At 65.9% G+C, this 56,536-nt stretch carries 57 protein-coding genes and 1 tRNA gene (1 of these 58 cut by a window edge); 24 read left to right on the forward strand and 34 right to left on the reverse strand.

What is annotated here, in order from left to right; genetic code table 11:
* Positions 1-24 precede the first annotated feature (24 nt).
* Positions 25-1,026: a TIGR03617 family F420-dependent LLM class oxidoreductase gene (locus NU1_RS02860; RefSeq protein WP_067517216.1), complete on the reverse strand. Its 1,002-nt coding sequence runs from the start codon at positions 1,024-1,026 to the stop codon at positions 25-27.
* Positions 1,027-1,161: 135 nt separating this feature from the next.
* Entirely contained in the window at positions 1,162-2,805 is a 1,644-nt protein-coding gene (locus tag NU1_RS02865) for a GMC family oxidoreductase (protein ID WP_067517072.1), read from the reverse strand.
* A 218-nt stretch (positions 2,806-3,023) separates the two neighbouring features.
* Between NU1_RS02865 and NU1_RS02870 the strand changes: the two genes are divergently transcribed.
* Positions 3,024-4,256, forward strand: a complete 1,233-nt coding sequence (locus tag NU1_RS02870) for a cytochrome P450 (RefSeq protein ID WP_067517074.1) — start codon at positions 3,024-3,026, stop codon at positions 4,254-4,256.
* A 21-nt stretch (positions 4,257-4,277) separates the two neighbouring features.
* A complete protein-coding gene (locus NU1_RS02875; protein WP_067517076.1) occupies positions 4,278-4,766 on the forward strand; it encodes a glutathione peroxidase in 489 nt (162 codons plus the stop codon).
* A gap of 14 nt (positions 4,767-4,780) precedes the next feature.
* On the opposite strand, the gene cyp51 is transcribed toward NU1_RS02875, so the two are convergent.
* Together cyp51 and NU1_RS02885 are read right to left on the reverse strand one after the other, a co-directional pair.
* The gene (gene cyp51, locus NU1_RS02880; RefSeq protein WP_067517078.1) at positions 4,781-6,133 is read right to left on the reverse strand and encodes a lanosterol 14-alpha demethylase; all 1,353 of its coding nucleotides are present in this window, start codon (positions 6,131-6,133) and stop codon (positions 4,781-4,783) included.
* A gap of 73 nt (positions 6,134-6,206) precedes the next feature.
* Entirely contained in the window at positions 6,207-6,770 is a 564-nt protein-coding gene (locus tag NU1_RS02885; protein WP_067517219.1) for a TetR/AcrR family transcriptional regulator, read from the reverse strand.
* Between the two features lie 117 nt (positions 6,771-6,887).
* Between NU1_RS02885 and NU1_RS02890 the strand changes: the two genes are divergently transcribed.
* Together NU1_RS02890 and NU1_RS02895 are read left to right on the forward strand one after the other, a co-directional pair.
* Positions 6,888-7,562 carry a class I SAM-dependent methyltransferase gene (locus NU1_RS02890; protein ID WP_067517080.1) on the forward strand — a complete coding sequence of 225 codons (675 nt, stop codon included), beginning with the start codon at positions 6,888-6,890 and terminating at the stop codon, positions 7,560-7,562.
* 218 nt (positions 7,563-7,780) lie between these two features.
* A complete protein-coding gene (locus NU1_RS02895; RefSeq protein ID WP_245719922.1) occupies positions 7,781-8,512 on the forward strand; it encodes a helix-turn-helix transcriptional regulator in 732 nt (243 codons plus the stop codon).
* Here NU1_RS02895 and NU1_RS02900 read toward each other — a convergent pair.
* The 11 genes from NU1_RS02900 to NU1_RS02950 all read right to left on the reverse strand — a co-directional run bounded on the left by NU1_RS02900 (position 8,491) and on the right by NU1_RS02950 (position 19,328).
* Positions 8,491-8,883: a VOC family protein gene (locus NU1_RS02900; protein ID WP_067517082.1), complete on the reverse strand. Its 393-nt coding sequence runs from the start codon at positions 8,881-8,883 to the stop codon at positions 8,491-8,493. The genes NU1_RS02895 and NU1_RS02900 overlap by 22 nt on opposite strands.
* Positions 8,884-8,949: 66 nt before the next feature.
* Positions 8,950-9,705, reverse strand: a complete 756-nt coding sequence (locus NU1_RS02905) for an LGFP repeat-containing protein (RefSeq protein ID WP_307642797.1) — start codon at positions 9,703-9,705, stop codon at positions 8,950-8,952.
* Between the two features lie 535 nt (positions 9,706-10,240).
* On the reverse strand, positions 10,241-11,314 hold the full coding sequence (locus NU1_RS02910) for a prenyltransferase (RefSeq protein ID WP_067517084.1): 1,074 nt from the start codon (positions 11,312-11,314) through the stop codon (positions 10,241-10,243).
* On the reverse strand, positions 11,301-12,032 hold the full coding sequence (locus tag NU1_RS02915; RefSeq protein WP_067517086.1) for a class I SAM-dependent methyltransferase: 732 nt from the start codon (positions 12,030-12,032) through the stop codon (positions 11,301-11,303). Before NU1_RS02915 ends, NU1_RS02910 begins: the two co-directional genes overlap by 14 nt.
* Complete coding sequence (locus tag NU1_RS02920) at positions 12,026-13,306, reverse strand: glycosyltransferase family 4 protein (RefSeq protein WP_067517088.1); 1,281 nt, start codon at positions 13,304-13,306, stop codon at positions 12,026-12,028. Before NU1_RS02920 ends, NU1_RS02915 begins: the two co-directional genes overlap by 7 nt.
* A gap of 65 nt (positions 13,307-13,371) precedes the next feature.
* A complete protein-coding gene (locus tag NU1_RS02925; RefSeq protein WP_067517091.1) occupies positions 13,372-14,229 on the reverse strand; it encodes an LLM class F420-dependent oxidoreductase in 858 nt (285 codons plus the stop codon).
* A 15-nt stretch (positions 14,230-14,244) separates the two neighbouring features.
* Entirely contained in the window at positions 14,245-15,717 is a 1,473-nt protein-coding gene (locus NU1_RS02930; RefSeq protein WP_067517093.1) for an FAD-dependent oxidoreductase, read from the reverse strand.
* Positions 15,718-15,749: 32 nt separating this feature from the next.
* Positions 15,750-16,172, reverse strand: a complete 423-nt coding sequence (locus tag NU1_RS02935) for a carboxymuconolactone decarboxylase family protein (RefSeq protein WP_067517095.1) — start codon at positions 16,170-16,172, stop codon at positions 15,750-15,752.
* Positions 16,169-17,080, reverse strand: coding sequence for an NAD(P)-dependent oxidoreductase (locus NU1_RS02940; protein WP_067517225.1), 912 nt, complete (start codon positions 17,078-17,080; stop codon positions 16,169-16,171). The genes NU1_RS02935 and NU1_RS02940 overlap by 4 nt, the downstream gene beginning before the upstream one ends.
* 11 nt (positions 17,081-17,091) lie before the next feature.
* On the reverse strand, positions 17,092-17,847 hold the full coding sequence (locus NU1_RS02945) for an SDR family oxidoreductase (RefSeq protein ID WP_067517097.1): 756 nt from the start codon (positions 17,845-17,847) through the stop codon (positions 17,092-17,094).
* Positions 17,848-17,858: 11 nt separating this feature from the next.
* Complete coding sequence (locus NU1_RS02950) at positions 17,859-19,328, reverse strand: aldehyde dehydrogenase (protein WP_067517099.1); 1,470 nt, start codon at positions 19,326-19,328, stop codon at positions 17,859-17,861.
* A 245-nt stretch (positions 19,329-19,573) separates the two neighbouring features.
* Here NU1_RS02950 and NU1_RS02955 point away from each other — a divergent pair, with 245 nt between their 5' ends.
* From NU1_RS02955 to NU1_RS02990, 8 genes are all read left to right on the forward strand, one after another.
* Positions 19,574-20,779, forward strand: coding sequence for a cytochrome P450 (locus NU1_RS02955; RefSeq protein ID WP_067517101.1), 1,206 nt, complete (start codon positions 19,574-19,576; stop codon positions 20,777-20,779).
* Positions 20,779-21,612: an SDR family oxidoreductase gene (locus NU1_RS02960; protein ID WP_067517103.1), complete on the forward strand. Its 834-nt coding sequence runs from the start codon at positions 20,779-20,781 to the stop codon at positions 21,610-21,612. The genes NU1_RS02955 and NU1_RS02960 overlap by 1 nt, the downstream gene beginning before the upstream one ends.
* Entirely contained in the window at positions 21,612-21,827 is a 216-nt protein-coding gene (locus NU1_RS02965; protein WP_067517105.1) for a ferredoxin, read from the forward strand. The genes NU1_RS02960 and NU1_RS02965 overlap by 1 nt, the downstream gene beginning before the upstream one ends.
* A complete protein-coding gene (locus NU1_RS02970) occupies positions 21,824-22,372 on the forward strand; it encodes a nuclear transport factor 2-like protein (RefSeq protein WP_067517107.1) in 549 nt (182 codons plus the stop codon). The genes NU1_RS02965 and NU1_RS02970 overlap by 4 nt, the downstream gene beginning before the upstream one ends.
* A gap of 91 nt (positions 22,373-22,463) precedes the next feature.
* On the forward strand, positions 22,464-23,714 hold the full coding sequence (locus NU1_RS02975; protein WP_067517109.1) for a hypothetical protein: 1,251 nt from the start codon (positions 22,464-22,466) through the stop codon (positions 23,712-23,714).
* Between the two features lie 18 nt (positions 23,715-23,732).
* Positions 23,733-25,340, forward strand: coding sequence for an acyl-CoA synthetase (locus NU1_RS02980; protein ID WP_067517111.1), 1,608 nt, complete (start codon positions 23,733-23,735; stop codon positions 25,338-25,340).
* Positions 25,341-25,473: 133 nt separating this feature from the next.
* Complete coding sequence (locus tag NU1_RS02985) at positions 25,474-26,184, forward strand: acetoacetate decarboxylase family protein (protein WP_212761904.1); 711 nt, start codon at positions 25,474-25,476, stop codon at positions 26,182-26,184.
* Positions 26,181-26,951 (forward strand): SDR family NAD(P)-dependent oxidoreductase, encoded by a 771-nt coding sequence (locus NU1_RS02990; protein ID WP_067517113.1) that lies wholly within the window; start codon positions 26,181-26,183, stop codon positions 26,949-26,951. Before NU1_RS02985 ends, NU1_RS02990 begins: the two co-directional genes overlap by 4 nt.
* A gap of 80 nt (positions 26,952-27,031) precedes the next feature.
* Here the strand turns inward: NU1_RS02990 and NU1_RS02995 are convergent, their stop codons facing one another.
* Both NU1_RS02995 and NU1_RS03000 read right to left on the reverse strand, forming a co-directional pair.
* A complete protein-coding gene (locus tag NU1_RS02995; protein WP_067517115.1) occupies positions 27,032-28,813 on the reverse strand; it encodes an ABC transporter ATP-binding protein in 1,782 nt (593 codons plus the stop codon).
* 302 nt (positions 28,814-29,115) lie between these two features.
* Positions 29,116-29,949 (reverse strand): crotonase/enoyl-CoA hydratase family protein, encoded by an 834-nt coding sequence (locus NU1_RS03000; protein ID WP_067517117.1) that lies wholly within the window; start codon positions 29,947-29,949, stop codon positions 29,116-29,118.
* A gap of 138 nt (positions 29,950-30,087) precedes the next feature.
* Here NU1_RS03000 and NU1_RS03005 point away from each other — a divergent pair, with 138 nt between their 5' ends.
* A complete protein-coding gene (locus NU1_RS03005) occupies positions 30,088-31,692 on the forward strand; it encodes a succinic semialdehyde dehydrogenase (RefSeq protein WP_084520931.1) in 1,605 nt (534 codons plus the stop codon).
* Between the two features lie 351 nt (positions 31,693-32,043).
* Here NU1_RS03005 and NU1_RS03010 read toward each other — a convergent pair whose 3' ends face one another.
* The 5 genes from NU1_RS03010 to NU1_RS03030 all read right to left on the reverse strand — a co-directional run bounded on the left by NU1_RS03010 (position 32,044) and on the right by NU1_RS03030 (position 36,541).
* Positions 32,044-33,603: a DUF4139 domain-containing protein gene (locus NU1_RS03010; RefSeq protein ID WP_067517119.1), complete on the reverse strand. Its 1,560-nt coding sequence runs from the start codon at positions 33,601-33,603 to the stop codon at positions 32,044-32,046.
* A gap of 27 nt (positions 33,604-33,630) precedes the next feature.
* On the reverse strand, positions 33,631-34,557 hold the full coding sequence (locus NU1_RS03015; RefSeq protein ID WP_084520932.1) for a DUF8832 domain-containing protein: 927 nt from the start codon (positions 34,555-34,557) through the stop codon (positions 33,631-33,633).
* Between the two features lie 289 nt (positions 34,558-34,846).
* Positions 34,847-35,767 carry a helix-turn-helix domain-containing protein gene (locus tag NU1_RS03020; RefSeq protein WP_307642810.1) on the reverse strand — a complete coding sequence of 307 codons (921 nt, stop codon included), beginning with the start codon at positions 35,765-35,767 and terminating at the stop codon, positions 34,847-34,849.
* The gene (locus tag NU1_RS44115; protein WP_371859755.1) at positions 35,704-36,252 is read right to left on the reverse strand and encodes a DUF6879 family protein; all 549 of its coding nucleotides are present in this window, start codon (positions 36,250-36,252) and stop codon (positions 35,704-35,706) included. Before NU1_RS44115 ends, NU1_RS03020 begins: the two co-directional genes overlap by 64 nt.
* Complete coding sequence (locus NU1_RS03030; protein WP_067517235.1) at positions 36,182-36,541, reverse strand: hypothetical protein; 360 nt, start codon at positions 36,539-36,541, stop codon at positions 36,182-36,184. The genes NU1_RS44115 and NU1_RS03030 overlap by 71 nt, the downstream gene beginning before the upstream one ends.
* A 222-nt stretch (positions 36,542-36,763) precedes the next feature.
* Between NU1_RS03030 and NU1_RS03035 the strand changes: the two genes are divergently transcribed.
* Together NU1_RS03035 and NU1_RS42510 are read left to right on the forward strand one after the other, a co-directional pair.
* Entirely contained in the window at positions 36,764-37,030 is a 267-nt protein-coding gene (locus NU1_RS03035) for a helix-turn-helix domain-containing protein (protein ID WP_067517126.1), read from the forward strand.
* 38 nt (positions 37,031-37,068) lie between these two features.
* A complete protein-coding gene (locus NU1_RS42510) occupies positions 37,069-37,545 on the forward strand; it encodes a hypothetical protein (protein WP_174565932.1) in 477 nt (158 codons plus the stop codon).
* 362 nt (positions 37,546-37,907) lie between these two features.
* On the opposite strand, the gene NU1_RS03045 is transcribed toward NU1_RS42510, so the two are convergent.
* From NU1_RS03045 to NU1_RS03060, 4 genes are all read right to left on the reverse strand, one after another.
* Positions 37,908-37,981 (reverse strand) — tRNA-Pro (locus NU1_RS03045).
* 70 nt (positions 37,982-38,051) lie between these two features.
* The gene (locus tag NU1_RS41090; protein ID WP_157551959.1) at positions 38,052-39,155 is read right to left on the reverse strand and encodes a DUF8017 domain-containing protein; all 1,104 of its coding nucleotides are present in this window, start codon (positions 39,153-39,155) and stop codon (positions 38,052-38,054) included.
* Positions 39,156-39,196: 41 nt separating this feature from the next.
* On the reverse strand, positions 39,197-39,922 hold the full coding sequence (locus NU1_RS03055) for a DUF8017 domain-containing protein (protein WP_067517132.1): 726 nt from the start codon (positions 39,920-39,922) through the stop codon (positions 39,197-39,199).
* Between the two features lie 921 nt (positions 39,923-40,843).
* Positions 40,844-41,806 (reverse strand): metallophosphoesterase, encoded by a 963-nt coding sequence (locus NU1_RS03060; RefSeq protein WP_067517134.1) that lies wholly within the window; start codon positions 41,804-41,806, stop codon positions 40,844-40,846.
* A 137-nt stretch (positions 41,807-41,943) separates the two neighbouring features.
* Here NU1_RS03060 and NU1_RS03065 point away from each other — a divergent pair, with 137 nt between their 5' ends.
* Complete coding sequence (locus NU1_RS03065) at positions 41,944-42,408, forward strand: GatB/YqeY domain-containing protein (protein ID WP_067517137.1); 465 nt, start codon at positions 41,944-41,946, stop codon at positions 42,406-42,408.
* Between the two features lie 213 nt (positions 42,409-42,621).
* Here the strand turns inward: NU1_RS03065 and NU1_RS03070 are convergent, their stop codons facing one another.
* Positions 42,622-44,988: a penicillin-binding protein gene (locus NU1_RS03070; RefSeq protein ID WP_067517139.1), complete on the reverse strand. Its 2,367-nt coding sequence runs from the start codon at positions 44,986-44,988 to the stop codon at positions 42,622-42,624.
* A gap of 312 nt (positions 44,989-45,300) precedes the next feature.
* On the opposite strand from NU1_RS03070, the gene NU1_RS03075 reads away from it, so the two are divergent.
* On the forward strand, positions 45,301-45,624 hold the full coding sequence (locus tag NU1_RS03075) for a WhiB family transcriptional regulator (RefSeq protein ID WP_067517141.1): 324 nt from the start codon (positions 45,301-45,303) through the stop codon (positions 45,622-45,624).
* 132 nt (positions 45,625-45,756) lie between these two features.
* Here NU1_RS03075 and bagB read toward each other — a convergent pair whose 3' ends face one another.
* On the reverse strand, positions 45,757-46,923 hold the full coding sequence (gene bagB / locus NU1_RS03080; protein ID WP_067517143.1) for an ATPase BagB: 1,167 nt from the start codon (positions 46,921-46,923) through the stop codon (positions 45,757-45,759).
* Between the two features lie 2 nt (positions 46,924-46,925).
* Positions 46,926-47,945, reverse strand: a complete 1,020-nt coding sequence (gene bagA / locus NU1_RS03085; protein ID WP_067517145.1) for an ATPase BagA — start codon at positions 47,943-47,945, stop codon at positions 46,926-46,928.
* Between the two features lie 173 nt (positions 47,946-48,118).
* Here bagA and sp36 point away from each other — a divergent pair, with 173 nt between their 5' ends.
* The 3 genes from sp36 (at position 48,119) to NU1_RS03095 (ending at position 49,658) form a co-directional block, all read left to right on the forward strand.
* Complete coding sequence (gene sp36 / locus NU1_RS41095; RefSeq protein ID WP_157551960.1) at positions 48,119-48,283, forward strand: Sp36 family protein; 165 nt, start codon at positions 48,119-48,121, stop codon at positions 48,281-48,283.
* Positions 48,283-48,759, forward strand: coding sequence for a RidA family protein (locus NU1_RS03090; protein WP_067517147.1), 477 nt, complete (start codon positions 48,283-48,285; stop codon positions 48,757-48,759). The genes sp36 and NU1_RS03090 overlap by 1 nt, the downstream gene beginning before the upstream one ends.
* Before the next feature lie 95 nt (positions 48,760-48,854).
* Positions 48,855-49,658 carry an MBL fold metallo-hydrolase gene (locus NU1_RS03095; protein ID WP_067517149.1) on the forward strand — a complete coding sequence of 268 codons (804 nt, stop codon included), beginning with the start codon at positions 48,855-48,857 and terminating at the stop codon, positions 49,656-49,658.
* A gap of 108 nt (positions 49,659-49,766) precedes the next feature.
* On the opposite strand, the gene NU1_RS03100 is transcribed toward NU1_RS03095, so the two are convergent.
* Entirely contained in the window at positions 49,767-50,441 is a 675-nt protein-coding gene (locus NU1_RS03100; RefSeq protein WP_067517152.1) for a Crp/Fnr family transcriptional regulator, read from the reverse strand.
* Positions 50,442-50,671: 230 nt separating this feature from the next.
* Positions 50,672-50,899, reverse strand: a complete 228-nt coding sequence (locus NU1_RS03105) for a hypothetical protein (RefSeq protein WP_084520941.1) — start codon at positions 50,897-50,899, stop codon at positions 50,672-50,674.
* Positions 50,900-51,182: 283 nt separating this feature from the next.
* On the opposite strand from NU1_RS03105, the gene nth reads away from it, so the two are divergent.
* Genes nth through NU1_RS03125 form a run of 4 tightly spaced genes read left to right on the forward strand, consistent with a single transcriptional unit; the run spans position 51,183 to position 54,455 of the window.
* On the forward strand, positions 51,183-51,863 hold the full coding sequence (nth, locus tag NU1_RS03110; RefSeq protein ID WP_084520942.1) for an endonuclease III: 681 nt from the start codon (positions 51,183-51,185) through the stop codon (positions 51,861-51,863).
* Complete coding sequence (locus NU1_RS03115) at positions 51,860-52,528, forward strand: TlpA family protein disulfide reductase (RefSeq protein WP_245719925.1); 669 nt, start codon at positions 51,860-51,862, stop codon at positions 52,526-52,528. The genes nth and NU1_RS03115 overlap by 4 nt, the downstream gene beginning before the upstream one ends.
* Complete coding sequence (locus NU1_RS03120) at positions 52,525-53,265, forward strand: NUDIX hydrolase (RefSeq protein ID WP_067517155.1); 741 nt, start codon at positions 52,525-52,527, stop codon at positions 53,263-53,265. Before NU1_RS03115 ends, NU1_RS03120 begins: the two co-directional genes overlap by 4 nt.
* Positions 53,262-54,455 (forward strand): MarP family serine protease, encoded by a 1,194-nt coding sequence (locus tag NU1_RS03125; protein WP_067517157.1) that lies wholly within the window; start codon positions 53,262-53,264, stop codon positions 54,453-54,455. Before NU1_RS03120 ends, NU1_RS03125 begins: the two co-directional genes overlap by 4 nt.
* A 433-nt stretch (positions 54,456-54,888) precedes the next feature.
* On the opposite strand, the gene NU1_RS03130 is transcribed toward NU1_RS03125, so the two are convergent.
* The 3 genes in view from NU1_RS03130 to nhaA are tightly spaced (at most 57 nt apart) and all read right to left on the reverse strand, a layout consistent with a single transcriptional unit that may run on beyond the window.
* Positions 54,889-55,842, reverse strand: coding sequence for an alpha/beta fold hydrolase (locus tag NU1_RS03130; protein ID WP_067517159.1), 954 nt, complete (start codon positions 55,840-55,842; stop codon positions 54,889-54,891).
* A 23-nt stretch (positions 55,843-55,865) separates the two neighbouring features.
* The gene (locus NU1_RS03135) at positions 55,866-56,378 is read right to left on the reverse strand and encodes a phage holin family protein (RefSeq protein WP_067517161.1); all 513 of its coding nucleotides are present in this window, start codon (positions 56,376-56,378) and stop codon (positions 55,866-55,868) included.
* 57 nt (positions 56,379-56,435) lie between these two features.
* Positions 56,436-56,536, reverse strand: partial view of a Na+/H+ antiporter NhaA gene (gene nhaA / locus NU1_RS03140; RefSeq protein WP_067517242.1) — the final stretch only. The gene runs 1,123 nt beyond the window's last position; only the last 101 of its 1,224 coding nucleotides appear in the window; the start codon falls outside the window, past its right edge — the gene reads right to left on this strand; its stop codon occupies positions 56,436-56,438.

A 56,536-nucleotide genomic window follows, 5' to 3' on the forward strand; every position in this document is an offset into this window, starting at 1 on the left:
CACGCCGGAATGACGGAGGTTCAATCAGTTACCGTGCAACGCCTCCGCCAGTTCCGCGATCGCCGCATCACTGACCGGGTACCCCGGGAAGTAGCAGCACATACGGGATACATGGCCGCCGAATCGATCTCGGATCTGTCCCGCGCACTCGGCGGGGGTGCCGCTGACTGCGATGGTATCCACCATGGTGTCGTCGATGAGCCCGGCCATCTCCTGCCAGCGGCCCTGCTTCGAGAGCAGATTGAGCTCCGGTTGCAGATCCGCCCATCCCTCGACCTCGAGGACCGGACGGTAGGCGGGGGTGGAACCGTAGAACGCCAGCAGATTCCGCACCGCCTGGCGCGCCAGCTCGATCTCCTGGTCCGAATTGCCGGTGGCGACAATGGCTTCGGCGATGATCTCGAACGGGCGCTCGGATCCGGCGCGCCCCTTCGCCACCGCCGGTAATGTGCGCTCCCGAAAGTGGCGTGCACTGTTGAACGGCATGACCAGGAGTCCGTCCGCCACCTGTGCGGCCATTTCGGTCATTCGTGGGCCCAATGCCCCGATCAGAACGGGCGGTGTCCCATAGGGATTCGGTCCGGGACTGAACTGCGGCGGCATCAGGGTGTGCTGCCAGAACGGACCCCGATGATCGAGCCGTTCTCCGGTCTGCCAGGAGTGCAGGATCGCCTGGACCGCCAGCACCGTATCGCGCATGCGCTCCACCGGCTGCGACCACGTCGACCCGTAGCGGCGTTCGATATGCGCCTTGATCTGGCTGCCCAGCCCCAGCCGGAATCGCCCACCGGACAGCAGCTGTAGATCGTAGGCCGCGTGTGCGAGGTGAATCGGGCTGCGCGGGAACGCCATTGCCACATTGGTCATGAGCGCGAGATCGGGTTCGCGGCTGGCGAGTGCCAGCGGGAGGAACACATCGTGTGGGCCCTCGAAGGTGAACACGCCATCCACGCCGAGCCGCCGCAGCTCCGCTGCCCGTTCACCCGCCTGGGTGGCGGACCCGTTGAGCCACACATCTATCGGTATCCGCACCGCGATCTCCTAGCCGAGGTTCACTCACCCCTCCCAGGGCCCAGGAGGGGTGGATCAGGCCCTGAGAGGGGTGAGGCGATACCGCCTCCGGCAGGGAAGCACAACGTCAGCGGTATCGGGTTCTGCGAACTACATATCGGCGATGATGAACTCCGCCGCCTTCTCACCGATCATGTAGCTAGGTGCATTGGTATTGCCGCCGGTAATGCTCGGCATGATGGAGGCGTCGGCGACCCGCAGGCCCTCGATACCGATCACCTTCAGCGTCGGATCCACCACCGCGCGCTCATCCACACCCATGCGGCAGGTGCCGACCGGGTGGTAGATGGAGTGAATGCGGTTGGGCAGTTCGCGACGCAGCGCGGTCTCGTCCTGTAGGGCCGGGCCGGGAGCCAGCTCTTCGGTGAGTGAACCGGCAATGCTCTTGTGCGCCATGACTTCCCGAATCATCCGAATGCCCTCGATCAGGAAGTCGGCGTCCCGGGGGTCGGTCAGGTAGCCCGGATCGATCAGCGGCGAGGCGAACGGGTCGGCCGAGGCCAGCCGCAGTTCGCCACGGCTCTTCGGGTAGATGAGGCTCGGGAAGATGGTGTATCCCGGCCGCCGGTCCACCATATGCATCTTGTCCTCGTCCTGGTTCGGGATCGGGTACGACCACGGCAGGGTGTGGATCTGCATATCCGGGTAGTCGCCCTCGGCGAACTTGGTCTTGACGAAGCCGACCGCCTCGAACACCGTGCGACCCATCCAGGAGCTACCCGGATTGCGCATCTCACGCATGATGCCGCGCGCGAAGTAGGTCGGAATGCCGCGGTGCAGGGCCTTCTTGGAGATGTAGGTCATCGGCACGAACAGGTGATCGTGCAGATTCTGGCCGACCGGCAGATCGGCGTGCACGGTAATGCCGTGCTCACGCAGCTGCGCGGCCGGGCCGATACCCGAGAGCATGAGGATCTGCGGTGAGCCGACGACACCGCCGGAGACGATGACCTCCTTGGCGGCGCGGATGACGCGGCGCGCGCCCTTCTTGTCCGCGACCTCGACGCCGATGGCGCGACCGTTCTCGATGACGACCCGGGTGACGTGCGCGTGGGTCACGACGGTCAGGTTGTCATTGGGCCGGTCGGTAATGAATCCGCGAGAAGAGCTGTAGCGAATACCGTTCCGCACGCTCTGCTGGAAGATCGAGATACCTTCCTGCGACGCGCCGTTGTAGTCCTCGATGATCGGTGCGTCCAGGGTTTCGGACGCGGCGGTCATGAATTCGTGGGAGATCGGGGTCAGCTCCTGCTGGCGGGTGACCTCGATGGGGCCGCCGGTGCCGCGCAGTTCGGACGCGCCGTCCTGCCAGTTCTCCAGGCGCTTGTAGGCGGGCAGGACATCGTCGTAGCTCCAGCCCTTATTGCCCTCGGCGGCCCAGGAGTCGTAGTTGGCCTTGTTGCCGCGCACGAAGAGCATGCCGTTGACCGAGCTGGAGCCGCCGAGCACCTTGCCGCGGGTCATCGGGATCTTGCGCTCGTTCGCATGCTTCTGCGGGGTGGAGTACTGCTTCCACACCACACGCTGCTTCAGCTGTGGAACGGTGTGGACCATGGTGATCATGCCGGGGCTGGACACCAGGCGGGTGTTGTCCTTGCGTCCGGCCTCCAGCAGGATCACGCTCGCGCCGCGCTCGGCGAGCCGGCCTGCCACCACAGCACCGGCGCTACCCGCGCCGACTACGACGTAATCGGCTTCGGTTGCGGCGTCCGCGGAGCGCGGAGAAGCGGTCATGTTCGTTACCTCATCCTCGAGTGTGCCTGGAATCACTGTAGAACAAGTTCTAGTTTCGCCACACTCGGGAGGTCTTGTCCAGGTCTGGTGGTCAACTTTCCGCGACAGTTGGGATGAGTCCGGCGAGACTGCTGACCCGGGCCCGGGGTGCATGGTTCAATCGGGTGTAGAACTTGTTCCAATTTCGAATCTTGGTGGCGACAGCCATAGGAGGAACAGTGACTGTTCCGTCGATTCCGGCCGGTTTCGATTTCACCGATCCCGCCCTCTGGGCGGATCGAAGTCCGGTCGCGGAGTTCGCCGCGCTCCGCCGTACCGCGCCGGTCTGGTGGAATGCGCAGACACCCGAACGGGCCGCTCCGTTTCACGACGGCGGCTACTGGGTGATCAGTCGACTCGAAGACATCAAAGAGATTTCCCGGCATCCGGAGGTCTTCTCCTCCAATGCCAAGGGGGCGATCATTCGCATACCCGGCGACAGTACGCCTGAGCAGATGGATCTGACCCGTAATGCGTTGCTGGTCAATATGGATCCACCGAAACACACCAAGATTCGCCGCATCGTCTCCAAGGGATTCACCCCGCGCGCCGTCGAGGGATTGCGTGCCGCGCTCACCGACCGCGCCCGGCGAATTGTGGCCGAGGCCAAGGAATCCGGTGGTGGAGACTTCGTCGAGCAGGTCGCCTGCGAACTGCCGCTACAGGCCATCGCGGAACTGCTCGGGGTGCCGCAGGACGATCGGCACAAGCTGTTCACCTGGACCAATGAAACGCTGAACTACGACGATCCGGAGTACGGCGGCGACTCCAATGCCGCATCCGCCGAGATCCTGGGTTATGCCTGGAATATGGCCGAGCAGCGGCGAGCCTGTCCGGTCGACGATATTGTCAGCGAGCTGGTCAATGCCGACGTGGACGGTGAGGCGCTGGGTTCGGACGAGTTCGGATTCTTCGTCATCCTGCTAGCGGTGGCGGGCAATGAGACCACCCGCAATGCCATTACCCACGGTATGAAGGCCTTCGTCGACAATCCGGAGCAGTGGCAGCTGTACCGCGAACAGCGACCGCGCACCGCGCCCGATGAGATCGTGCGCTGGGCGACGCCGGTGACGGCCTTCCAGCGCACCGCCACGCGCGATACCGAACTCGGTGGGCAGCGGATTCTCGAGGGTCAGCGGGTCGGACTGTTCTACAGTTCCGCCAACTTCGACGAGGAAGCCTTCGACGATCCGTTCCGGTTCGACGTGCTGCGCGACCCCAATCCGCATGTCGGATTCGGTGGTACCGGCACGCATTTCTGTGTCGGTGCGAATCTGGCCCGGCTGGAAATCGACCTCATGTTCAATGCCATTGCCGATGCGATGCCCGATCTCAGCGAGGTGGCCCCGCCGACCCGGCTGCGGTCCGGCTGGATCAATGGGATCAAACACTGGCCGGTCCGCTACGGGTAACTCGATCTACCATCGGTAATCATGACCGAGATTCGCGAGATTCCCCTCCAGACGCTGTCCGCCGAACCCACCACCTTGGCCGACCTGGCCGGGGACAAGGTGGTGCTGCTGGTGAATGTCGCCTCCAAGTGTGGCCTCACCCCGCAGTACGCGGGCCTGGTGGAACTGCAGCAGACCTACGGGCAGCGCGGTTTCACCGTGGTCGGCGCGCCGTGTAACCAGTTCATGGGGCAGGAGCCCGGTACCGCCGAGGAGATCGCGAGCTTCTGCGCGATGAACTACGGCGTGGACTTCCCGCTGCTCGAGAAGATCGAGGTGAATGGGGACGGACGGCACCCGCTGTACGCGGAATTGACCGACGTCGCCGATGCCGAAGGCGCCGCCGGGGATATCCAGTGGAACTTCGAGAAGTTCCTGATCGGCCGTGACGGCAAGGTGCTGGGGCGTTTCCGTCCCCGCACCGCGCCGGGCGATGCGACCGTGACAGGGGCCATCGAAGCCGCGCTCTAGTCACCGCACCGCCGCTATCTGTGCCGCCGCCGGTAGCGCACCGCGCAGGGCTGCTCCAGCTGCACAACCATTTTGGAATGGTCATTGCGGTAGCTGTCCGGCGGCTGGGCGAGTTCGAATTCCCAGTCCCGCAACAAGATCGAGAATATGGCCTTCAGCTGCATGAGTGCGAAGGCCGCGCCGACGCAGCGATGCCGACCCGCGCCGAAGGGAATCCAGGTCCAGCGGTTGGCCAGATCTTGCTGATTCGGATCCAGATAGCGGCCCGGGTCGAAGCGGTCCGGATCCGGAAAATCTTCCGGAATCCGGTTGGAGACAGCGGGAGTCGTGGCCACCAGATCGCCCGGGGCGATGCGGTGTCCGCACACGTCGAATTCATCGCGGGCCACGCGCATGAGAACGATGAGCGGCGGATGCATCCGCAGCGTCTCCTTCAGCACCGCCTCCAACCGCGGAATCCGGCGCAGCGCATGGAAACTCACATCCGCACCATCGGAGTAGAGGGTATCCAGCTCGCGCACAACACTGTGCAGCACTTCGGGATTGCGCAGTAGTTCGATAATCGTCCACGCCGCGGTGCCGGAGGTGGTGTGGTGTCCGGCGAACATCATGGAGATGAAGATGCCGGTGACCTCGCTGGGTGAGAACCGCGGATTGCCGTGCTCGTCGCGCACCGATACCAGCACATCGAGCATATCCCGGTCTTCTTTGCCCACAGTCGGATTCGCCATTCGATCCGCCATGATGTGGCGGACCAGCTTCACCAGCTGGTGGCGTGCCTCATCGCGGCGGCGGAAGCTGTCGATCGGCGCGTAGGGGTCCACATAGCAGTAGGCGTCGGTGCCCTGCTCCAACTCGTGATAGAGCTTCGCGAAGCGCGCGTCGAGCTCATTGCGGAACTTCACGCCGATCAGGCAGGCCGAGGAGGTGTAAATGGTGAGTTCCGCGAAGAATTCGAGCAGATCGATCTCGCCCGCATCACCCCAGCGCGCGAGCATCCGGTCCACCTCGTGGGCAATGGTGCCGGCGTGCTCGCGCATCTGTTCGGCGCGCAGGGCGGAGTTGTGCAGCATCTCCCTACGCCGTTCCGGTGGTGCGTCGAATACCACGCCCGCGCCGAAGATGGGTTTCATGAACGGGTAGGCGGCGGCCTGATCCAGTTCCTCATCGCTCGCCCGGAAGAAGAACTCATTGGCCTGCGCGCCCGACAGCAGGATGACATCGCGTTCGGCGAGCCGAAACGATCCGATATCGCCGCACTCCGCGCGCACCCGGCGCATGAGGGCGATGGGGTCGGTGCGGAATTCCTCGAGATGGCCGTGTTCGTGATGGCCGCCGGAGACCTGTCGTGGTCGCGCCAAGGACATCGGAACCTCCCGCACTACCGGCGTTGGACACCTGTCTGGAAGGTACTACCCGGAGGCGTTCCGCGGCAAGGGATCAGTTCGGCAGTACGAGCCGCGCCGACTTCTCCAGCTGGTCGGCGATCTCGGCGTACGACGCGTAACCCATTCCGGCTCGCACCAGCGCACCGGAGTACAGCGATTCCAGCGTCTCCACGATATCCGGATCGGCATCCGCGCCGAGTGCGTCCAGCAGTCGTTTGCGGATCTCGCTGCCGATCCGCAAGCGCAGATGCGCCACATCGGGATCGGTACCCAGCAGCGCACTGGTCACCGCGCCCGCCAGCGCGGGTTCATCGGCCACCAGCATGGCGGTCTGCCGCAGGACCGCGATCACCCGTACGGTCGGGTCGGTCTCCATGGTCTCCGGGGGTGGGGTGGCGGACAGTCGCCGCCAGAACATCTCCGCTACCAGATGTTCCTTGGAGGAGAAATAGGTATAGGCGGTGGCGGTGCCGACCCCGGCGGCCGCGGCCACCATGCGCACGGTCAGGCCCGCGAAACCCTCGCGCGACAGCACCTCCATGGCCGCCCGGGTCAGCTTGTCGACGGTGTCGGCCTGCTTCTCGGTGAGGCGTCGGCGGGTGGCCTCCATGCTCAGCACCTGACGGGCGGAAAGGGGATCAGACACGTGTCCGGATGCTACTATGGTGCCGCTCTACAGGCAACTCGGCGATGTTCTCCGGACATCAATACGGGTGCCCCGGAAAGGTTTTCGATGACCGGCATTTCAACGACCCGGCCCGGCGCCGAGATTTCCGCTGCCACCGCCGACCTATTCGCAGTGGCCGAACAGGTCACCGGATTCATGCCGCCGGAGGAGGGCCGCGCGCTCTACGACGCCGCGCGCACCCATGCCGGTGATGGCGTAATCCTCGAAATCGGTACCTACTGCGGTAAGTCCGCCATCTATCTGGGTGCGGCCGCCCGCGAGACCGGCGCGACCGTCTTCACCGTCGATCACCACTCCGGTTCGGAGGAACACCAGCCCGGCTGGGAGTACCACGACACCTCGCTGGTCGATCCGGAAACCGGCGTCTTCGACACCGTAACCGCCTTCCGCCGCACCATGGTTCGCGCCGGACTCACCGATACCGTTGTCGGCATCATCGGCTCCTCCACCGCCGCCGCCAGCGTTTGGCGCACACCACTGCGCATGCTGTTCGTCGATGGCGGCCACACCGAGGAAGCGGCGCAACGGGACTACGACAATTGGGCGCACTGGGTGGCGGGCGGTGGTCTGCTGGCCATACACGACGTCTTCCCCGACCCGGCCGACGGTGGACAGGCGCCGCACAATATCTACCGGCGGGCACTGGACTCCGGGAAGTTCCGGGAGCTGTCGGTGACGGGCTCGCTGCGCATTCTGCAACGCACCGCGGCCTGCAACTAATCGCCTGGTCAAAGTTCTGCGCGTAACGCCTCTCGTCATTCCGGCATGCTTTTGGCCGGAATCCACGCTCGAACAGGACACCGCGCAGTGTGGATCCCGGCCAAAAGCATGCCGGGATGACGGGGCGGTTCGATCACGAAACATGCGGTATTTTCGGCTACCCCTTGGCTCGGCCTGGCCCACGTGAAGGCGTCGGTGCGCGTGCGTAGTCTCGAGACGTGGAGATTCATCCGCCCACGACCGCGTACAGCGAGCGCCCCTCGACGGTGATCGCGGGGGCGGTGGTGTGGACGCGGACGGTGCTGTCCGCCAATGAACTGCCGGTGCTGCCCGACGGGTGTATGGATCTGCTGTGGATGGACGGCCGCTTGCGGGTGGCCGGGCCGGACAGCCGCGCCGCGAGTGGTCCGTCGCGGATCGGTACGCGGGTCCACGGCATGCGCTTCTTTCCGGGTACCGCCCCCGCGTTGCTCGGTGTCCCCGGCCGCGAATTGCGGGATACCAGGGTCGAACTCGACGAGCTGTGGCCCGCGGCGCTGGCGCGCCGGTCCGTCGACACCGTCGCGGCGGCCGCGGACCCCCTGATCGGTTTGGAAGCAGTGGCATTCGAGCGAGCCGCGGCCACCGAGCCCCCCGATCCGGTACTGCCGTGGATCGTGACTCGGCTGGGAGCGGGGGATTCGGTGGCGGAGATCGCGGATGCGGCCGGGTTCAGCGAGCGGCAGCTGCGTCGAATGTCATTGTCGGCCTTCGGTTATGGCCCGAAGACCCTCGGGCGAATTCTGCGTTTGCAACGGGCCCTGGCGCTGATCCGGGCGGGCAAATCGTTCGCGGAAACGGCGGCCCACGCCGGATACGCCGATCAGCCGCATCTCGCGCGCGATGTGCGCGAGTTCGCCGGAATGCCGCTGCGCCAGCTGCTTTCGGTTCAGGAGTGCAACGCCGCGTAGAGGCTGGTCCCATTGCCGTCGGGGTCGTTCACCACCGCGTACCGCTGCCCCCACTCGGCATCGAAGGGCTTCAATTCCCCGTGCCGGCCGGCCGCCACCAGCTCTTCGTACACGGCGTCCACTTCGGCGGGGGAGTCGCACCGGAAAGCCAGCCCGATCCGCCCGTCGCTTCCGGGTCGTTGCCAATTCGACTGGAACGAGGCCATGACCTCTTCGGTATCGAGGGCCAGCCGGAATCCACCCGGCAGTTCGGCTTCCACATGCCCCGCACCGGCCACCGGGCCGAATTCGAGGCCCAGGCGACGGTAGAAGGCGAGGGAGGCTTCCAGGTCGGAGACAATCAGTCCGATTACATCGAGTCGAGGTGCCATACCTCGAAACTAGCTGGACCGGGCGCGCCGGTCTTGAAGAAATCGGACAGGCGCCGGGTGTGATCCCTAGGGCTGCCAGGTGATCTTGCCGCCCTGGAAGTCCTGGGCCTTACCGCCCTCGTAGTCGTACTCGTCGCCCTTGGGGAGGCCGTAGCGGCCGGTTTCGCCGCCCGCCGCGACCCACTGGTCGCGGATCGCGCCCCAGATCACATTCGAGCCGGTGCTCTTCGACCAGTAGATGGCGCCACCCTCGAAGAGGTTGAAGCGGCCGTCGCCCTGACTGGTTGAGCCCTCGTCGGTAATGGGGAAGCCGAGCGGGCTGTTCTCCCAGCCGACCGGGGCCCACTTATCGCGAATAACGCCGCCGATCTGGTGGGCGGCGGTGCCGACCGACCAGTAGATGGAGCCGTGCTGGAAGTGACTGTAGCGGCCGGGCTTGCCCGGGGTGGAGCTCTCACCGGTGACCGGGTAGCCGAGTCCACCGTTCTCCGCGCCCAGGGCCCGCCACTTGTCGCGAATGAATCCGGTGACCGGGTGTGCGCCGTCCACCGCATTCCAGTAGATCGACGCATTGCGCTCGAACTCCTGGAACCTGCCGCCCTTCGCCGCATCCAGTTCGGGACCGGTCGGATCGCCGAACACCCCGGGTCCACCCGCGGCGTCGTATTCGACCTCGATGGCCCCGCCGACCTCGAACGCCCCGATCGGACGGGCGGCAGCGGGATTCATACCGGTGCCGACCAGGACTCCCGCCGCCGCGACAGCCAGCGCGACCGCGCCCCGGCGACGCAGGGACGAATTGTTCTTGCGAAGCGGACTCAACGGCTTACCTCGGATTCCGGTTGGACACGTACCGCCGCCATCCTCCAAGGCGGGAGCCGGGTCGGCAAGATGGAAACTCGGCCGCCACGACCACAAGCGCCGAATGTCCCGCGCCGCCAGTCCCGACCGCAAACTATGATCTCGGTCACTATGGTCCGGTGTCCCGGCAATCCAGTGCGGCATCGGTCGAATCTCATTGCTGAGGTTGGCATCGCGATGCCGCCTGTCGGCCTACGTCATTCCGGCACGCTTTTGGCCGGAATCCACACCGCTGAGGAGAGGATCCCGGCCACAGCGTGCCGGGATCACGGGGCTGTGCCGACAACGCGCCTCCATGTTCAGTACTGCCCATGGCCGAGCGCGTGACGGCGAGCTGGCCGGCGAACCGCCACGAATGTTGTTGTGCAGCGAAGCGATGCTATGGCTGCGAGACCCGGCGAATCGCCGCGCACATTGGCTGTGCGGCCAGGCGAAGTGCCACGTGCTTATGGGGTTCGGGGGCGAAGCCCCTGAGAGTTCCCGAGAGTGGGGTCTTTCAGGGGCGGGTGTCCACGCAGTCGCAGGTGAGGTGACCGGTGACCGTGGGTGCGGGGAGCAGGTCGCGGAAGATGCCGTTGGCCGCGGTGGTGCGCGACAGGGCGTCGGCGGCCAGGATCATGGCGGCTCCGGTCCAGGTGGTGCGTTCTTCGGGCCAGCGTTTGCCGTCGGCGAAGACCAGGCCGGTCCAGTAGGAGCCATCGGTTTCGCGCAGGTGCTGCATATTGGCGAACAGCCTCATGGCGCGGTCACGGTCGCCCAGGGCGTCGAGGGCCAGGACGAGTTCGCAGGTTTCCGCGCCGGTGACCCAGGGCTGGTCGGAAACGCAGCGGATGCCGAGGTCGTCGACCACGAAATCATCCCAGCGGGAATGGATTCTGCCGTGGCCCGCGCGGTCGCGCACCGCTCCGCCGAGGATGGGGTAGTACCAGTCCATGGAGTAGCGGTTCTTGTCCAGAAACGCTTCCGGATGTTCGCGCAGGGCATGGCCCAGGCGCAGCGCCGCGACCTCCCATTCGGGCTGGGGATCACCCACATGATCGGCGAGCACCAGCGCGCAGCGCAGGCTGTGGAAGATGCTGGAACAGCCGGTGAGCAGGGCCGCACCCGAGCTACCGGTGGGTCCCAGAGACCAGTGGATTTCGCCGTAGCGACCCTGTTGCAGGGCGAGTACGAAATCGATGGCGCGACGCACCGTCGGCCACATATCGATGGCGAACGCGGAATCGTCTGTGCTGGTGAGGAAATGCAGCACACCGGTGGCGATGTAGGCGCAGAAATTGGTGTCCGCGTCGGCGTTCTCCACTTCGCCCCGGCGAAACTGCATGGGCCAGGAGCCATCCGGGCGCTGGGTGGCGGCCGACCAGGCGTAGGCGGCCCGGGCCTGGTCGCGGAGCCCGGCGACGGTGAGCGCCATGGCGTTTTCGATATGGTCCCAGGGGTCGGTGTGTCCGCCGGTGAACCAGGGGAGGGCACCGTCGGATTCCTGGGTGGCGGCAATGGATTCGGCGGTGCGCAGGCAGTCCGCACCGGTGAGCACCCCGGCGACCGCCGGTAGGTCAGTTACCGCCAAGGCGCACCACCGGTTTCGCGAAGTACAGGGCCACGCTCTTTCCGATGAGCGGGTCGAGCAACCGTTCGGTGACGCGGGTGAGCGGCGGTGCGGACATCATGTCCCACACCAGAAGTCGGTGATACGCCGAGACCAGCGGATTCTTCTCCGCGGTGACACCGACCGCGCATTTCAACCACCAGTACGGTGCGTGCAGGGCGTGCGCGTGCTCGGTCCGGATATGGCGCACCCCGCGCGCGGTGATCTTGTCGCGCAATTCGTCGGCGCGATAGATGCGGATATGCCCGCCCTCATTGGCGTGGTATTCGTCCGACAGCGCCCAGCAGATGCGTTCGGGCAGCCAGCGCGGCACCGTAACCGCCAGTACCCCACCGGGTTTCAGCACCCGCGCCAATTCATTGATGGCCTGACCATCGCGCGGAATATGCTCGAGAATCTCCGAGGCGATCACCACATCGAACGCGCCATCGCCGTAGGGCAGGTCGAGGGCATCGCCGCGCACCGTCTCCGCCTTGGCGTAGTCGGGAGCCTCTCCGACCTCGGCCATGGCCTCGAACAGGGTCTGCACATCGGCGAGATCCCCGGCATTCTGGTCGAAGGCCACGATATCCGCGCCGCGCCGATACGCCTCGAACGAATGCCGCCCGGCCCCGCAGCCCACATCGATGACCTTGGTGCCGGGACCGATACCCAGCCGGTCGAAGTCGACGGTCAGCATGTGTGCGCCTCCTGGCGGGTATGTGCCGCGCCGACGGGCGCGATGGCGGGGCGGGTGAAGTGTCGGGAAATGGCCTGTTCGTAGACCGAAACCGTCTGCGCGGCCACAGCTTCCCAGCTGAAGATGTCGAGTGCCCGGCGGCGTCCGGCCGCGCCCAGCTGCCGGCGGCGTTCGGGGGAGTCGAGCAGTCTGCCCAGCACCCGGGTCAGTTCGTCCACATTTCCGGGCTCGATCAGTTCGGCGCAGTCGCCCACCACCTCCGGCAGGGCCCCGGCGCGACTGGCGACCAGCGGTGTCCCGCTGGCCATGGCCTCCACGGCGGGTAGCGAGAACCCTTCGTACATCGAGGGAATGCAGGCGATTTCGGCCGAACTGAACAGGCGCGCCAGCTCGTCGTCATCGAGGCCGCTGACGGCGGTGACGATATCGGAGATCCCGAGTTCGGCGATGAGCTTCTCGGTGGGTCCGTTCGGTTCCAGCTTGGCGACCAACCGCAAATCCAGCTCGTGGGTACCACGCAGCCGGGCAACGGCTTTCAAGAGATGAGCGATGCCCTTCAGGGGTTTGTCGGCACTGGCCACGGCCACGATGCGCCCCCGCGCCCGCGGCTGGGCACGGGGCCGGAACAGTTCGGTGTCCACACCCAGCGGCACGGTGCGCAATTGCTGTGGCAGTACGCCGAAGTCCGCGCAGATATCCGCGGCCGATGACGAGGATACGGTGATCAGGTCCGGAATCTGCCGCGCCACCCGCATTTGCATACCCAGAAACCCGTACCACCGGCGCAGGAAGGGTTTTCGCCGCCACCGCGCCGCCGCGAGATCCACCTCCCGGTCCCGGGTGATCGGATGGTGGATGGTCGCGACCAGCGGCAGATGCCGTGCGATATCGAGCAATCCGGAGCCGAGGCACTGATTGTCGTGCACCACATCGAAATCCGCGGCCCGCGTCCGCAGCAACTTCGCCGCCCGCAGGCTGAAGGTGCGTGGTTCCGGGAACCCGGCCGTCCACATGGTTCCCAGTTCCAGCAGATCGATTCCATCGCGAATCTCGCTCGGGCGCGGGGTCCGGAACGGATCAGGCTCCCGGTACAGGTCCAGGCTCGGCACCTCGGTCAACCGCACCCGAGGATCGAGCAGTTCGGGATAGGGCTGACCGGAGAACACCTCCACCTCGTGTCCGAGGTCGGTCAAACCCTGGCTGAGGTACCGGACGTACACGCCCTGCCCGCCACAATGAGTCTTGCTGCGGTAGGACAGCAGGGCAATGCGCACGTCGGTGTGGCCTTTCTCGACAACACGAAAAGCAGTGTGAGGAACGGTGGTTCAGATACTCGACATCAGTTCGCCGAACCGAGTGGCGCCAACTTGGCCGCCAGCCGGTCGAGGTAGGCGAGTACCTCGTCATCGGACTTATCCGGCAGACCGTACAGCGCGTCGGTGACTCCGGCCTCGGCCCACCGGGCCAGCTTCTCCGGATCCGGCTTGCCGTCGAGGGCCACCACCCGCGGTGTGCCCTCGCGCCCGGCATCGCGCCAGCACTTCATCAATAGCGCCGTGGAGGCCGACACATCCGACTCGTACGGCGTGGTGATCCACCCGTCCCCGGACTTGGCGATCCACTTGAAGGTCTTCTCGGTCCCACCGGCACCGATCAGTAGCGGCACATGTGACTGCACCGGTTTCGGCCACGCCCAGCTGGGGCCGAAGGAGACGAACTCACCGGAGTAGCTCGCTTCCTCCTGAGTCCACAGCTCCCGCATGGCCTCCATGTACTCGCGCAGGGCCGTGCGACGCTTATTGCCCGGGATCCCGTGGTCGGCGAGTTCATCGGTATTCCAGCCGAATCCGGCACCGACGGTGACTCGCCCGCCGGACAGATGGTCCAGCGTCGCAATGGTTTTGGCGAGGGTGATGGGGTCGCTCTCGGTGGGTAGCGCCACCGCCGTGGACAGCTCGATAGTGGAGGTCACCGCCGCCGCGGTCGCCAGTGCGACCCACGGGTCGAGGGTTCGGGTATACCGGTCGTCGGGCAGTTCCGCACCACCGGTGAGCGGATGCGCCGCTTTACGTTTCACCGGAATATGGGTGTGCTCGGGCACGAAGAACGATGTGAAGCCGCGTTCCTCCGCGGCCTTCGCGACGGCGGCGGGGGTGATGCCGCGGTCGCTGGTGAACTGGACTATGCCGAATCGCATGCGTGCCAACCTCTCTCAGTTGCCTTTGGCGGCGGCCACGCCCGCACGTCGGCCGTAGAAACTGCCGTCACCGAGGGAGCAGCCGGATGCGTAGCCGCCCGCACAGATGCCGGAGGTGACGCGACCCGCCGCGTACAGCCCCGGAATCGGTTCCCCGTCGACGTGCAGCACCTGCGAATCCAGATCGGTGCGAAGTCCGCCGAGGGTGAATCCGCCGGTGTACCCGCGCAGGTCGTACGCGCCCAGCGGCGCGCTGATCGGTTTCACCCATTCCGGCTTCTTGTGCAGGAATGGGTCTGTGCCCTGCTCGGCATGGTGGTTGTAGAGGTCGATGGTGTGCTGGAGGGTGTGCTCCGGCAGCCCCATCTCGCTCTCGAGTTCGGCCACCGTTTCGGCCACCCAGGTCGGTGCGATACGCAGGAACGACATGGAGGACTGGGTTTCGAACGCCGCCTCCAGCGCGGCCTCGTCGATAATCAGGTAGGCCTGATTGTCCTGGTCCTGCAGGATCGCCTGGCCCATCCGGCCCGGATAGGTGTCCTCGGTAATGAAGCGCTGGCCGCGTCCGTTCACCAGAATGCCGCGCACCACCACCTGCGGGTCCGCGATCAGCGCGACCTCGGTGGCATCCATATGCGCCAGATCTGCGCCCAGGGCCTGGGCGACCCGGATACCGATACCGTCGTGCTCTTCCACCGTGGCGGCGGGACGGCCGAAGATCTTGGGCGCGAACCGCTCGACCATTTCGTGCTGGTAGGCAAAGCTGCCGGTCGCCAACACCACGCCGCGTTCGGCGCGCACGAACACCGGCTTGCCGTACCGCGTGGCGGCCACGCCGACCACCCGGCCGGAATCGTCGACAATGAGCCGCCGCAGCCGGATGTCGTATTCGTGGCGCACACCGAGCTTTTCGGCGGTCTGGGCGAGCGGCTCCATCAGCATGTAGCCGCCGCCCTTCTCACCCAGCTTCTTATCCTTGGTCCAGGCGAGGTGACCGCGTGGTGCGGGATCGGCGATGGCATTGAACGGCGCGGCATTCTCGCCGCCGGAGAACATCAGGCCCTGGTCGGCGGGCGGCTCGTAGCCGGGCTCACCCCAGAACTCCTCCTTGAATGGAACACCCTGGGCGACAAGCCAGTTGAAGTGCTCGACACTGCCCTGGCAGTAGTCGTGAATCTTGTCGGAGTCCACTCCCGGTCCGAGGGCGGCGGTCAGGAACTTCTCCATATTCTCCGGGGTGTCGTCGAACCCGAGCGCCTGCTGCAACGGTGTGCCACCACCGAGATAGATGAATCCGCCCGACATGGCGGCCGCGCCACCCCAACCGCCGGTGCGTTCCAGCACCAGCGTGTCGACACCCGATCGCGCGGCCTCGATGGCGGCGCAGGCACCGGCGACGCCGTAGCCGACGACGACCACATCGGCCGTATGGTCCCAGGTCTCGACCTCACTGGCCCGGAGTGGGCGCACACTTGCGGTTTCGGCCATGAATTTCCTAACTCTCGGTAAGTTCTCGGAGGCTATTGCTTCGCGGCCTTTTTCTCGTGCGCGATGACCTTCCCGACCTTCTGGTCGAGCGTCGTGCCCGCGGGCCAGCCCACGTAGTGGCAGAGGAAGAGCGCGATCTCGCGCAGCTGCTCCTCGTCGAGTTCCTCATTGCGCAGCGCCGCGCCGATCTGGATCTCCGCGATATCGAACAGACCCTGCGCGGTGAGCGCGCCGATGAGCAGTAGCCGCCGGTCACGGATGGAAAGCCCTGGGCGCGACCAGATGTCGGCGAAGAGATGATCGGCGGTCACGGCGAAGTGCTCGCCGGGACCGTCCTGGAACTCCCAGCCGTACACCTCGGACATCTTCTTCAACCCGCGTTCGCGGCGTTCATCCGGCCCGCCCTCCGCCCGGCCGTCGTCCCCCACGGAATCGCTGTGCGATGGTGTGCTCATTTCTGCTCCTTGGAGATATCGCCGGGCCCCACACCGAGCCCGGCACCGAGGCCGTCGAGCGCCTGTTCGGCCAAAGGCAATGGAACACCGAGGCGGCGGCCCAGGTCGAGGGCGAGCGAGAGATCCTTCTCGCCGAGATCTCGGACGTGGGTGAGGATGGGAAACCAGAAATCGTCGGGTTCGACGGGTGCGGTGGTATTACGCAACATGATCGAACCCGCGCCACCGGTGTGGGAGTCGGAGTGCCGCACCACCTTGCCGAGTTCGGTGATATCCAGCTCGGCGGCCTCGGCCAGGCGCTGCGCCTCCGACGCCGCGGTGAAGGCAATGAAGTGCAGCAGATTGCGCGCCAACTTCATTCGGGTACCCGCACCGACCTCACCCGCGTGCACAATCAGCGAGGCCCACAGCTCGAACGGTGATCGCACGGTGGCGAAGGCGCCCTCGGTGCCGCCCACCATGACCGCCAACCCACCCTTCTTGGCGGCGGGAGCCCCACCGCTCACCGGTGCGTCCACGAATTCCACACCGCGCTCGGCACATTCGGCCGCCAAGGCGACGGCCGTCTGATCGGCAATGGTGGAGTGCACCGCGATCACCGTTCCCGGTTTCGCGCTGTGCAGTATTCCGTTCGGACCGGTGACCACCGACCGGACCTGAGCGTCGTCCAGTACCGCCACCGACACCACTCCGCAGCGTTCGGCGACCTCGGCGGCGGTGTCGGCGGTTGTGGCACCGCCGGAGGTGAACGGCTCCAACACCTCCGGTCTCATATCGCACACCACCAGGCCGCCCGGCCACTTCAGCAGCCGCTGCGCCATGGGTGCGCCCATATTGCCCAAACCGATGAAGCCGACCGCGAATTCGGCCGCGTCCAAGGGTCGTTCGCTGCTTTCGGCTGTACCCATCGGTCGCTCGCTCATGACCGGAATACCTGCCCGCCATCGACATTCAGGATTTGCCCGGTAACCCACCGGGCCTCGTCGGACAGTAGATACAGGCAGGCACCCACCAGATCGTCCGGCGTGCCCAGGCGTTTGATCGCCAGTTGCTGCTGCACCATATCGTCGACCATATTGCCGGGCACTACATTTCGGGTGGCCTCGGTATCGATCGGTCCGGGAGCGATGGCATTGATGCGAATCTTGGAGCCGCCCAGCTCATGTGCCAGCTGCTGGGTGAGGCCGTTGATGCCGACCTTCGCCAGCCCGTAGAAGCCGGAGTACGTCCAGGCCGCCGTGGAAGATTGGTTGACGATGGAACCACCGCCACCCTTCGACATGGGCTTCCACACCGCGCGGGTCATATTGAGCGCACCGTCGAGGTTCACGCCCATGAACTTCTTGTAGTAGTCCCACGGCACCGTCAGCAGCAGGTCGAGCTTCATATCGCCGTAGATGGCGGCATTGTTGACCAGGTGGTCGATGCTGCCGAACTCGTTCTTGGTGAATTCCGCGACGGCGGCAGCGGATTCGGGATCGGAGACATCCACCTGACGGAAGACGGCCGTACCGCCGTCGGCGGTGATCAGTTTGGCGACCTCCTCGCCACGGTCGGAGTTCAAGTCCGCGACAACGACCTTCGCTCCCTCGCGGGCGAGCGCCTGTGCGTACGCCGCGCCGATGCCCTGTGCGGCTCCGGTGACGATTGCGGATTTTCCAGTGAAGCGGGCCATGGTGTTGCTCCTCAGCAGCCGGTCGCGATCAGTTTGGTTTCGGTGTATTCCTCGAACCCGGCCACGCCCATCTCCCGGCCGATACCGGACTGCTTGTATCCGCCGAACGGTGCGTCGGCGGAGTACCAGACGCCGCCGTTCACGCTCAGGGTCCCGGTCCGCACGCCCTCCACCACGCGGCGAATGCGCTCGGTATCGGTGCCCCAGACCGAGCCGGACAGGCCGTAGGGGGAGTCGTTGGCAATGCGCACGGCATCGTCGTCACCATCGTGCGGAATGATCACCAGCACCGGGCCGAAGATCTCCTCCTGGGCGACGGTCGCCGAATTCGGCAGACCCGCGATGAGGGTGGGTTCGATGTAGTAGCCGCGTTCAGCGGTCGCGGGACGCCCACCGCCGGTGACAATGGTGCCGCCCTCGGCGCGCGCGAGATCGAGGTAGCGCTGTACGCGGTCGCGTTGACGCTCGGAAATCAGCGGCCCGCAGATGGTTCCGGCATCCGTGGGATTGCCGGGGGTAATGCCGGCGAGGGTGCGGGCCGCGTACTTGACGGCCTGCTCATAGGATTCGCGTGGGACGAGCAGTCGGGTACTGATGGCGCAGCCCTGCCCGGCGTGGACACACACCCCGAACGCCGCATAGCTCACCGCGCCGCGCAGATCCGCGTCATCGAGGACGATGAACGCCGACTTGCCGCCCAGCTCCAGGAATACCTTCTTCAAAGAGGCCGCGGCGGCACTCATTACGGCGCGTCCGGTCTGCGTCGACCCGGTGAACGAGACCATGTCCACCCGCGGGTCCACCACCAGCTGGTTGCCGAGGCCGTGGTCGTCGGAGGTGACGATATTGACCACACCCGCCGGAATATCGGTCTCCTCGGCGATGATTCGGCCCACCACCGCGGCACACCACGGCGTATCCGGTGCGGGCTTGAGTACCACGGTGGTTCCCGCCGCCAGTGCCGGACCGAGTTTGGCGAAATTGATCTGATGCGGGAAGTTCCACGGCGTAATGGCCCCGACCACGCCGATCGGCTCGCGCCGCACTCGACGGCTGCTCTTGATCCCCATCGGCTCGGCTACGCCGAGATCGGTTTCCCACGTGTAGTTTTCGGCCAGATCCGCGAACCAGCCGAGGTCGTCCACCGGCCCCTCCAGGTGCGGGCCGCTGGTCAGCATTCGCGGCGCACCCACCTCGGCGATGGTGATCTCGCGCAGTTCCTCGATATGCCCGCGCAGGCCGTCCCGCAGCTGCCGCAGGCAGCGGGCGCGGAAGGCGTGGTCGCGGGACCAGTCGGTGGTGTCGAACGCGGTGCGCGCGGCGGTGATCGCCGCGTCCATATCGGCGCTGTCGGCATTGGCGGCGTGGCCGAGTACTTCCTCGGTGGCCGGGTCGACGGTGGCGAAGACGCCCGCGCCGCCCGGAACCAACTTTCCGCCGATCAGCAGGTGCGAAGCACCGCCTGGGACGAGACCGTTCATCGGTAGCTCCTCTGCTGTCCGGACACGTGTACGGACTATATGTTCGGAATTCCGAGCCGCGCAAGAACCTGTTCCAGTATGGCCAGCTGCCGCCGCGGCGTTCATTTCACCCGAAAACCGCCGATTCATTGTCAGTCTCGGGCCGCTCCAGTACTGTACAGACACATGTCCAGCTATGTGTCTGTCATGGACGGCGAGCGCCCTGTGGTGCCGATGAACGCGTTCTCGATCCCGAGGGGTGCGCAATGACGAGAGCCTCGGTCGAGCCATTGCTCTTCGATCCCTACGACTACGCCGTTCACGAGGATCCCTATCCGCTCTACCAGCGGCTGCGCACCGAAGCGCCGCTGTATCACAACCCCGATCTGGGGTTCTGGGCGTTGTCCAAACATGCCGATGTCTCCGCTGGCTTCCGCGACAATCTCCGGCTCTCCAGCAGTAATGGTGTATCCCTCGATCCCGCCGCGTGGGGACCGCACGCGCACCGCACCATGTCCTTCCTGGCCATGGACGATCCGGAGCATCTGCGGCTGCGCAAGCTGGTCTACCAGGGCTTCACTCCGCGCCGGGTGGCCGAAATGGGCGACCGCATACGGGAAATCACGCTGCACCACCTCGAACCCGCACTCGAACGGGACGGCTTCGATTGGATCGACGATGTCGCGGGCCGGCTCCCGATGGACGTGATTTCCGAACTACTCGGCGTTCCGGAACCCGATCGCGCCGAAATCCGGCGCATGGCAGACCTTCTCGTGCATCGTGAGGAGGGGATGCTCGACATCCCGGTCCCAGCGATGGAAGCCGCTATGCACCTGGCCGGGTACTACTCCGAGATGGTCGCCGACCGTCGCCGCTCCCGCACCGACGATCTGACCTCCGCGCTACTGGACGCCGATGCCGACGGCGACCGGCTCACCGATGCCGAGATCATCGGCTTCATGTTCCTCATGGTGGTGGCCGGTAATGAGACCACCACCAAATTGCTCGGCAATGCCCTGTACTGGGCGGGCCGCAATCCGGAGCAATACGCCAAGGTCGTCGCCAATCCGGAACTGGTATCGGACTGGGTGGAGGAGACCCTGCGCTACGACGCCTCCACACAGATCCTGGCCCGCACGGCGGCGGCGGATCTGAACTTCCAAGGCGGCACCATTCCGGAGGGCGCCAAAGTGCTGCTCCTGCTGGGCGCGGCCAATCGCGACGACGCGGTATTCCACCATCCCGATCGGTACGACATCGAACGCACCGATAAGAGTGGCCTCATCAGCTTCGGTCGCGGGGTGCACTTCTGCCTCGGTGCCCATCTGGCGCGCCTGGAAGCCGAGATTGTCCTGGGGGAGTTCGCCGCTCGGGTCCGCGATTACGACGTGGACGAATCCGGGTGCGAGCGCGTGCACTCCATCAATGTGCGCGGTTTCGCCAAATTGCCGGTCAGTGTGGAGGTTCGGTAATGCCACGTTTTCCATCCCATCCGGAGCGTCGCCCGGTACTGATTGCCGGAGCCTCCTCCGGTATCGGCGCGGCCACCGCCGACACCCTGGCCGAACTCGGCTATCCGGTAGCGCTCGGCGCCCGCCGGGTCGACCAGTGCGAGGAGTTCGCCGAGAAGATCCGTGCCAATGGCGGTGCGGCGTTCGCGCATCGGCTCGACGTGACCGACGGGGCCTCCGTCGACGAATTCGTCACCGCCGCCGAGGCATCGCTCGGGCCCATCGAGATTGTCGTCTCCGGCGCCGGCGATCTGGAGTTCGGCCAGGTCCACGCCACCGACCCGGATATCTTCGAACAGCAATTGCGGGTCCATCTCGGCGGCGCGCAGCGACTCGCCCAGCGCATCCTGCCCGGCATGATCGAACGCCGGCGCGGCGACTTCGTGGTCATCGGCTCCGATTGCGCGGACCGCCCGCGCCCCGGTATGGCCGCCTATAACGCCGCCAAACTCGGCGTGGAAGCCCTTGCGCGACAGATGCGTATGGAGTTGGAGGGCACCGGCGTCCGTGCCTCCATCGTGCGGCCCGGCCAAACCCTCACCGGGATGGGGATGAACGCCACGCCCGAGGTGGTCGGCCCGCTGCTGGAGGACTGGGTGAAGTGGGGTTTCGCCCGCCACTCGCACTTCCTGCGCGCGGCCGATCTCGCGGCAGCGGTGGCGGCGGTGGTCGCCACACCGCGCGGTGCGCATCTGGTGCTCGTGGAGGTGCAACCGGAAGCGCCGCTGCGTGATTCGACTGCCACACCATCCACGGATGATCCGGCCCGTCCTGTCGATCCGGGAGGCCGGTAATGCGCCTAGTGGTCGATCTGGACCTATGCCAGGGCCACGCCGTCTGCCAGGACGAGGCCCCCGAACTCTTCGAGGTGCCCAAGAACGGTCAGGTGCGAATTCTGCGCGCCGACCCGGGTACCGATCTGGACGCGGCTCGCTCCGCCGTCCGCTACTGCCCGACACAGGCGCTGTCCCTGGTGGATGACAGCGAATCCGAGAAGGAGCCGTCATGACTTTCCCGCGCGAAGAACTCGATGAGATGGTGCGCCGCTGGGTGGAGGAGAACGAGCGCTGCGAGGCCCTCGGGGACTGGAAGCCCTTGGCGGACTTCTATACCGAGGACGCCACCTACGGCTGGAACTACGGCCCGCAGCAGGAGTTCATGGCCGTCGGGCGCGACGAGATCCGCGATATCGCGCTCGGCCAGGAGATGTTCGGTCTGGAGGGCTGGACGTACCCCTACCAGGAATTTGTCACCGACGAACGCACCGGCAGTGTCATCGGCCTCTGGAAGCAGGTCAACGAGAAGTCCGGACCCGACGGCAAGCCCTACAGTCCTGAGGGTATCGGCGGCAGCTGGTTCCGCTACGCCGGAAACTTCCAATGGTCCTGGCAGCGTGACTTTTTCGACTTCGGCAATGTGACCGCGCTGTTCGTGCGAATGATGTCGGACAACGCCCTGTCGCCGGGTATGCAGAAGCGCATCGAACGGTCCATGTCCGGAGAGCCGCTGCCCGGCTGGTACCGCGTGGGTGAGGGGCCGGTTCCACAGTGGTGAGCTACCTGACCGACGTTGAAGGCGCGAGGTCGGCACTGTCCCCGGGTGGGGCAGGCAACGTCGAGACCCCAACCCGCGTCGAGGCACTGCGATGAGCCGATACGAGAGCCTGTCCCGCGCGGAGTTGGCCGTGCTGGTGCCCGAACTACTGCTGTGCGGGCATCTCATCGACCGGTCCGGAATGGCACACACCATCGGGGCCTTCGGGCGCGAAGGTATGACGGCGGTGGCCATCGAGGAGTGGCAGCTGGCCAGTCCGGTGTACACGCGACGAATGCGCGCGGCGCTCGACATCACCGGCGACGGTGTCGATACCGTCTTCAAGGGCATGCAGTTGGAGATCGGCGCACCACCGCAGTTCATGGACTTCCGCTACACGGTGCACGATCACGATCACGGTGAATTCCACCTCGACCACTGCGGGGCGCTCGCGGATGTCGAGCCGATGGGGGAGGAGTACGTGGTGGCCATGTGCCACCACATCGAGGACCCCACTTTCGATGCCACGGCCCTGGCGACGAATCCGCATATCCAGGTGCGGCCCGTGCACCGGCCGCCGCGGGTTCCGGCGGATCGGCACCCGGTGTGCGCGTGGACCGTGACCATCGATGCGGCGAATACTCCGCCCGAGCCAGCGCGCAATGCCGCTGTGGTCGCGGAATCTCGTGCGGCGCAGCTGCAATTGCCGCCGATCGAGCGCACCGGTCCGGGGCAGCACGACTATTCGGGCCCGCTGCTGAACGATCTGCGGTTCACCGATTTCTCCCGTAACGCGCTGGTGCGGATAGCCGAAGAGGTGTGCCTGCAACAGCATCTGCTCACCCTCGGCTTCCGCTGCGCGCTGGCGGAACACGGTGATGCGGAGACCGGGCTCGATATCGCCCGCAAGCAGTTCACGGGTATTGCCGGACTCACCGCCGAACGCATCCGTACCGCGCTGAACCTCGGTGACGATGCCGCGGCTTTGGCGAAAGTGCTTCGCCTGCACCCGGCTTGGAATCCAATGGAGTATGTGGATATCGAGCTCGGTGTGGAAACCGTCGCGGGTGCGGAGCACGTGGAGTTGCGCCTGCACCTTGATTGCGCCGCCGTGGCCGACGGCGCCTGGCCGGCGCTGCTCGACCCCGACTACCTCGCACCGATCGATGCCATGGCGCGCGGGGTCAATCCGCGCTTCCGCACCACTCTGCGCGCGGCCGACGATCACACGCTGGCCTTCGAAATCGCGCTCGCCCCAGCCCCGTTCCGCGAGGCGTCCGAAGTGGCCATAACCCGGTTCAGCACCGGCGCGGACTTCACCTTCACCGAACGCGGCACACCACTGCCCCTCACCGTTCTGTAGACCAGAAAGCGAAAACCCATGGCGTGCAATTTCGCCGACCTGTTCGAGCACTCCGTCGATGCCATGCCCGATCGGACCGCGATCATTCAGGGCGACCGGCGGCTCACCTTCCATGAACTGGAGCGTCGGGCCAATCGGCTCGCTCATCATCTCGCCACGGCGGGGGCGGGGCCGGGCACCCATATCGGGTTCCTCATGCACAACAGCCTCGAAACCATGGAGACGCTGATCGCGTGCTTCAAGATTCGCGCCGTTCCGATCAATATCAACTATCGGTATCGGGCCGATGAGCTGCGCTACGTCCTCGATAACGCCGACGTGGAAATGGTGGTGCACCACCGCTGCTACGCCCCGCTCTTCGATGAGGTGCGCGCGCAGGTGCGGTCGCTGCGGCACGCCCTCGTAGTCGAGGACGATCAGGGCGGCGCGGGTCTGCCCAGCACCGCCGTTCACTATGAGCAGGCACTCGAAAATGGTTCCAGCGCCCGCGATTTCGGCCCGCGCAGCCCCGATGACCTGTTCATGATGTACACCGGTGGCACCACCGGCCTGCCCAAAGGCGTGATGTGGCGGCAGGAGGATATGTGGCGGGTCCTCGGCGGCGGTATCGACTTCTATACCGGGGAGCCGGTCGCCGACGAGTTCGGGCAGTCCCGCACCGGTGCGGGTGTCGACCAGGCCACCTGGTTCATCCTGCCGCCGCTCATTCACGCCGCCGCCATGATGCCCACCTTCACCGCGCTGTGGTCCGGCAATGCCGTGGTCTTCGAACCGCGCTTCGATCCCGCCCGGGTGTGGCAGGTGGTGGCGCGCGAACGGCCGTCGGTGCTGGTCATTACCGGTGACGCCATGGCCCGCCCGCTCATTGACGCCTACCGGGCCGCACCCACCGACACCTCCGCGCTGTGGGTCATCGCCTCGGGAGCGGCGCTGCTCTCCCAGCCGGTGAAGAACGAGCTGCTCGCCCTGTTCCCGTCGAAAATGGTCTCCGACTCGATCGGCTCCTCCGAAACCGGTTTCGGCGGTATCGGATTCGCGCAGAAGGATGACGATCCCGGCCGCGGGCCGCGCGTCAGTGTCGGACGGGGCGCGCTGGTGGTCGACGACACCGGCCGTGCCGTCGCGCCCGGTGCGGAGGGCTGGGTGGCCAAGACCGGCAATGTGCCCATCGGCTACTACAAGGATCCGGCCAAGACCGACAAACTCTTCCGCACCATCGACGGGGTGCGCATGGTGATCACCGATGACCGCGCCCGCGTCGAGGCGGATGGGTCGGTCACCCTGATCGGCCGCGGGAACATGGTTATCAATACCGGCGGCGAGAAGGTCTTCGCCGAAGAGGTGGAGGCCATTGTCAAGGCGCACGAATCGGTCTACGACGTGGTCGTCATCGGGGTCCCGCACGAGCGGTGGGGACAGCTGGTCGCCGCCGTGGTCTCGACCGCCGACGGTGGCGTCGACTTCCCGGCCCTGGAGCAGCATGTGCGCTCCCACCTGGCCGGATACAAACTTCCACGCCGCATCTGGGTGGCGGAAACGGTCTCCCGCACGCCTAGCGGGAAGCCCGACTACCGCTGGGCCAAGGAGTACGCGACCACCCGCGATCCCGACTACGAAGTCGGATAGGACACGCACCCCGACTCCCGTCATTCCGGCGTGCTTTTGGCCGGAATCCACACCTGTCCACGAGACCTCCCGGTCAATGGGACTCTTGTCCGGAACCCTGTACGAATCAACGAGAACCTGTTCTAATTCTTTCATGGTGGAGGCCCACGCCGTTCTCGGCGAAACAGTCACAATGCCGGTGGAAATCCGCACCGCCGATACCAGCTCCGCACTCTTCCCGGTCGATCCCGCACCCGTGCGGGAGTTGCTCGCCGGGACGGGGCTGGCACCGCTCACCTTTCTGGGGCGCGCGTTCTGCAACCTCGCGTTCGTGCGCTACGTGGACGGCGATCTCGGTCCCTACCACGAGTTCGCCTTCTCGGTCATGGCGCACCAGCCCGGCCGCAAGGGCAGCTCGGGGGCCTACATTCACTGGCTGCCGGTCAATCAGAGCTTCACCTGCGAAGCCGGGCAGTCGATTTGGGGATTCCCCAAACTGATGGCCGATATCGACATCACGCCCACCCGGCGCGGGCATCGCTGTGAGGTGGCCGTCGAGGGCCGAAAGGTCCTGGCCCTCAGCATCTCCGATGGTCTTCCGGCTCCGAGCGGAGCGGGCGGATCATCCATCGACGCCTACACCTATCGCGATGGCGTGCTGCGGCGCACACCCTGGGATATGAACCCGGCGGCCGTGCGCATGCGCCCCGGCGGCGCTCGCCTCGAACTCGGTGACCATCCGATCGCCGATCAGCTGCGGTCGCTGGGACTGCCCAAGACCGCGCTCTTCTCCAGCCGAATCGGCAAACTGCACATGACTTTCGGCGAAGCCACCACGGTCTCGTCGACCCGGGAGATTCAATGACCAAGACAGCACTCGTCACCGGCGCGGCCAGCGGTATGGGCCGCATGGTCGCCCAGCGCCTCGCCGCCGCGGGCTACACCGTCGCCGCCCTCGATCTCAATGGTGACGGCCTGGCCGAGACCGCGCAGCGCTCGCCGAATATGCACACCTACACCTGCGATATCGCCGATACCGATCAGGTGTTCTCGGTTATCGAGAAGGTGCGCGCCGAACACGGCACCCTCGACCATGTGGTGCACGCCGCGGGTATGTGTCACGTGCACGCTTCAGCGCTGGACCACGATGTGGCGCAGATCCGGAAGATGATGGACGTCAACTACTTCGGCACCGTGAATATGTGCCAGGCCGTCATTCCGGCCATGAAGCAGGCCGGGACGGGCACCATCGTGCTGTTCGCCTCGGTGGCGGGTTGGCTGCCATCGCCCGGCATGGCGGGCTACTCGGCCTCCAAATTCGCGGTCATCGGCTTCGTGGACAGCCTGTCCTACGAATTGGCGGGCTCCGGCGTGCGACTGCTCGCCGTCTGCCCGCCCCCGGTGGAAACCCCGTTCCTGACAAAGCTTCGAGCCGAGAATGCGTCCGTCCTCGGCGGCGAGGGTGGGATGACCGCCGAGGGCGTGGTGGACGCGATGGAGAAGGCGCTCACCAAGCCGAAGACCCCGCTGTTCATCTTCCCGGGGCAGGCCAAATCCATGTATCTCATGCGCCGCTTCGTGCCTGGTGTGATGCGTAAGCTGGTCGCCAGCAAGATCAAACCGGTCGATTGACGAGTAGGTGCGACGTGCTCCTCGTCTGTCCCTCGTCATTCCGGCATGACGGAGAGCTGCCGCGATAAAACAGGGCACCGTCAGCCGACGGTGACCTCCTCGCCGAGGAAGCCGCCGGACTGGTGCCGCCACAACTTCGCGTAAACCCCTTCCGCGCGAAGCAGATCCGCGTGGGTACCGTGCTCGACGATGGTGCCGTGGTCGAGCACGATCAGCTGATCCATACTCGCCACCGTGCTGAGCCGGTGCGCCACCACCAGCGCCGTGCGGCCCTCCATGAGCTCCCACAGCGCCTGCTGCACCAGTAGCTCGCCCTCGGAGTCCAGTGCGCTGGTGGCCTCGTCGAGCACCAGAATGGGCGCATCGCGCAGGATGGCGCGAGCCAGTGCGACCCGCTGGCGCTGACCGCCCGAGAGCTTCACGCCGCGCTCACCGACCAGCGTGTCCAGACCCTCCGGAAGACTGTCCGCGAATTCGAGGACATGGGCCGCTTTCGCCGCCCGTCGAATCTCCGCATCGGTGGCGTCCGGGCGGGCGAAACGAAGGTTCTCCCGCAGGGTGCGGTGGAACATGGCGGGGTCCTGTGGCACATATGCCAGCTGGCTGCGCAGATCCGCCTGGCGCAGGCGCGAGATGTCCTGGCCGCCTATTCGAATCGCGCCACCCTGAATATCCGTCATGCGCAACAGCAGCTGGGTGAGGGTGGTCTTACCGCCGCCGGAGCGGCCGACCAGGCCCACCTTCGTCCCCGCGGGCACATACAGTTCCAGGCCGGTGAAGAGCGGCTGCGCGCCCGGATGTGTGAAGCTCACCCCATTGAAGTGGACGCTGGAGTCCTTGGGGCGCAAGGGCTCCGGTTCGGTCGGATCCAGCACCGTGGGCCTGTGCAATAGCAGCTCGGTGAACTGCGCGGCCTCGGTGATCGCACTCTCCAGCCGCCGGTAGATCTGGTTGAACTGGAACATGATTCCGGTGGCATTCCAGAAATATGTGAACGTCACGATGATGACCGAGACCCCGGCCCCTCGGCCCACCAGCCGCAGCGCCAGCAGTAGACCGAATACATTGGTGAGCACGAACAGCGGCGCGACGACGGTATCGATGCGCAAATTCGCGAAATCCCAGGACAGCAGCGTCCTTCGACGCTGTTCCGCCACTCGCTTACGGTGCTCGTCGGCCTCCCGGCGTTCGGCCGCGAAGGCCCGCACGGTCTGCATATTCGCCAGGCTGTCGGCCACGTGGCCCGACACCCTGGCGATGGCGGCCTCGCGGGCGTTGACCAGGGCCTGACGACGACGCACCAGTGGCGTGATGATCAGACCGGTCACCGCGATCATGCCGAGCAGGACGAATACCAGTCGTGGGTCGTAGCGCCACAGAATCACCGAGGCGAACCCCAGGGGTACCAGGGCGGCGCTGACGTCGAAGACCAGCCCGTCGACGAATTGCTCGAAACGCGTCGCGAAACTCAGCGAGCGCTTGGTGAGCGAACCGGCGAAATTGTCATGGAAGAACGCGGCATCCTTGGCCAGTAGTTCGTCCATGGCGGTGACGTACAGATTCTCGATACCGTAGGCGTCGGTCCGGTTCAAGCAGTGAATACCGATGCGCCAGAACAACTCCGATCCCAGCAGTAATCCGGCGAAGGCAAGGACGTACGGGGTAACCGTATCGACGCTGGTATCGCCGGTCGCGACGACGTGCCCGACCAGGCTCGCCACCACCAGCGGAGCCAGGTACAGCTGACAGATATTTCCCAGTGCCGGTGACAGCATGGCGGGCACCGACCACCGGGGACGCCGGGCCAATTCCCGACCGTAGTAGCGAAGAGCGAGCCGGACAGCGGTTGTGCGGGTGGACATTCGCCTCCTCTCGAATCGTGTTCGAGCAGCCCCCTCGTCCCGACAGCGCCTGCGTCGGCGAAGAGCGCTTCGTCATCCCGGAGGGTTCTGTCCGGGATCCACACTCCTTGACGGGAGGTGGATTCCGGCCGAAAGCACGCCGGAATGACGAGGGGGTGAGTCGGCAATAGTGCACCGATCGACGCGGTGGGGCCACTGATTTTCGGCCGGATACCGCAATGGCTCCCACCCCTGCGGGTGAGAGCCATTCTGGTAGGTCGTGAAACCCTCAGTGCCCCTGAGGAATCAGTGTCCCTGAGGAATCAGCGTCCCTGGAAGTTCGGCTTGCGCTTCTCGGCGAAGGCGCGCGGCCCTTCCTTGGCATCGTCGCTGCGGAATACCGGCAGGCCGACCTTGGCGTCGATCTTGAACGCCTCTTCCTCGTGCATACCCTCGGTATCGCGCATGACCTTCAGGATCGCCTGCACCGCCAGCGGGCCATTGTTATTGATCATTTCGGCGATCTCGAGGGCCTTGTCCAGCGCGGAACCGTCCGGGACCACATGCCCGATCAGGCCGAAGCCCAGGGCCTCGGTCGCGGTGATGTGGCGGCCGGTCAGCAGCAGCTCCGCGGCCACGGTGTACGGGATCTGCCGGGGCAGTCGCACCGCCGAGCCGCCCATCGGAAACAGACTCCACTTCGCCTCGGACACACCGAATTTGGCGCTCTCCCCGGCAATGCGAATATCGGTGCCCTGCAGGATCTCGGTACCGCCCGCGATGGCCGGGCCCTCGACGGCGGCAATGAGCGGCTTGCTGAGGCGGTAGCCCTTCAGCAGACCCGGCATGCGGGTCGGGTCGAAGGAGCTGCCCGCCGTCATGCTGTCGCCCGGGTTGGATTTGGCCATGTTCTTGAGGTCCGCACCCGCGCAGAACGAGCCACCGGCGCCGGTGAGGATGCAGGAGCGGATTTCCGGATCACTGTCGACCTGCTCCCACGCCGCGGCCATGATGGCCAGCATTTCGCCGGTGAGCGCATTGCGGGACTGCGGGCGATTCATGGTGACGATCAGGGTGGCGCCGCGCTTCTCTACGAGGGCGTGCGGTTCTGGATTGCCGGCGGTGTTGCTACCTGTTGCAGCGGTCGCGGTGGTCATCGTTCGCCCTTCTCTTCCGAGCCAATGCCGAGGATTCTGGGACGAAAGTACCCGGCGGCGTTGTCCTAAACAATAACGTGTTCTAGTTTGGAGTGTGGTGACCGCCGTCACGGGCGGCAAGGCAATGGAGAGGTCCCCATGGACACAATGAGTACGCGCACCGGATCCCGGGCGAAGCTGCCACCACTGATCACGGAGTCCCTGATCAATCGGCTCACCGCTATGGTGACCGCCGGAACGGCGGGCGAACCCCGTGAACCCTACGAGATGATCGAGGTCTACACCGGCGATATCGTCGGCGAACTGCCGCAGTCCTCACCCGAGGATGTGGAGGCCGCGGTCGCTCTCGCGCGCGCGGCTCAGCGGGAATGGGCCAGCTGGCCGCTCGAGAAGCGGTTGGGAGTGTTCGAACGGGCCCACGAACTCATCCTCTCCGAGATCGAGACCCTGGCGACGCTGATTCAGATCGGCTGCGGCAAGGCGCGCCGCATGGCCATCGAAGAAGCCTGCGATACCCCGATGGTGATCGCGCACTACTTGAAGACCGCGAAGAAGGTGCTCAAGTCGCAGCGGCGGATGGGCCCGATGCCGGTGATCACCTCCTCCACCGAGGAGCACCGCCCCAAGGGCGTCGTCGCGGTAATCGCACCGTGGAACTTCCCGTTCGCCATCTCCATGTCCGACTCCACACCCGCGCTGATCGCGGGCAATGGCGTCGTTATGAAGCCGGACAACAAGACCGCGCTGTGCACGCTGTACGGCATCGAACTGCTGCACAAGGCGGGTATGCCGCGCGGACTCGTGCAGGTGGTGTGCGGTGGTGGGCCCGATGTCGGGCCGACGCTGATCGACAGTGTCGACTTCGTCATGTTCACCGGCTCCACCGCTACCGGGCGGGTCATCGGCGAGCAGGCCGGACGCAATCTCATCGGCTGTAGCCTCGAACTCGGCGGCAAGAACCCGATGATCGTGCTGGGCGACACCAATATCGACGAGGCCATCCCCAGTGCCGTCTTCGCCGTCTTCGGCAATACCGGCCAGGCGTGTATGCATATCGAGCGCATCTACGTGCAGGAGAAGATCTACGACGAGTTCCTGCGCCGATTCGTCACCGCCGCGGCGGAATTGGGCGCTACGGCGGGAGCCACCTACGACTTCGGTCCCGAATTCGGCTCACTCGTCTCGGTGGAGCACATGAACCGGGTGGCCGCCCATGTCGAGGAGGCCCGGGAGAAGGGCGCGACCGTCCACACCGGTGGTAAGGCGCGTCCCGATATCGGCCCCGCCTTCTACGAGCCCACCGTCCTGACCGGCGTCACCACCGATATGGAGCACGCCACCAAGGAAACCTTCGGCCCGGTCGTCGCCGTCTACAAATTCCGTGACGAGGCCGAGGCCATCCGCCTCGCCAACGACACCCCCTACGGCCTCAATGCCAGCGTCTGGAGCGGCGACCTCGACCGCGCCTACCGCGTGGCCGAACAGCTGGAGGCGGGCAGCGTCAATATCAACGACGGATTCGTCACCACCTACGCCGCCAAGGGCACCCCCTCCGGCGGCGTCAAACAGTCCGGCGTCGGCAATCGCCACGGTGCGGCCGGTCTGCTCAAGTACACCGACACCATCAATATCGGGGTGCAGAAGAAGCAGGTCCTCGCCATGCGCGCGGGGATGCCGTACGAGAAGCAGCTCAAGAGCACCCTCATCACCCTGCGGCTCATGAAAAAGCTTCGCATGGGCTGAGATTCGCGTCTGGCGACTGGCCCCGGCCTTTCGGCGGGGGCCGTTCTCATTACTGTGCCGAGATCCGGCTGCTGTCGCCGGTGCCGGGGCGCGGGAATTGCTGAGCGCGAGCGCGCGGAATGGCTCACCCCCATCATTCCGGCGTGCTTTTGGCCGGAATCCACCTGTGATCAGTAGTGGATACCAGCCAAAGCACGCCGAGACGACGGGGTGGCAGCGGCATCGCGCGGAGAATCTCGGTAGCGGCCCGGGGCCGGTCGGCGCACGTTCACCCAGCGCGCCGCCCTATCTCGTACGGGCCTGGTCATCGCCTGGGCGGCAGGTACTTCGCGCCGCAGCGCGTTGCGGCTGCTACCGCCACCCGGCGATCTCCACGCCTTTGGCGACATCGACGCGGTAGGACAGCGTGACGGCGCTCGACTTGCCGGGCTCGACGCGCAGCTTCCAGGTGTATTCGCCGAGTTCGGTGGTTTCGGCGGGGTCGGGGGAGGTGCGAATGTCCTTGACGGCGATGGCCTCGTCGCGGGAGACGGGGGCCTGATCGAGGACGGCAATGGTGATATCGGCGGGGCTGTGGTTGGTAATGGTGGTGCGGTATTCGGCTTCGCGGCGACGGCTGCCGGAAAGGGCGGCCTTGCTGGCTGTGCGGCGAACGAGTTTGCGCTCCACGCGGATTCGGTCGTCGACGCCGAGGGCCAGCTCGAGTTCCTCACCGGGAGCCCAGGTTTCGAGCCGAGTGGTACCGACAAACTCGTCGCCGTGGAAGATCGAGGCCTTACCGGCCCGCAGGGTGTGCTCGGAGGTGTTGGAGACCGTGGCGCGCAGATGTGCCTCCTCGGCGAGGACCGGGGCGGTGATGTAGCCCAGCTCGGCGGGGAAATCGAGCAGCGCGAGGGTGGTTCGATGTCCCTTCGCGCCGGACGGTATCGCGACCGGGCGGGTCGTTCGGTAGGTCACCGCTGTCGTGCCCTGCTCGGCCGCTGCCACGTGCGGGGCCATGCGTCGCCTGGGCATCGCCTCCTCGGCGTCGGCGGCGAATGCGGCTCCGGGGGCCGGGGGCGGGCCTCCGTAGCCTGCCGCTCGCATGGCCGAAACCGGGATCGGTTGTACCCGATCGAGGAACCATGGTTCCAGCTCCGGCACGACCACGGACACCGCGGGCCGCGCGGTGGACAGCGCCAGCTCGCATTCCGGCCAATCCTCGCCGGTGTTTTGGGTGACCAGGCCGTACGAGGTCACGGCGACCTCTTTATCGGCCACGCGAATGTCGTATCCCGCTTCCCAACTCGCGCCGCCGACCACATATGAGAGCTCCAGTTCGACCTCGCCGTCCCCGGTCGGCTCGAGTTCGATGATCACACTCGTACTGTCCCGCGCGGGTTGTGCGCCGCTCGCCGCGATCCGGCGGTCCAGTGCGGAGAGTTCATCGGCCAGTCGGGCGAGCCGAGTATGCAAGGCCCGCTTGTCTTTCAACGCGTGGGCCAGCTGTGTTGCGAGGGCGTCGCCGACCTCCGCGACGCGACCGGGTGCGGCGTCACCGCTCGCCAAGGCCTTGGCGAAGCTGCTGCCGCTGCGTTGGGCCAATCCATTGAGGAGATCCACCTTCGCGGTAGCGGCTGCCTCTTCATCGGTGAGCCCATCGCTCTTGGCCTGCAATGCTTCTCGCTGCTCGACCAGCTCACGCAGGCCCGGATCGGCGGGTTCGGCATGGCGCTCTACGCGCACATCGACCCCGACGATCCGAGCCGGTCCGGACCCGGTGACCCGCACCGAATCCGCGGCCAGGGCCACGGGCAGTCCCGCGATGGTGGCGCGCGGTTCATCGGTCAGTGCGTAGCGTGCGCGCCGGGTAACCCTGGCCTGCTGTGGATAAACCGTGACGGCGACGATCGGAGCTGAAACAGTCGGCATATTCCGACGCTAGTCCTTCGTCCCGGCTCAGGCCGCCCGCACTGTGAAACCTGCCGTGCGCACGACGCCCTGGTGCTTGAAGTCCAGGAACAGCCGGTAGGTCCCACGCCCTGGAACAGCCGTATGGAAGGCGACCTCGGGCCCCGGCGCGGTCACACCGTCTCCCGGTTCGCCATTCGGGTGCACGTGCACATAGGCCAGATCCCCGGCCCGCAGTACCACCAGATGCCCGAATGCCGCCAGGTACGGCTCCAAATCCGTAACCGCCACACCATCTTTGCGCACGGTCAGGGTCAGCAGCTGTCCCGCGCCGTCGACAAGGTCGCCATCCAGGGTTACCTCGTATCCGTCGACGACGGCCGTCCGTCCCGCCTCCGGCACCGGCCGCGGCTGATATTCGCCCGCCACCGCGAAATCCGCACCCAGCGTGATGGTCTTCCCCAGCGCCCGCGGCGCGATATCGGTGAACGCGCGATAAGCGCCCGCCTCGGGCAGCGTCAGCCGTACCTCCCAGGTCCCGTCCTCGGCCCGAACCGGATGCACATGCCAGAACCCATCGAGTTCCCGCCGCACCACAATCAGATGCAACTCCCGATCATGCAGCGGCGCGAACTCGGTGACCGCGCCCCCATCCGGCCCCACGATCCGGAACCGGAAATCCACCTCCCCCGCCCGAGCGACGGTTTCGGCCAACTCGAGCGTGTACCCATCCTGCGTGACCTGCAACCCACCCGGAACCCCATGCCCCGCATGGTCCCCATGCCCAGCGTGAGCGTCGTGGCCAGTGTGAGCTAGATCCGCATCGTGCGCCGCATGGCCCGCATGCGCGTGATGCTCGGTGCGAGCCGCGGTCACATGTCCCGCGTGCTGCCTGTGGTGGTTGCCATGCCCCTCGTGAGTGCCGTGGCCCTCGTGGTTGGCGTGCCCTTCGTGAGTGGCGTGCTGAGTGCTCATCGCTGTTCCCTCCGAACCATTCTCGTCATTCTGTCACGACCGACAGTAATACCCCCAGGGGGTATCTGGCAACGAAGAGGAATTGTGGGCTGGATCACTGTGGGTGGGAAGTCGTTGCCCTCGCCCTCGGTGAACTGTGGGTTGACCGGTCGAATCGGGAAGCCCGACAGGAATTCGCCGCGGGGCTACATGCCCGGGCATATCCGGCGATGGAAGACCATGCGGTCTGTGTTTCGTGCCACCGCGCACGATCAGCTCGTGACTGCGGGTACCGCACTGCGAGAGTCATCTACGGTGAATTTTCCGGTGTGGACGACGCGTGCTGCGCGCTGATCGCATTCCGAATAAGCGCTCGCGCCGCATCACAGGTCGTGGATTGGCTCGCCAGGATATCGAAGGCTCGGCCGTACTGAGCGATCTCCCTGGGTTGGGTGATCTTCAACTCGGCGGTGACACCTTCCACGACCACCAAACTCCTGTCGTACATCACGAAGTTCATTGCGGGCGCGGGGCAGTAGGCCGTGGCCGGTACGATCCCGAACGTCACCCGGGGTAGCCCGATCACCGCCATGAGTCGGTCCAACTGTCCGGTCATCACATCGGCATTGGCAACCCCGGTCGACAGTGCTTGTTCACCCATGAGGATGTGGAAGCGTCGATCTCCGCGATAGAGGATCTGCTGTCGCTCAATCCGTTCGGCCACACCGTTATCCAGATCGTCTGGGATGCGATAGAAGTCGATCGCCTGCCTCAGGATCGCCTCCGCGTAGTCAGCGGTTTGCAGCAAACCGGGCACCACATACGGTTGATAAACCCGCATGAGCTTGGTGCGTTCAGCAAGTTTCGCCAGTGAGTGCTGGCCTCGCTTGGTGCCTGAGCTGAGGACTCGTCGCCACTCGACGTAGGCACTGTCGAGATTCCGAACCGTGGCAAGTAGGTCCGGAAGCTGCTCCGATGCGCCCAGGATCTCGCAGTAAGCCCGGATATCCATCTCCGTGGGGGGCCGAGTGCCGTGCTCGAGTTTCGAAACCTTGGACTCGTGCCACCCGGCGAGTTCGGCGAGATTGCGCCCGGACATACCAGCAGCACGACGTAGCTCGCGAAGTCGTTGCCCGAGCGCTTCTCTCGCTTCCTGGAGACTGCCGCTCACTTTTTGATCTGCGAGCGAGCAATAGCTGCGTACTCGGCATAGGGGGTCGCGAGATCCCACAGCCGCTGCTTGACGCCCACGCAGTACTCGACCAATCCGGGATCGGTCGATATCGCGACTCCAGCCGCTTTCGAGTTGCCGTCCACGAGATTGAACGCAACCCGCTCGCCGTCCAGGAGCCACCAATCATCCGGCGGCACAACTCCGGCGAGATGGCGTGGCAGATACCGAATATCCTCACCAGCTGCGGTGTTGTGCGCCGATACGGCCAGACTCCACCTCTGGTAATCCGTGTGGGGAACCGTGACCACACGCACTCGGCTCATCCTCACACCTCGCCCAGTAGCGTCGCGTACCAACGCATCCCAGTTCTCGAACCACGCGTAGTCGTCCGGCTCGTTCGCCAGGAAGCGGCGAAACGGCTCCGACTCGAGTGGCACGGCGTAGTCGTCGCGAACCTCTAGATGGAACGCCTCACTGTGACACTGCCGGAACAGCTCCGACCAGTCGCCTTGCCGCAGCAGCACCGTAGAACGTCCTCTCACACTTGGGTACTTCTATGACCGCTTCATCTTCTGCCAGTTCGAGTTTGCCCAGTGTCTCAGCGTCCGTGATCGGTCGTCCACACACCAAAAAGGTACCTCTGCCCGTGTCCCGAAGAGCGGAGTCGAGAAACGTCCGGGGCTCCAGAAAACCGAGCAGCAGGTGCGGTATTTCCACCGTGTCGGCGCGGTCGGTCACCCAGCCCTGCACCAGGTAGCCCTGCTCTGTCGCATACAAGCTCGGGCAGTCGTTCACCTGCGAGCCACACTTGCCGAGGAATTTCAGGAACATTGCCTGCCCCCTTATTGGATGGTCTGCGCCGGGTTTTCGGCACCTGTCCATCGTTCCGGTGTTGAGTGGATTTCGTTCGATAATGGCCCAATCTGGGCAAGTTTGGTCAAGGATATGGCCCGCGCGCCCTATGGATTTCTAGCGTCGATTCAGGCGTCGGGGCGAGTGCAGTCGGCCCAGCCCCGGACAGCCAGTAACGGCTCAACGGCGAACGGAGATCAGATGGCACTCACCGAATCCGAAGCCAAGGTGCTCGGCGCGCTGGCCGGATCGACACCCGCGCAGGGCCTGACTGTGCGGCAGTTGTGTGAGCGGACCGGGCTGTGCGCCGGGACGATTCGTCATGCGCTGCATCAAATGGCCTACCACGGATTCACGGTCAGCACCCGGCAGAGCCCGGTGCTGTGGCGCGCGGCTGAACCTGGTCTATCCCTCGTCGCCAGCTGCCCGGCACTGCGGGAATTCGTGCCGTCGAAGGCATTGCCATGAGACCGCGACCGACCGCCGTGGGCTACATCTGCCGGGAGGTGTCCGGCGTCCGCCAAGAATGGGACGAATTCCGAATAAGAAGTCTCGCAGCCAGATTCGGCTATGACTACGCCAAAACCATCGTGCTCTCCGGTGGAACCGCTGACCGGATCGTCCAGCTGATCGACAGTGTCCGGCGCGTCGATGCCGAAGCCGTATTCGTGCCCAGCGAAGCACATTTCATCGGTGGCCGTGTCCCGACCGAGCTGGTTCGGATAGCCGACGTGAACACCGTCGACAGTGAGAACACCTTTGCCAGGTGGATCGACACCGACGAGGCCAACGCCGCGACGTGCGGCAACGCAGTCCATCTCAGTGCGAGGACCGAGCTGACGGAGGGAGGTGCACAGTGGATGAGCCTAGGGAACCCGGCCCGCAGGGGCAGGCCCACGACAACTGGAACGTCGCGGCGAACGGCGACGACGACGGAAACGATGACAAGCCGCGCGGAACACGGCGATAGCCGCACGGATTGACTGCGGTACCTGGTGCGGGACGGCATTAGCGGGCCCTGGGCCGACATGCAGGTCGATCACCAACTGTCGACAATCGGCTCGGCCAGCGAGCTCCGGTCATCACGCCCGGCATTCGGCACGGCGACGTCCGGGTCCGACAGGGCATCGGTGCGCTCGGCTTCGTTGGGAACGTGCGAGCTGAGCAGGATTCACGACAGATCGTCGACGACGAAATCGAGCGTCTCAAAGGTTCCGCTGACCGATACCGCTGTGTCTTCGCTGCCTCGGCGGGTGTTCCAGCCGACATCGGTGATCAGGAAACAAAGTAGGACCCTGACCATCTGTAGTGGTCAGGGTCCTACCTATGTGTCTCAACCAACACGTCGGGGTGACAGGATTTGAACCTGCGACCTCTTCGTCCCGAACGAAGCGCGCTACCAAGCTGCGCCACACCCCGTGATGCGAACGTGGAGTAGCTTAGCGTAGGGGGGCGGTTGGCGCTAAATCGGCTGGTCAGGGGGTTTAAATCAGGCGGAAGGTGGGGCTAGTAGTCGTTTGGCGAAGGTGGGGTCTACGGCGCGATCTACGCCGGTGTCGGCGGCGATGGTGAGGACCAGGGTGCTGCTGCCGCCGGCTACGGCGAAGGTGTAGACGGACAGGGATTTGGCGCAGGCGGGGTCGGCGGCGGTGAAGGTGCCGGTGGTTTCCAGGAAGACGCCGTGCAGGGTCTGGTCGGAATTGGTGAGGGGTTCGGCCGCGCCGGACTGGACGCCCGAACCGACGGACCAGCCGATGCGGGCCACCTTCTCACCGATATCCTTGGCCGCCGCGGTCGGATCCGCCTGTTGCGAGACGCTCAGGAACATATTGGTGCGGACCATGCCGGAGCAGTAATTGACGCCCTCCGTTGCCAGACCCGCCACCGGCACCGTCTCGCCGCCTGCGCTGAACTCGCTGGTCGTCTGATCGATGGTCCAATCCTGGGGGATGTCCCAGGCGGCCTCGACATCCGTCGGGACCACCACCTGGTAGCCGGGGATGGTCGGGTTCTGCGAGCGTGGCGCGGTCGTGGTCGGCCGGGTGGTCGTGGGCGATCCGGTGGTGGTGGCCGGGACCGATGTCGTCGGCTGCGTAATGGGTGGCGGGTCGGAATCGCGGTTCACAAGTACGACGACCACCACCGCGACGAGTACGACCACCAGTAGACCGATGCCGCCGAACAGTAAGCCCTTGCGGTTCCCCCCGGGCGGCGGCCCGTATGGCGGCCCCGGAGGCCCGCCGTATGGCGGCCCGGGTGGCCCGGATTGGTACGGATTCGCACCGGGCTGATACGGATGAGGCCCGCTCTGATACGGATTGGGCCCGGGCGGCTGCGGCGTCGGCCCGGACTGATACGCCCCATCTGAATCCGGCGGCTGTGTCGGGTACGGCCCGTATCCGGGCGGTGTGCCCGGTATGCCCTGCGGCCCGTACCCGCCGCGCACCACCGTCGGATCGGCAGGCGGCACGACGGGCTGCTGCGGAGGGCCCTGCGGTGGCTGCCACTGCGACCCCTGTTCGGGAACGCCCTCCCACCACTCCGGATTATGCTGTGTCGCATCGTCATTGCGATCGTCGGATCCGCTGGTCATGAGCGACCCCCTATTCTCGCGGCCTTACGTCGATCATCCGCCTAGATCGGGCGGAGAGTGGCCATAAGCTGCTTGGCGAAATCCTTTGTCACGGCCTTGTCCACACCCGTGTCCGCGGCAATCGTCAGTACGAACGCCCCGCTCTCACCGGGAAAGGCGAAGGCGTAGATCGAATACGTCGACGCGCAACCGGGACTCGGCGCGGGCGCGTTGCCCGTGGTTTCCACGAATACACCCTCCAACTTGCCATTGGAGGTCTCGAACGCTTCGGCCGCACCGGGATTGGAGTCCGTGGAGGTGGTGTAGCCGATCGTGATCATGCGCGTGGTGACATCGGCCGCCGCCCGCTCCGGATCCATCTCATCGGACTGGGTCAGAAACATATTGGTGCGCACATAGTTCGGGCAGTAGGCCAAGCCGTCCTGCGCCACACCCGCCACCGGCAGTGAATCCGAACCGGAACCCAGTGCGGCGGTGGTCTTGTCGACCTGCCAATCCGACGGCACGTCATACGCCGCGCCGTTCTCCGACAGCACCACCACCTGATAGCCGGGGATTACCGCGGCCGGAGTGGTCGGCCGTCCCGTCGTGGTCGGCCGCGATGACGGCCGGGGCGAGGTCGGTGACGCATTCTCGGTGGTGAGCGCGCTCACCATGGAGGGCGTCGTATCGCCGGCGGCCGAATTACTCGAATCCCGGTTCACCAGAACAACTGTCGCGACCGCGCCGACAAGGGCCAGCACCAGCACACCGATGCCCGCGAACAACCAGCCCTTGCGGCCCTTGCCATTCGGTGGCTGCCCGGATGGCGGAGGAGGTTGACCGTAGGGCTGAGCAGGCTGCCCGAACCCCGGCTGACCACCGTATGGCGGTCCGCCGGAGGACTGCCCGTACCCGAATTGCTGTGTCGGTTCATGCCCCGACCCGGACTGATAGGGGGCGGGACCACCCTGTGGCCCGGATGGGTAGGCGCCGGACCAGGTTTGCCCGGGTTGATACTGCGAGGCACCCGGCTGTGGTCCGGACTGATAAGGGTTCGGCCCGGGCGGGTACGGCGCAGCGCCGCCCTGCGGGCCCACCGGCTCGGCCCCCGACCCCGGCCCCGAAGGATAAGACGGCGCCGCCTGCGGCCCCGACGAATACGGTGGGGCCGCGGATTCAGGTCCGTACGGTGTCGTCTGCGGCCCGGACGAGTAGGGGCCGGAACCACCCTGTGGCCCGGATGGGTAAGCGCCGGACCAGGTTTGCCCGGGTTGATACCGCGGAGCACCCGACTGCGGTGCGGGCCGATAGGGATCGGACTCCGGCTGGGACGGCGTAGAACCACCCTGGGGGCCCGGCGGATACGGCCCGCCCGGTGGCCCGGATTGGTAGGCGCCACTCCCGGTCTGCGGCCCGGGCTGGTACGGATACTGCCCCGGCGGCCCGATCGGTTGACCGAACTGCCCACCGGGAAGCTGTGCCGTCGGCTCGGGCGGCGACCACCCCTGCCCCACCCCACCCGGTGCGGGCCTGCCCTGCTCGGTTCCGCGCGGACCGTACGACGTCCCCGGCCGCTCGGGCGGCCCCGCTTCGGACGCGCCCTGCCACCAGTTCCGATCCGGATCGTTGCCCCGGTCGTCCCCACTCGTCACGATCGTCGTCCCCTCGCCTGTCGACTACACCGCGTTGTATATCGCGGTGCGCGGCTATCGCGCGACAGTTGCCGATGCGGTAATTCCGCGATCCGACTCGGCGATCGGCTTTTTCGGCGGTGCGCTGACCAGTGTGAGCAGGGTGGCCTCCGGGCGGCAGCAGAATCGATACGGTGCCCACGGCGACGTACCCAGACCCGCCGACACATGCAGTTGGGTATGCGCGCCCCACCGCGACGCACCCTTCACCCGCGACCGGTCGATACCGCAATTGGTAACCAGCGCACCGTAGAACGGCAGACACAGCTGCCCGCCGTGCGTATGCCCGGCCATCACCAGGTCGTAATTGTCATCGGCGAAGCGATCCAGCACCCGCGGCTCCGGTGAATGCGTGAGACCGATACTCAAGTCGGCCAACGGATTCGGCGCACCCGCCACGGTGTCGTAGCGATCGCGCTTCAGATGCGGATCATCCACGCCCGCGGTCGAGATGCGTACCCCGGCGACCTCGATATCGCGGCGCACATGGGTCAGATCCAGCCAGCCCCGTTCGGTGAACGCGGCCCGCATGTCCTGCCACGGCAGCGGATCGCCGAAGACGCGCTTGTGGTCTTTCTTGAAGTACTTCATCGGGTTCTTCGGTACCGGCGCGAAGTAGTCATTGCTGCCGAAGACGAAAATGCCCGGCCGCGCCAGCAACCCACCCAGCGACTGCACCACCGATGGCACCGCCTTCGGATGCGCGAGGTTGTCGCCGGTATTGACCACCAGGTCCGGTTCCAGCCGATCGAGCTCCCGCACCCAGGCCTGCTTCAACTGCTGCCCGGGCGTCATATGCAGGTCACTGAGGTGCAGTACCCGCAAGGAGGGTTTTCCCGGTTCCAGCACCGGCAGCGTCGCCTCGCGCAGTACGAACGCGTTCCGCTCGATCAACGAGGCGTAACCGATTCCAGCGACTGCGGCCCCCGCGGCTCCCAGAGCGGCGTTTCGCAGGACAGAGGTCGAGATAACGGGCATTCGCCCAGGATAGGCGACCTCAGGGCCAAAACTCGACCCGAATGCGGCGTGTACCACTCCCGGCGTGCTCATGGCTGTCCCGACATCACCGAAAAATAGTGGCGGTGACGAGGGGCGGGAGCGGTACCGTGAGCCGCATGTCGGAACTCAAAGCCCAGCTGCGTACGGATCTCACCGCCGCGATGAAGGCCAAGGACTCACTGCGCCTCAATACGGTGCGCATGCTGCTGGCCGCGATTCAGAACGCCGAGGTCGCGGGTACCGAGGCGCGTGAACTCTCCGACGCCGAGGTCATCAGCGTGCTGTCGAAGGAAGCGAAGAAGCGCAACGAATCCGCCGTCGTCTACGCGCAGAACGGACGCGGGGAACTCGCCGCCACCGAGCGCGCCGAGGAACAGATCATCGAGGAGTACCTGCCGACCCCGCTCACCGAGGCCGAGGTCGCCGATATCGCCGACACCGCCATTGCCGACGTCGCCGAGCAGAACGGGGAACGGCCCGGTATGAAGCAGATGGGCCAGGTCATGAAGATCGCCACCGCCCTGGCCGCCGGTCGCGCCGACGGCTCCCGCATCTCCGCCGCGGTCAAAGCCCGCCTCTGAACCGCACCCCTCGTCATTCCGGCGTGCTGGTGGCCGGAATCCATCGTGAGAGGTCGAGTACCGCGGGCTGTGGGTCCCGTGGAAACACGCCGGAACGCTAGGTGGCGGTTCCCATCGCACCGGGGACTGGGCGCACTGGGGGACCGGCAGCACCCACCTGAACGACAACCGCCCGGAGTGCGACGCACTCCGGGCGGTTCGTATTCAGCCCACCTATCGCGGGATGGGGATCGGGATGGGGATCGGTGGGAGTTGCGGCAGGGTGAACCCCGGCACTTCCGGTAGCCCGGGCGTGGGGGCCGTGGGTTCCGGCGGCGGTACCTGGGTGCCGTCGCTGACATAGATGGTGATCACCGAGCCCGGTATGGCCGAGCCGTCGGGCGAGATACTCATCACGGTGCCCTTGGTCGGCCCGGCCGCCGAGGCCACCGACACCTGGAAGCCCGCCGTGATCAGCGTCGAGGTCGCCTGGGCCTGGGGCATCCCGACCACATCCGGGATCTGCGCGTTGTTCGATCCGCGCACGTACTTGTCGTCCAGCGGCGGCAGCGCGGGCGGTGGGAACCTGTCGAGCACGTTCTTCATCGCGTCCAGCCAGGTGCGTGCTGGTTCGTTACCGCCGAACAGGTCGCCGCTGCCGCAATTGCGCAGCGGGAAGGAGCAGATCTCGCCGGGCGTCGGCGTGTCGCCGTAGATGTAGGCCGAGCCGGCGAACGAATTGGTGAAACCGAGGAAGGCCGAGGAGCGGTGGCTTTCCGTGGTGCCGGTCTTGCCCGACATAGGTGCGTTCCAGCCCACCGCGCGGGCCGCCCCGGCCGCGGTGCCGGTGATGTCGTCCTTGCTCATCGCGTTGGCCAGGGTATTGGCCAGACCCGGCTCCACCACCTGCTCGCACGCCTGCTGAGTGAGCGGCACCGTCTTCCCTTCCCGGTCCACCACCTCGCGGATCGGGGTGGGCGGGCACCACTTGCCGCCGGAGGCGATGGTGGCGGCCACATTCGACAGTTCGAGCGGGTTGATGGCGACCGGGCCGAGGGTGAACGAACCCAGGTTCTGGTCCTTCACCATGTCGGCCAGGCTCTGATTGCTGAACCCGGAGGTGCCCGGCATCGTGTAGGACCGCATACCCAGCCGCACCGCCATATCGACGGTCGGTGCCACGCCCACGGCCTGAATCAGCTTGACGAACGCGGTATTCGGCGAGGTGGCGAGGGCCTCGGTGACCGACATGGGCGACCGGTAGGGCGCGGCGTTCTTCACGCAGTACGTCTCGGCGGGACAGCCCGGGGTGCCACTGTTACCCATGCCCTTGGCGGTGAAGGTCGAGGGCACATCCAGCTGGGCATTGATACCCAACCCCTTCTCCATGGCCGCGGCCGTTGTGAACAGCTTGAATACCGAGCCCGCACCGTCACCGACCATCGAATACGGCTGGGGCTGCACCGTTTCATGCGCCGCCGCGTCCAATCCGTAGGTGCGACTGGACGCCATGGCGAGCACCGGATGCGAGTCCTGGCCCGGTGCCACGATATTCACCACCTGGGCGACGTCCTCGAGATTCGGGTCGGCGTTCTGCACGACCGACGCCTTCACCGAATCCTGCACGGCCGGGTCGAGGGTGGTGCGAATCAGGTAGCCGCCCTTGTCGATCTGGTCGCGGCTGATACCCGAGTTGGCCAGGTACTGCAGTGCGTAGTCGCAGAAGAACCCGCGGTCATTGGCCGCGATACAGCCGCGCGGCAGGCCCTTCGGCTCCGGCAGTACGCCCAGCGGTTCGGACTTGGCCCGCCGGAATTCGTCGGAGCGGCTGGGGATGTTCTGGATCATGGTGTCCAGCACGGTATTGCGCCGCTCCAGCACGCCCTGCGGATTGGTGTAGGGGTTCAGCTTGGAGCTGGACTGCACCATGCCCGCCAGCATGGCCGACTGCACCACGTTCAGATCCTTGGCATCGATGCCGAAGTAGGTCTGCGCGGCGTCCTGGATGCCGTAGGAGGAGTTTCCGAACGGCACCAGGTTCAGGTACCGGACCAGGATTTCATCCTTGGTGAGCTGCTTGTCCAGGGTCAGCGCCATCCGGATCTCCCGGATCTTGCGGGCGGGGGTGGTCTCGGTGGCGGCGCGGCGCTCGGCGTCGGTTTTGGCCACCACCAGCAGCAGGTAGTTCTTCACGTACTGCTGGTCGAGGGTGGAGGCGCCCTGCTGCACCTCCCCGCTGGAGGTGTTGGTCAGGAAGGCACGGAAGGTGCCCTGCCAGTCCACGCCGTGGTGTTCGGAGAAGCGGCGATCCTCGATCGACACGATCGCCAGCTTCATGTCATTGGAGATGCGCTCGCTCGGCACCTCGAACCGGCGCTGTTCATAGAGCCAGGCGAACGGGTTGCCGTCCGCGTCGACCATGGTGGACACCGCGGGGACGGTGCCCTCCACGAGTTCGGCGGAGACATTGTCGACGGCGTCGGCGGCGCGGTTGGACATGTATCCGAATCCACCGGCGAGCGGGAACAGCAGCCCAGCGAGCAACACGGCGGCCAGGACGCAACTGCCGGCCAGTCTCGCGAGCGTTCGTGATATCGGCACGAGCCCTAGCCTAATTGCCCTTCCGGACAGTCGGTGTGTGCGTGTCGTCGGTATCGGTTCGTGACCTCTTCCGTCCGAAAGGTGCCGACTGCCCCGTTTCATGTCTCGATTGCATGGACGGACGTACCAGAAAATCTCGGGACGGTCTTGCGCAGGACGCGCACCATTATCTAGATTGAGAACCCAGTGTGATAGAGCTAACACTCAAAGTGGAATGTGGTGCGGAACGCAGTGGGGTTGGGTAACTGCGCGCTGTACACGCGATTCTGGAGCGCCGTGACCCGGTGTTCGGACTGCAAAGGGGCACACCAAATGCACATGACTACCCCGATTGCTCGATTGGACGTAGAGCAGGCCGAAGCGCGAATCGCCTGGGTTTCCCAGGCCCGATGCAAGGAAGTGGATCCCGACCAGCTTTTCGTGCGTGGCGCGGCGCAGCGGAAAGCGGCGACCATCTGTCGGCACTGCCCGGTACTGATGGAGTGCGGAGCAGACGCACTCGACAACCGGGTCGAGTTCGGCGTGTGGGGCGGTATGACCGAACGGCAACGGCGCGCACTGCTCAAGCAGCATCCCGAGGTGACGTCCTGGGCCGACTTCTTTCTCGTCCAGCGTCAGCAGAAAGTAGCGATGTAGCACCCCTATCGTCGATAAGCAGAACGGACCGAGCCCGCGTATAGCGGGCTCGGTCCGTTTCTGGGCCGAATTCGGTCATATCCATCAAGCAGGACGGATGGGATAAGGCCGACTTATGCTCGACTGCTATTGCTACGCTGCCGGATTCGCGGCGGCCTCGAGTTGGTCGGCCACCGCGCGCAGTGCCTCGAGGTCGGCGACCTCGAACGGCAGTGCCGTCACCGCGGCAATCGGCACCCGTGGATGCGCGCCCGTGAAGCGGTGCAGCAGATGCTGCTCCCGCTTCGCGGTCTCCGCTCGATGCGCGTGGATGCGCAGCACCGCCGCGGTGAGAACGGCCGGGGTGATCTCCTCCGCGACCTCGGTGGCGTCGGCCGGTGCCAGCCGGTCGGCGGCCACCAGCGACTCCTGCTCCGAGAGCGAGCTCAGCACCGGATGGGTGCGGTTGAGCACCAGGCCGGCCAGCGGCATCTTGTCGTGGGACAGCCGGTCGACGAAGAACGATGCCTCCCGCAGCGCGTCGGGCTCCGCCGCCGCCACCACCACGAAGTGGGTGCCGGGCCGCGAGAGCATGGCGTAGGTGCGGTCCGCGCGATCCTGGAAGCCGCCGAACATGGACTCGAGCGATTGCAGGAACAGCGACGCGTCCTTGAGCAACTGGCCGCCGACGACCGTCGATACCCCGCGCAGCGCCAGGCTCATCGCACCCGTCACCAGGCGGCCGACCCCGCGGCCCGGCATCATGATCACGCGAATCATGCGGCCGTTCAGAAAGTTTCCCAGCCGTTTGGGCGCGTCGAGGAAGTCCAGGGCGTTCCGCGACGGCGGTGTGTCTACGACGATGAGATCCCACTCGCGCTTGCCCGCGAGCTGACCCAGCTTCTCCATCGCCATGTATTCCTGCGTCCCACCGAAGGATGAGGCGACCGTTTGATAGATCGGGTTGGCGAAGACCTGCTCCGCCTTCTCCGGGCTGGTGTGCTCGAGCACCATCTCATCGAAGGTGCGGCGCATATTCAGCATCATGGCGTACAGCTCGCCCTTGGCCTCCGGGCCGAGCTCCACCCGCTGCGGAACATTGCCCAGGTCGCTGACCCCCAGCGACTGCGCCAGCCGCCGTGCCGGGTCGATGGTCAGCACCACGACCTTGCGGCCCGCCTCGGCGGCACGCACCGCGATGGCGGCGGCCGTGGTGGTCTTGCCGACACCGCCGGAGCCGCAGCACACCACGATGCGCGAGGACTTATCGGCGATGATCTTCGAAATATCCAGTGGGACAGTGTTGGCCGGAAGACTCATGATCAGCGAACTCCCTGCGCGCTCAGTACTTCGGCCAGCTCGTAGAGCCCGCCCAGGTCCATCCCATCGTCGAGCGATGGCAGGTACATCCGGGAAATATCCACCGCCGCCAGTTCCGTCGAGCTCTCGTCCTGGGCCTGTAGTCGCATCGAATGCTCCACGGCCTCGGTGACCAGGCCCTGGAAGTCGGCCTCCGACAGCGTGATTCCGGACTCGGCGAGTCCGGCGCGCAGCGCGTCGACATCGAGGCCACCCTGGGCGACCTTCGCCCGCACATCGCGCGGAAGGTAGCCCTCACCCGCGCGATTCACGATGACGGTGCCGATATTCAGCTCGTTGGCGGTGAGTTCGGCGATGGCGTCGGCGGTCTCCTGCACCGGCAGCGCCTCCAGCAGTGTCACCAGGTGGATCATGGTCTGCTCGGAATGCAGCAGCTTGGATACGCCCTCGGCCTGCGTGGCGATCGGTCCACCCTTGGCGATCTCCGCCATGGCCTGGGTGACATCCAGGAAGCTGGCGATTCGGCCGGTCGGGGGCGCGTCGATCACGATTTCGTCATAGGCCGGTTTGCCCGCCTTATCGACGCGGACCGCGCACTCCTTGATCTTGCCGGTGAGAATCACATCCCGCAGGCCCGGCGCGATGGTGGTGACGAATTCGATGGCCCCCACCCGATTCATGGCCCGCCCGGCGAAACCCAGGTTGTAGAACATATCCAGGTATTCCAGGAAGGCATGTTCCACATCGAGGGCCAGCGCCATCACCTCACCGCCACCATCGGCGGTGGCGATCCGAGTCTCGGTGGGCGGCAAGGGCGGTAGATCGAAGAGCTGGGCAATGGACTGCCGCCCCTCCACCTCCACCAGCAGCACTCGACGACCACCGGCGGCCAGCGCGAGCGCCAATGCGCCCGCGACCGTCGACTTCCCGGTTCCCCCCTTCCCGGAAACGTAGTGCAGGCGGGCTTTCTCGGCCCGCTGCGGCCAACCTGATTGAACCCCTGGCTCCGCAGATACGGGCACTGCGATCGGTACTCCCACGATCGCGAGCCTATAACTCGTTCCTTATTCCTGCCCAGAGGGAAGTCAGTACTGTCTGGTACACCACTGCCGGAATGGCGGGATTCCCGAAATGGCCAGCGCATAGCGGAGGGCCGGGGGTGCTCCGGCACGGGCCGGGCATCTACGCTCAGCCCATGAGTGAAGTGACCACGTGGGAATACGCGACGGTGCCGCTGCTGACACATGCGACCAAGGCCATTCTGGACCAGTGGGGTTCCGACGGCTGGGAGCTCGTCAGCGTGCTGCCCGGACCGACCGGTGAACAGCATGTGGCCTACCTGAAGCGGCCCAAGAACTGATGGCCGCCAACGGTTCGGCCACCAACTGGGCCGAGAATCTGGAGAAGCTGGGGCTGACCCTCCCCCCGGTCACGCCGCCCGTGGCCGCCTACATTCCCGCCACGCGCAGCGGGAACCACGTCTACACCTCCGGCCAGCTGCCGTTCGTGAACGGTGAACTCAGTGCCGTCGGCAAGGTCGGCGCTGAGGTCAGTGCCGCGGACGGCAAGGAAGCCGCCAAGCTGTGCGCACTCAATGCGCTGGCGGCCGTGCACGACCTGGTCGGTCTCGACAATGTGGTGCGGATCGTGAAGGTCGTCGGATTCGTCGCTTCCGCACCGGGATTCAATGAGCAGCCGCAGGTCATCAATGGCGCCTCGGAGTTCCTGGGCGAGGTGTTCGGCGATGCGGGCGTACACGCGCGCTCCGCCGTCGGCGTCTCCGAGCTGCCGAAGAACACCCCCGTCGAGGTGGAACTCATCGCGGAAGTTCGCTGACCGAAACTGGTTGGCGCACAGTGCAAGCGCGGTGGGTCCTGTGCTGACGTCGTGGAAGGATGGACTCACCGCGCCTCGTGCGTTAGGACGAAAGTATGACCCTCACCCACCCCGCATATGAGCAGCTGCGCGCGGTCACCCCGTCCGCCTCGGTCCTCTTGGCGGACAACCCGAGTCAGATGACCCTGCAGGGTACGAATACCTGGATTCTGCGTGCGCCCGGCAGCTCCGAGTACGTGGTGATCGATCCGGGTCCGAAGGATCGCAAGCACAGCGCGGCCATCGCGCGCGAGACCGGCGGGAAGATCGCGCTCACGCTGATCACCCACCAGCACGCCGACCACACCGGCGGTATCGACCGTCTGGTCGCGCTCACCGGCACCCCCGTGCGTGCCGTGAAATCCGAATTCCTGCGCGGCGACGGTACGGCGCTCGTCGGCGGTGAGGTCATCGAGGCCGCTGGAATCCGCCTCACCGTCCTCGCCACCCCCGGCCATACCGAAGATTCGGTGAGCTTCCTGCTGGACGGCCCGGACGATGCCGCCCTGCTGACCGGTGACACGGTCCTCGGCAGCGGCACCACCGTCCTGGAATCGCGCGACGGCGCGCTCGCCGACTATTTGGCTTCCCTGAATAATCTGATCGCGGTCGCGCCCGGGCGTGTCCTGCTGCCCGCGCACGGCCCGGAGCACCGCGACGCCGAACCGGTGATCCGCTACTACCTCGCACACCGCGAGGAACGTCTCCAACAGGTCCGTGACGCATTGGTGAAGCTGGGGCCCAACGCCAAGGCCCTACAGATCGTGGCGATGGTCTACGCCGATGTCGACAAGCGCCTCTGGCCCGCCGCGCGCAGCTCGGTGCAGGCCCAGCTGGCCTATATCCGTTCGCACGGATAGGGCACTCGGGTCCACAACGGACAATTCGGACAAGCTGTGGACGCACGTAGGGACCGGGGCGTCACCCTGAGGTGGCGACCCGGTCCCTACGAGTCTCTGTTCCCTGGTCTAGCGAGCTCGGCGCGCGAGGCGCTCCGAGTCGGAGATCAGTACGCTCTTGCCTTCCAGTCGCAACCAACCGCGATGCGCGAAGTCGGCCAGGGCCTTGTTCACGGTTTCACGGGAGGCGCCGACCAGCTGGGCGATCTCCTCCTGGGTCAGGTCGTGGGTCACGCGCAGCGCGCCCGCTTCCTGAGTGCCGAAACGCTGTGCGAGCTGCAGCAGCGCCTTGGCCACACGACCCGGAACATCGGTGAAGATGAGGTCGGCCAGGTTGTTGTTGGTACGGCGCAGGCGGCGGGCGAGGACGCGCAGCAACTGCTCCGCGATCTCCGGCCGCTGATCAATCCACGACTTCAGCGCATCGCGATCCATCGTGACCGCGCGGACCTCGGTGACGGTGGTAGCCGTCGAGGTACGCGGACCCGGGTCGAAGATCGACAGTTCACCGAACATGTCCGACGGACCCATGATGGTCAGCAGGTTCTCGCGGCCGTCCGGAGACCGCCGCCCAATCTTCACCTTGCCGGACGTGATGATGAACAACCGATCGCCGGGCTCACCTTCATTGAAGATGACATGCCCACGTGGAAAGTCCACGGGCTGAAGTTGTTTGGCAAGAGCGGCCACCGCGGTGGGCTCTACGCCTTGGAAGATGCCTGCTCTGGCGAGGGCCTCGTCCACGAATGTGCTCCTTATGGGAAATGGCTCTGTCCTGGACCGAAGCGCTTCGGCCGACAGTGCAGTCTACTTTGCAATATGTCCGGGTAGTGATAGACACCACGTGCCGCGCTCATTCTCCGACACGCGGAGCCCGTTTTCACGACACGCACTGCACATACTCGCGACACGCGGAACACTCACGTTAGCCGCTGCTACCGGCCTGGATATATTGCCCCAACTGACTCCAGCGGTCAGCTGGCTTGCGCGACATCCATCGCGTCACTACTAGTACGGCGTCGGCGAGTCCGCGCGGCAGCTGCCGGCAGACCCAACTTGGTCATGTCACTGACCTCTGCGTTCGTCGCTCGATCGAGGTACTGCTGGACCTCTTCGTCGGGTTCGAGGAGCTTGCGGAGCCGATTCTCGACCCTTTCCATCACCAGCGCGAACAGCATCAACGCCACTGGGAAGAGCACCACAGCGAGTCCTTGCATACGCAGCAGTAAACACGGCGAAGGTCTCAGATGGAACACGGCGGGTCCGCAGCCCGGTTGTCGAGCCGGGCTGGTTCCGTAAGGTGGACGGGTGCGTGTCTCTGAGTCCGGCGCGACCGCGAAACGGTCCGCAGCTACCGCCGTGCCCACGGCAGGCGATGCCGCGCAGGCGCAATCATCCACCGATAGCGGAGTGCGGATACGGCCGCTGAAGGCGAACCCGCGCCGCAATGAGACCCGCACCGGCCTGGTCCGGCGGGCCCGGCGGATGTATCGGGAACTCACCGTTGCCTTTCCGGGCGCGCACTGCGAACTCGACTTCACGACACCGCTCGAATTGGCAGTCGCCACAATCCTTTCCGCGCAATGCACCGATGTGCGGGTGAACCTGACCACCCCGGCGCTGTTCGCGAAATATCGCGACGCCCGCGCCTACGCCGAAGCCGATCGGACCGAGCTGGAGGAGTACATCCGGCCCACCGGCTTCTACCGCAACAAGACCAGTTCGCTGATCGGGTTGGGGCAGGCGCTCATGGAGCGCTACGACGGCGAACTTCCGGACAATCTCGCCGAACTGGTGCAGTTGCCCGGGATCGGTCGCAAGACCGCCAATGTCATTCTCGGCAACGCCTTCGGTGTGCCCGGTATCACTGTGGACACCCACTTCGGGCGGCTGGTGCAGCGCTGGAAATGGACCGCCGAAGAGGATCCGGTCAAGATCGAACATGCCGTCGGCGCGCTCATCGAGCGCAAGGACTGGACCATGCTGTCGCATCGCGTGATCTTCCACGGCCGTCGCGTATGCCATTCCCGCAAACCCGCGTGCGGAGCGTGCGTACTGGCCAAGGATTGCCCGTCCTACGGAATCGGACCCACCGATCCCGCCACCGCCGCGGCCCTGGTGAAGGGTCCGGAGACCGAGCATCTGCTCGAGTTGGTGGGGCTGTGACCGCGGAAATCCGCACGGGTACCTGGTGGCGGTGGGTGCTGCTGGCTGTCATCGTGGTTGTCGCGTCGGGTGTCGCGGTATGGGGTGTGTTCGGCGAGGACTCGGACGGCAATACCGCCGAAGGTACGAAAACGCGGCCGGTTCCGGCTGTTTCGGACCAGCAGCGGGCCGCTGCCGCGCTGGCCGCGTGCCCGCAGCCGAGCGGCGCGGGCGATGTCGACAGCGGCACGACCCGCGACAGCCCGCTGCGCGGCATTACCGTCGACTGCCTGGCCGACGGCCGGTCCGTGGATCTGGCCGCCGCGCTCGCCGGAAAGCCCGCACTGCTCAATCTGTGGGCCTACTGGTGTGGGCCGTGCGCCGAGGAACTGCCGCTGCTGCAAGACTTTTCCGACCGGGCCGGTGACGCGCTGACGGTGCTGACCGTGCACAGTGATCCGGAGGCGGCGAAGGCGCTCGCCCGGCTCGCCGGTCTCGATGTGCACCTGCCCGGTGTGCAGGACGCGGAAGCCAGCATCCGGACCGCCGTCGGCGCACCCGCGGTGCTGCCGATCACGGTGCTGCTGCGCGCGGACGCGACGGTGGCGAAGGTGGTGGTGCGGGCCTTCACGAGCGTCGACGACATCGCCGCCACCGTGGACGCCGAACTCGGAGTGAAGGCATGAGATACGAGATTTCCACCGACGAGATTCCGTCGTGGCTGCGCGCGGTGACCGAGCACGATCCGGCCGATCCGACCGGCGTCAACCCGGTACTGCGGCGCACGGTCGTGCGCACGGCGGTGCGCAAGGTCGCCAATGCCACCGGACGGACCCGCGACGCGGCCGTACTGGTGCTGTTCGGCGGGGCCCAGGAGGCCGATCCCAACACCCTCGGCGGCCTGCCCGATGACGCGAACGTGCTGCTCACCCAGCGGGCCGCGACCCTGCGCCAACACAGCGGGCAGGTCGCGTTCCCCGGCGGCGCGGTCGATCCGGGTGATGACGGACCGATCTTCACCGCGCTGCGTGAGGCCGAAGAGGAGACCGGGCTCGATCCGGCCAGCGTGCAGCCGCTGTCGCTACTACCCAAGATCTTCGTGCCGCCGTCCGGATTCGATGTGACACCGGTCGTCGGTTATTGGCGCACGCCCGGCGAGGTCGGCGTGGTGAGTGAGCAGGAGGCCACCCGGGTGGCGCGCGTACCGCTCGCCGACCTGCTCGACCCGGCCAATCGATTCGTGGTCCGGCATCCGCTCGGATATATGGGTCCGGCGTTCGCGGTGGACGGCATGCTGGTGTGGGGTTTCACCGCGGGCGTGCTCGCCGGACTACTAGCGGTATCGGGGTGGGAAAAGGAATGGGACTATCACGACGTGCGTGATCTGCAGGCCTCATTGGCCGCGGTAGGGATGACATTATGACCTCTTCGGCCTGGCTCGACCTCGGCGTCGTGATCATCGCGCTGCTGGCCGCCTCCTCCGGGTGGCGGCAGGGCGCGGTCGCGTCGGCGCTCGCCTTCCTGGGCGTGGTGCTGGGCGCGGTGGCCGGAATTCTGATCGCACCGCACATCCTCATTCACCTGAGCGAGGGCCGCAGCCGCGTACTGGTGGGCGTGCTGCTCATTGTGGCGCTGGTGATCGTCGGTGAGATCGCGGGCATGGTGCTGGGCCGGGCGGCGCGCAGCGGTATGCGCGATCCGTTCATGCGCAGTGTGGACAGCGTGGTCGGCGCGGGTCTGCAGATGGTCGCGGTGCTGGCCACCGCGTGGCTGCTGGCGCTACCGCTGGCCAGCTCATCGCAGCCGGGTATCGCGGCGGCCGTACAGAATTCGCGGGTGCTCGCCGAGGTCAACAAGCTCGCGCCGGACTGGCTGCGGCAGTTGCCCAATGAGTTCTCCAATCTGCTCAATACCTCCGGGCTGCCGGATGTCATCGGACCGTTCGGCCGGGTGCCGGTCGCGGCCGTGGAACCGCCCGATCCGAGCGTGCTGCAACTGCCGGTCGCGCAGCAGCTCCAGCACAGTGTGCTGCGCATCAAGGGCGTAGCGCCGAGTTGCCAACGCGCCCTGGAGGGTTCGGGCTTCGTGGTCGCGCCCGAACGCATCATGACCAATGCGCACGTGGTGGCGGGCACCACCAGCGTCACCGTCGACACCGCGCGCGGGCCGCTCAGCGCGTCCGTGGTGCTGTTCGACCCGTCCAAGGACATCGCGGTCCTCGCGGTGCCCGGACTGGTCGCGCCGGTGATCCCGCTGGCCCCGCAGGCGGCCGGTGCGGGCGAGAACTCCATCGTGCTCGGCTATCCGGGCGGCGGCGCGTACGCCGCCAGCGCGGCGCGTGTCCGCGAAACCCTGGATCTGAAGGGCCCCAACATCTATCGCAACGGCAATGTCCAACGCGAGGTGTACACGGTCCGCGGCCTGGTCCGCGCGGGTAACTCCGGCGGCCCCCTGGTCGACACCGACGGCCAGGTCCTCGGCGTGGTCTTCGGCGCCGCCGTCACCGATGAGGACACCGGGTACGTGCTCACCCTGAACGAGGTCCGCACGGAGCTCGACGCGGCCCCGAACGTGAACGCACCTGTGCCGACGGGTGACTGTGTGCTGAGCTAGGCGACTGCGTACTCGAGCTAGGCGACTGCGCAATGACCTGAGCCTCGTTATGGCCGGAATCCGACCGGCCATAACGGGGTGGCCCCGCCCTCGCACGGGACCCGAATCACCATCATCGCCACCAGCTTCGTTCGGGCGTGCGTACCAGCTTCGTCATTCCGGCGTGCTTTTGGCCGGAATCCACAGGTTGTCGAAGTGCTGCGGGTGTGGATCCCCGCCAAGAGCGCACCTGGATGACGGGGGCGCAGGAGCGTGCCGGGATACCAGGAGCGCTGCTGGGCATGACGGCATGCCGGGCATGACGGGCATGACGGCATGACGGCATGACGGGGCGCAGGGTATGCCGGGGTATCAGGAGCGCTGCCGGCATGCGGGAGCCGCCATCCGCCAAGGGGTTTCAGGGGCGCAGCCCCTGAGAGCCACGAGAGTTGTCCTACTCCAGGAGTTTCGCGATCTCCGCGGTAACCGCCTCCGGGTTCTCCTGGTGCGCGAAGTGCCCCGCATCCGGAATCCCCACCATGCGCCGGTTCGGCGACAGGTCGTGTCCGCGCAGGACGGTTCCGGTGCGGATGTAGTGGTCGCGGTCGCCGTGCAGCGTCAGCACCGGAATGCGCACGGCCTCGCGCATGGCGGACATGAAGCGCTTACCGTCCGGCCGCCACTGGCTGCGGAAGGCCCAACGCTGGTATTCCAGCGCGCAGTGCGCCGCTCCCGGAATCCGGATGGCGGTTCGCATCCGCTGCGCGGTCTCGGCGAATTCGGGTGTATGCGACCAGCCTTCGCTCACCCGTTGCCGCAGCAGGCGCTCGATCTCCGCGCCGTCGGCGGTGGTCAACCGGTGCTCGGGGTAGCGGGGGAGTTGGTAGCGCAGGAAGTTCGGCAGCCAGGTCTTGCGCTGGCGACCGTCGCGCAGCACGGCGCTCTTCAAGGCCACCGGGTGCGGGGAGCTGACCAGTGCGATGGAGCGGACCAGTCGCGGGTGCAGGACGGCCGTTGCCCAGCACACCAGTCCGCCCTCGGCGTGTCCGACCAGCGTGGCCTCGGTGTGCCCGAGTGCGCGGATCAGGCCCGCCACATCGCCGGCGAGGGTCCAGCCGTCGTAGCCGCGCGGCGGTTTATCGCTATCGCCGTAACCGCGCAGATCCACCGCCACGGCCCGGAATCCGCGCTCGGTGAGTCCGGTCAGCTGATGCCGCCACGACCACCAGAAATCGCCGAATCCGTGCAGTAGCACCACCAGTGGCGCATCGGGATCCCCGGGGGCGATCCCCGGGGTCGGCACCGCCTCGACCACATGGAAGCGAATGCCGTTGGCATGTACATCCCGATGGGTCCAGGGGCCCTCATAGCGGACGCTGGACGGATCCGGAAGCGAGTTCGACGACACGCCGTCGAAGCGTACTGGAAGAACTAGCCGCGATACTTGTCGAGCTGGGGCGACGCGCCCGCCTCATGTGCGCCCGGCGCACCGAAACCGCTGGGCAGCACCGTCTTCGCCTCCTTGAGCGATTCGATGGTCTTCTCCGGCGCGCGCAGCTTCTTCACCTTCAGATAGCCCAGCCCAGCGAGCGCAAGTACCGCGACGATCATCAGACCGAACACGGTGAGGAACGCTCCCCAGCGCGCCATCCACTTATCCAGCAGTTCAGCCAGGAAGAAGAAAAAGAAGAACGAGCTGTACAGCAGAACCACCAGGGCCAGGATGAAGAAGATACTGCCCTGCAGCCCCTTCTTGATCTCGCCGGTGACCTCCGCCTTGGCGAGTTCCACCTCGGCCCGGACCAGCGTCGACATCTGCTCGGTGGCATCGCGGACCAGGCCGCCGATGCTCTCCCCGCGATTGTCGGCCTCGGACAGCGGAATCGAGGTGAGGGTGCGGGAGTGGCGCCCGTCCTGCCCGTTACCGCCCTGTGTGAAGCTCAATTGCTCGACCCTTCTCCGTGTCTGCGAATCGACCCAGCCCGGTGCTGCCCCGGTCGGTCACTCCTGTTCCTGCAGTGCCCGCTCGTCACGTATCGCCTGATGGACCCGGCCACGACGCAACAGTAGCGCCGAACCGGCCAGCGAAGCCGCCAAAGACG

The organism is Nocardia uniformis NBRC 13702 (assembly GCF_001613345.1).
GTDB classification, from domain to species: Bacteria; Actinomycetota; Actinomycetes; order Mycobacteriales; family Mycobacteriaceae; genus Nocardia; species Nocardia uniformis.

Bases quoted from the DNA above. Each gene is read 5' to 3' on its own strand.
- NU1_RS02865 (WP_067517072.1), bottom strand. From the start codon at position 2,805: ATGACCGCTTCTCCGCGCTCCGCGGACGCCGCAACCGAAGCCGATTAC.
- NU1_RS02875 (WP_067517076.1), top strand. From the start codon at position 4,278: ATGACCGAGATTCGCGAGATTCCCCTCCAGACGCTGTCCGCCGAACCC.
- cyp51 (WP_067517078.1), bottom strand. From the start codon at position 6,133: ATGTCCTTGGCGCGACCACGACAGGTCTCCGGCGGCCATCACGAACAC.
- NU1_RS02890 (WP_067517080.1), top strand. From the start codon at position 6,888: ATGACCGGCATTTCAACGACCCGGCCCGGCGCCGAGATTTCCGCTGCC.
- NU1_RS02900 (WP_067517082.1), bottom strand. From the start codon at position 8,883: ATGGCACCTCGACTCGATGTAATCGGACTGATTGTCTCCGACCTGGAA.
- NU1_RS02915 (WP_067517086.1), bottom strand. From the start codon at position 12,032: ATGCTGACCGTCGACTTCGACCGGCTGGGTATCGGTCCCGGCACCAAG.
- NU1_RS02925 (WP_067517091.1), bottom strand. From the start codon at position 14,229: ATGCGATTCGGCATAGTCCAGTTCACCAGCGACCGCGGCATCACCCCC.
- NU1_RS02930 (WP_067517093.1), bottom strand. From the start codon at position 15,717: ATGGCCGAAACCGCAAGTGTGCGCCCACTCCGGGCCAGTGAGGTCGAG.
- NU1_RS02935 (WP_067517095.1), bottom strand. From the start codon at position 16,172: ATGAGCACACCATCGCACAGCGATTCCGTGGGGGACGACGGCCGGGCG.
- NU1_RS02940 (WP_067517225.1), bottom strand. From the start codon at position 17,080: ATGGGTACAGCCGAAAGCAGCGAACGACCCTTGGACGCGGCCGAATTC.
- NU1_RS02945 (WP_067517097.1), bottom strand. From the start codon at position 17,847: ATGGCCCGCTTCACTGGAAAATCCGCAATCGTCACCGGAGCCGCACAG.
- NU1_RS02950 (WP_067517099.1), bottom strand. From the start codon at position 19,328: ATGAACGGTCTCGTCCCAGGCGGTGCTTCGCACCTGCTGATCGGCGGA.
- NU1_RS02955 (WP_067517101.1), top strand. From the start codon at position 19,574: ATGACGAGAGCCTCGGTCGAGCCATTGCTCTTCGATCCCTACGACTAC.
- NU1_RS02960 (WP_067517103.1), top strand. From the start codon at position 20,779: ATGCCACGTTTTCCATCCCATCCGGAGCGTCGCCCGGTACTGATTGCC.
- NU1_RS02965 (WP_067517105.1), top strand. From the start codon at position 21,612: ATGCGCCTAGTGGTCGATCTGGACCTATGCCAGGGCCACGCCGTCTGC.
- NU1_RS02970 (WP_067517107.1), top strand. From the start codon at position 21,824: ATGACTTTCCCGCGCGAAGAACTCGATGAGATGGTGCGCCGCTGGGTG.
- NU1_RS02975 (WP_067517109.1), top strand. From the start codon at position 22,464: ATGAGCCGATACGAGAGCCTGTCCCGCGCGGAGTTGGCCGTGCTGGTG.
- NU1_RS02980 (WP_067517111.1), top strand. From the start codon at position 23,733: ATGGCGTGCAATTTCGCCGACCTGTTCGAGCACTCCGTCGATGCCATG.
- NU1_RS02985 (WP_212761904.1), top strand. From the start codon at position 25,474: ATGGTGGAGGCCCACGCCGTTCTCGGCGAAACAGTCACAATGCCGGTG.
- NU1_RS02990 (WP_067517113.1), top strand. From the start codon at position 26,181: ATGACCAAGACAGCACTCGTCACCGGCGCGGCCAGCGGTATGGGCCGC.
- NU1_RS02995 (WP_067517115.1), bottom strand. From the start codon at position 28,813: ATGTCCACCCGCACAACCGCTGTCCGGCTCGCTCTTCGCTACTACGGT.
- NU1_RS03000 (WP_067517117.1), bottom strand. From the start codon at position 29,949: ATGACCACCGCGACCGCTGCAACAGGTAGCAACACCGCCGGCAATCCA.
- NU1_RS03005 (WP_084520931.1), top strand. From the start codon at position 30,088: ATGGACACAATGAGTACGCGCACCGGATCCCGGGCGAAGCTGCCACCA.
- NU1_RS03010 (WP_067517119.1), bottom strand. From the start codon at position 33,603: ATGCCGACTGTTTCAGCTCCGATCGTCGCCGTCACGGTTTATCCACAG.
- NU1_RS03015 (WP_084520932.1), bottom strand. From the start codon at position 34,557: ATGAGCACTCAGCACGCCACTCACGAAGGGCACGCCAACCACGAGGGC.
- NU1_RS03030 (WP_067517235.1), bottom strand. From the start codon at position 36,541: ATGTTCCTGAAATTCCTCGGCAAGTGTGGCTCGCAGGTGAACGACTGC.
- NU1_RS03035 (WP_067517126.1), top strand. From the start codon at position 36,764: ATGGCACTCACCGAATCCGAAGCCAAGGTGCTCGGCGCGCTGGCCGGA.
- NU1_RS41090 (WP_157551959.1), bottom strand. From the start codon at position 39,155: ATGACCAGCGGATCCGACGATCGCAATGACGATGCGACACAGCATAAT.
- NU1_RS03060 (WP_067517134.1), bottom strand. From the start codon at position 41,806: ATGCCCGTTATCTCGACCTCTGTCCTGCGAAACGCCGCTCTGGGAGCC.
- NU1_RS03065 (WP_067517137.1), top strand. From the start codon at position 41,944: ATGTCGGAACTCAAAGCCCAGCTGCGTACGGATCTCACCGCCGCGATG.
- NU1_RS03075 (WP_067517141.1), top strand. From the start codon at position 45,301: ATGCACATGACTACCCCGATTGCTCGATTGGACGTAGAGCAGGCCGAA.
- bagB (WP_067517143.1), bottom strand. From the start codon at position 46,923: ATGAGTCTTCCGGCCAACACTGTCCCACTGGATATTTCGAAGATCATC.
- sp36 (WP_157551960.1), top strand. From the start codon at position 48,119: ATGAGTGAAGTGACCACGTGGGAATACGCGACGGTGCCGCTGCTGACA.
- NU1_RS03090 (WP_067517147.1), top strand. From the start codon at position 48,283: ATGGCCGCCAACGGTTCGGCCACCAACTGGGCCGAGAATCTGGAGAAG.
- NU1_RS03095 (WP_067517149.1), top strand. From the start codon at position 48,855: ATGACCCTCACCCACCCCGCATATGAGCAGCTGCGCGCGGTCACCCCG.
- nth (WP_084520942.1), top strand. From the start codon at position 51,183: ATGTATCGGGAACTCACCGTTGCCTTTCCGGGCGCGCACTGCGAACTC.
- NU1_RS03120 (WP_067517155.1), top strand. From the start codon at position 52,525: ATGAGATACGAGATTTCCACCGACGAGATTCCGTCGTGGCTGCGCGCG.
- NU1_RS03125 (WP_067517157.1), top strand. From the start codon at position 53,262: ATGACCTCTTCGGCCTGGCTCGACCTCGGCGTCGTGATCATCGCGCTG.